Annotated in this window: 54 protein-coding genes and 2 pseudogenes (1 of these 56 cut by a window edge); 31 read left to right on the forward strand and 25 right to left on the reverse strand. The window is 63.3% G+C overall.

The window, feature by feature from the left end:
* Window positions 1–263 precede the first annotated feature (263 nt).
* The 3 genes from LB571_RS24340 to LB571_RS24350 all read right to left on the reverse strand — a co-directional run bounded on the left by LB571_RS24340 (window position 264) and on the right by LB571_RS24350 (window position 1,631).
* On the reverse strand, window positions 264–611 hold the full coding sequence (locus tag LB571_RS24340; protein ID WP_224531261.1) for a hypothetical protein: 348 nt from the start codon (window positions 609–611) through the stop codon (window positions 264–266).
* A gap of 158 nt (window positions 612–769) precedes the next feature.
* A complete protein-coding gene (locus tag LB571_RS24345; protein WP_224531264.1) occupies window positions 770–1,186 on the reverse strand; it encodes an HD domain-containing protein in 417 nt (138 codons plus the stop codon).
* Between the two features lie 49 nt (window positions 1,187–1,235).
* Complete coding sequence (locus LB571_RS24350) at window positions 1,236–1,631, reverse strand: GFA family protein (RefSeq protein ID WP_224598647.1); 396 nt, start codon at window positions 1,629–1,631, stop codon at window positions 1,236–1,238.
* Window positions 1,632–2,063: 432 nt separating this feature from the next.
* On the opposite strand from LB571_RS24350, the gene LB571_RS24355 reads away from it, so the two are divergent.
* The 3 genes from LB571_RS24355 (at window position 2,064) to LB571_RS24365 (ending at window position 4,827) form a co-directional block, all read left to right on the forward strand.
* The gene (locus tag LB571_RS24355; protein ID WP_224598652.1) at window positions 2,064–3,047 is read left to right on the forward strand and encodes an ABC transporter substrate-binding protein; all 984 of its coding nucleotides are present in this window, start codon (window positions 2,064–2,066) and stop codon (window positions 3,045–3,047) included.
* Between the two features lie 95 nt (window positions 3,048–3,142).
* A complete protein-coding gene (locus LB571_RS24360) occupies window positions 3,143–3,946 on the forward strand; it encodes an ABC transporter permease (RefSeq protein ID WP_140614610.1) in 804 nt (267 codons plus the stop codon).
* A gap of 122 nt (window positions 3,947–4,068) precedes the next feature.
* On the forward strand, window positions 4,069–4,827 hold the full coding sequence (locus LB571_RS24365; protein ID WP_167331150.1) for an ABC transporter ATP-binding protein: 759 nt from the start codon (window positions 4,069–4,071) through the stop codon (window positions 4,825–4,827).
* A 110-nt stretch (window positions 4,828–4,937) separates the two neighbouring features.
* Here the strand turns inward: LB571_RS24365 and LB571_RS24370 are convergent, their stop codons facing one another.
* The gene (locus tag LB571_RS24370) at window positions 4,938–6,536 is read right to left on the reverse strand and encodes a GMC family oxidoreductase (protein WP_224598655.1); all 1,599 of its coding nucleotides are present in this window, start codon (window positions 6,534–6,536) and stop codon (window positions 4,938–4,940) included.
* Between the two features lie 382 nt (window positions 6,537–6,918).
* On the opposite strand from LB571_RS24370, the gene LB571_RS24375 reads away from it, so the two are divergent.
* Genes LB571_RS24375 through LB571_RS24395 form a run of 5 tightly spaced genes read left to right on the forward strand, consistent with a single transcriptional unit; the run spans window position 6,919 to window position 11,830 of the window.
* Window positions 6,919–8,193 carry a flavin-containing monooxygenase gene (locus tag LB571_RS24375; RefSeq protein WP_224586277.1) on the forward strand — a complete coding sequence of 425 codons (1,275 nt, stop codon included), beginning with the start codon at window positions 6,919–6,921 and terminating at the stop codon, window positions 8,191–8,193.
* Window positions 8,194–8,237: 44 nt separating this feature from the next.
* Window positions 8,238–8,654 (forward strand): RidA family protein, encoded by a 417-nt coding sequence (locus tag LB571_RS24380; protein WP_224586210.1) that lies wholly within the window; start codon window positions 8,238–8,240, stop codon window positions 8,652–8,654.
* 5 nt (window positions 8,655–8,659) lie between these two features.
* A complete protein-coding gene (locus LB571_RS24385; protein ID WP_140614607.1) occupies window positions 8,660–9,334 on the forward strand; it encodes a DUF1028 domain-containing protein in 675 nt (224 codons plus the stop codon).
* A 20-nt stretch (window positions 9,335–9,354) separates the two neighbouring features.
* Complete coding sequence (locus LB571_RS24390; RefSeq protein ID WP_224598675.1) at window positions 9,355–10,845, forward strand: aldehyde dehydrogenase; 1,491 nt, start codon at window positions 9,355–9,357, stop codon at window positions 10,843–10,845.
* Between the two features lie 49 nt (window positions 10,846–10,894).
* Window positions 10,895–11,830, forward strand: a complete 936-nt coding sequence (locus tag LB571_RS24395) for a LysR family transcriptional regulator (protein WP_015316459.1) — start codon at window positions 10,895–10,897, stop codon at window positions 11,828–11,830.
* A 15-nt stretch (window positions 11,831–11,845) separates the two neighbouring features.
* Here LB571_RS24395 and argE read toward each other — a convergent pair whose 3' ends face one another.
* A complete protein-coding gene (argE, locus tag LB571_RS24400) occupies window positions 11,846–13,003 on the reverse strand; it encodes an acetylornithine deacetylase (protein WP_224586275.1) in 1,158 nt (385 codons plus the stop codon).
* A gap of 222 nt (window positions 13,004–13,225) precedes the next feature.
* Here argE and LB571_RS24405 point away from each other — a divergent pair, with 222 nt between their 5' ends.
* On the forward strand, window positions 13,226–15,295 hold the full coding sequence (locus LB571_RS24405) for an FAD-dependent oxidoreductase (RefSeq protein ID WP_224598677.1): 2,070 nt from the start codon (window positions 13,226–13,228) through the stop codon (window positions 15,293–15,295).
* Between the two features lie 174 nt (window positions 15,296–15,469).
* Here LB571_RS24405 and LB571_RS28980 read toward each other — a convergent pair.
* A pseudogene (locus LB571_RS28980) lies at window positions 15,470–15,520 on the reverse strand (hypothetical protein); the annotation flags it as partial.
* Between LB571_RS28980 and LB571_RS28885 the strand changes: the two are divergent.
* Window positions 15,517–15,603 (forward strand): annotated as a pseudogene (locus LB571_RS28885) (SDR family NAD(P)-dependent oxidoreductase); the annotation flags it as partial. The pseudogenes LB571_RS28980 and LB571_RS28885 overlap by 4 nt on opposite strands.
* A 56-nt stretch (window positions 15,604–15,659) precedes the next feature.
* Here LB571_RS28885 and LB571_RS24415 read toward each other — a convergent pair.
* Complete coding sequence (locus LB571_RS24415; RefSeq protein ID WP_224598681.1) at window positions 15,660–16,982, reverse strand: MFS transporter; 1,323 nt, start codon at window positions 16,980–16,982, stop codon at window positions 15,660–15,662.
* 206 nt (window positions 16,983–17,188) lie between these two features.
* Between LB571_RS24415 and cyoA the strand changes: the two genes are divergently transcribed.
* The 9 genes from cyoA (at window position 17,189) to LB571_RS24460 (ending at window position 26,238) form a co-directional block, all read left to right on the forward strand.
* Window positions 17,189–18,370, forward strand: a complete 1,182-nt coding sequence (gene cyoA / locus LB571_RS24420) for a ubiquinol oxidase subunit II (protein ID WP_224598683.1) — start codon at window positions 17,189–17,191, stop codon at window positions 18,368–18,370.
* A 10-nt stretch (window positions 18,371–18,380) separates the two neighbouring features.
* Window positions 18,381–20,378 (forward strand): cytochrome o ubiquinol oxidase subunit I, encoded by a 1,998-nt coding sequence (gene cyoB, locus LB571_RS24425; protein WP_224598687.1) that lies wholly within the window; start codon window positions 18,381–18,383, stop codon window positions 20,376–20,378.
* 2 nt (window positions 20,379–20,380) lie between these two features.
* A complete protein-coding gene (gene cyoC / locus LB571_RS24430) occupies window positions 20,381–21,007 on the forward strand; it encodes a cytochrome o ubiquinol oxidase subunit III (protein ID WP_140660844.1) in 627 nt (208 codons plus the stop codon).
* Complete coding sequence (gene cyoD, locus LB571_RS24435) at window positions 21,004–21,381, forward strand: cytochrome o ubiquinol oxidase subunit IV (protein WP_224598689.1); 378 nt, start codon at window positions 21,004–21,006, stop codon at window positions 21,379–21,381. The genes cyoC and cyoD overlap by 4 nt, the downstream gene beginning before the upstream one ends.
* Window positions 21,378–22,184, forward strand: coding sequence for an SURF1 family protein (locus LB571_RS24440; RefSeq protein ID WP_224598692.1), 807 nt, complete (start codon window positions 21,378–21,380; stop codon window positions 22,182–22,184). Before cyoD ends, LB571_RS24440 begins: the two co-directional genes overlap by 4 nt.
* Window positions 22,181–23,533, forward strand: coding sequence for an ATP-binding protein (locus LB571_RS24445; protein WP_140821138.1), 1,353 nt, complete (start codon window positions 22,181–22,183; stop codon window positions 23,531–23,533). Before LB571_RS24440 ends, LB571_RS24445 begins: the two co-directional genes overlap by 4 nt.
* Window positions 23,523–24,059, forward strand: coding sequence for a response regulator transcription factor (locus LB571_RS24450; RefSeq protein ID WP_181166251.1), 537 nt, complete (start codon window positions 23,523–23,525; stop codon window positions 24,057–24,059). Before LB571_RS24445 ends, LB571_RS24450 begins: the two co-directional genes overlap by 11 nt.
* A 229-nt stretch (window positions 24,060–24,288) precedes the next feature.
* The gene (locus tag LB571_RS24455) at window positions 24,289–24,897 is read left to right on the forward strand and encodes a cysteine hydrolase family protein (protein WP_015316470.1); all 609 of its coding nucleotides are present in this window, start codon (window positions 24,289–24,291) and stop codon (window positions 24,895–24,897) included.
* A 78-nt stretch (window positions 24,898–24,975) separates the two neighbouring features.
* The gene (locus tag LB571_RS24460) at window positions 24,976–26,238 is read left to right on the forward strand and encodes a DUF763 domain-containing protein (RefSeq protein ID WP_015316471.1); all 1,263 of its coding nucleotides are present in this window, start codon (window positions 24,976–24,978) and stop codon (window positions 26,236–26,238) included.
* 7 nt (window positions 26,239–26,245) lie between these two features.
* Here LB571_RS24460 and LB571_RS24465 read toward each other — a convergent pair whose 3' ends face one another.
* Complete coding sequence (locus LB571_RS24465) at window positions 26,246–26,446, reverse strand: KTSC domain-containing protein (RefSeq protein ID WP_015316472.1); 201 nt, start codon at window positions 26,444–26,446, stop codon at window positions 26,246–26,248.
* Window positions 26,447–26,516: 70 nt separating this feature from the next.
* On the reverse strand, window positions 26,517–27,071 hold the full coding sequence (locus LB571_RS24470) for a GFA family protein (protein ID WP_224598694.1): 555 nt from the start codon (window positions 27,069–27,071) through the stop codon (window positions 26,517–26,519).
* A gap of 48 nt (window positions 27,072–27,119) precedes the next feature.
* Between LB571_RS24470 and LB571_RS24475 the strand changes: the two genes are divergently transcribed.
* On the forward strand, window positions 27,120–27,731 hold the full coding sequence (locus tag LB571_RS24475; protein ID WP_015316474.1) for an alpha-ketoglutarate-dependent dioxygenase AlkB: 612 nt from the start codon (window positions 27,120–27,122) through the stop codon (window positions 27,729–27,731).
* A gap of 160 nt (window positions 27,732–27,891) precedes the next feature.
* Here the strand turns inward: LB571_RS24475 and LB571_RS24480 are convergent, their stop codons facing one another.
* Complete coding sequence (locus LB571_RS24480; protein ID WP_224598697.1) at window positions 27,892–28,749, reverse strand: DUF1236 domain-containing protein; 858 nt, start codon at window positions 28,747–28,749, stop codon at window positions 27,892–27,894.
* A 123-nt stretch (window positions 28,750–28,872) separates the two neighbouring features.
* Window positions 28,873–29,658, reverse strand: a complete 786-nt coding sequence (locus LB571_RS24485; protein ID WP_140614593.1) for an SDR family NAD(P)-dependent oxidoreductase — start codon at window positions 29,656–29,658, stop codon at window positions 28,873–28,875.
* Window positions 29,659–29,756: 98 nt separating this feature from the next.
* Between LB571_RS24485 and uxuA the strand changes: the two genes are divergently transcribed.
* The gene (gene uxuA / locus LB571_RS24490; protein WP_015316477.1) at window positions 29,757–30,941 is read left to right on the forward strand and encodes a mannonate dehydratase; all 1,185 of its coding nucleotides are present in this window, start codon (window positions 29,757–29,759) and stop codon (window positions 30,939–30,941) included.
* Window positions 30,942–31,260: 319 nt separating this feature from the next.
* The gene (locus LB571_RS24495) at window positions 31,261–32,607 is read left to right on the forward strand and encodes an NAD(P)/FAD-dependent oxidoreductase (protein ID WP_224598700.1); all 1,347 of its coding nucleotides are present in this window, start codon (window positions 31,261–31,263) and stop codon (window positions 32,605–32,607) included.
* Between the two features lie 162 nt (window positions 32,608–32,769).
* Here the strand turns inward: LB571_RS24495 and LB571_RS24500 are convergent, their stop codons facing one another.
* The 4 genes from LB571_RS24500 to LB571_RS24515 are packed head-to-tail and all read right to left on the reverse strand — an operon-like array spanning window position 32,770 to window position 36,468.
* Complete coding sequence (locus tag LB571_RS24500) at window positions 32,770–33,567, reverse strand: N-formylglutamate amidohydrolase (protein ID WP_224598703.1); 798 nt, start codon at window positions 33,565–33,567, stop codon at window positions 32,770–32,772.
* Complete coding sequence (locus LB571_RS24505; protein WP_224598706.1) at window positions 33,567–34,889, reverse strand: glutamine synthetase family protein; 1,323 nt, start codon at window positions 34,887–34,889, stop codon at window positions 33,567–33,569. Before LB571_RS24505 ends, LB571_RS24500 begins: the two co-directional genes overlap by 1 nt.
* Window positions 34,886–35,533, reverse strand: coding sequence for a cysteine hydrolase family protein (locus LB571_RS24510; RefSeq protein WP_015316481.1), 648 nt, complete (start codon window positions 35,531–35,533; stop codon window positions 34,886–34,888). The genes LB571_RS24505 and LB571_RS24510 overlap by 4 nt, the downstream gene beginning before the upstream one ends.
* On the reverse strand, window positions 35,530–36,468 hold the full coding sequence (locus tag LB571_RS24515) for a MurR/RpiR family transcriptional regulator (RefSeq protein WP_224598708.1): 939 nt from the start codon (window positions 36,466–36,468) through the stop codon (window positions 35,530–35,532). Before LB571_RS24515 ends, LB571_RS24510 begins: the two co-directional genes overlap by 4 nt.
* A gap of 158 nt (window positions 36,469–36,626) precedes the next feature.
* Here LB571_RS24515 and LB571_RS24520 point away from each other — a divergent pair, with 158 nt between their 5' ends.
* From LB571_RS24520 to LB571_RS24535, 4 genes are all read left to right on the forward strand, one after another.
* Window positions 36,627–37,667, forward strand: coding sequence for an ornithine cyclodeaminase (locus LB571_RS24520; RefSeq protein ID WP_224598710.1), 1,041 nt, complete (start codon window positions 36,627–36,629; stop codon window positions 37,665–37,667).
* A gap of 253 nt (window positions 37,668–37,920) precedes the next feature.
* Complete coding sequence (locus LB571_RS24525) at window positions 37,921–38,940, forward strand: isopenicillin N synthase family dioxygenase (RefSeq protein WP_140725641.1); 1,020 nt, start codon at window positions 37,921–37,923, stop codon at window positions 38,938–38,940.
* A 284-nt stretch (window positions 38,941–39,224) separates the two neighbouring features.
* Window positions 39,225–39,914 (forward strand): SDR family NAD(P)-dependent oxidoreductase, encoded by a 690-nt coding sequence (locus LB571_RS24530; protein WP_140614586.1) that lies wholly within the window; start codon window positions 39,225–39,227, stop codon window positions 39,912–39,914.
* Between the two features lie 400 nt (window positions 39,915–40,314).
* Complete coding sequence (locus LB571_RS24535; RefSeq protein ID WP_015316487.1) at window positions 40,315–40,566, forward strand: DUF768 domain-containing protein; 252 nt, start codon at window positions 40,315–40,317, stop codon at window positions 40,564–40,566.
* A 64-nt stretch (window positions 40,567–40,630) separates the two neighbouring features.
* On the opposite strand, the gene LB571_RS24540 is transcribed toward LB571_RS24535, so the two are convergent.
* From LB571_RS24540 to LB571_RS24550, 3 genes are all read right to left on the reverse strand, one after another.
* Complete coding sequence (locus tag LB571_RS24540; protein ID WP_140715560.1) at window positions 40,631–41,749, reverse strand: P1 family peptidase; 1,119 nt, start codon at window positions 41,747–41,749, stop codon at window positions 40,631–40,633.
* Between the two features lie 4 nt (window positions 41,750–41,753).
* Window positions 41,754–43,385: an exodeoxyribonuclease VII large subunit gene (xseA, locus tag LB571_RS24545; RefSeq protein WP_140715558.1), complete on the reverse strand. Its 1,632-nt coding sequence runs from the start codon at window positions 43,383–43,385 to the stop codon at window positions 41,754–41,756.
* Window positions 43,386–43,457: 72 nt separating this feature from the next.
* A complete protein-coding gene (locus LB571_RS24550; protein WP_140614583.1) occupies window positions 43,458–44,414 on the reverse strand; it encodes a LysR substrate-binding domain-containing protein in 957 nt (318 codons plus the stop codon).
* 234 nt (window positions 44,415–44,648) lie between these two features.
* On the opposite strand from LB571_RS24550, the gene LB571_RS24555 reads away from it, so the two are divergent.
* Entirely contained in the window at window positions 44,649–44,939 is a 291-nt protein-coding gene (locus LB571_RS24555; protein WP_140725632.1) for a DUF1127 domain-containing protein, read from the forward strand.
* Between the two features lie 159 nt (window positions 44,940–45,098).
* Here the strand turns inward: LB571_RS24555 and LB571_RS24560 are convergent, their stop codons facing one another.
* The 4 genes from LB571_RS24560 to LB571_RS24575 form a co-directional block, all read right to left on the reverse strand.
* Entirely contained in the window at window positions 45,099–46,130 is a 1,032-nt protein-coding gene (locus LB571_RS24560; RefSeq protein WP_224598713.1) for a DUF937 domain-containing protein, read from the reverse strand.
* 90 nt (window positions 46,131–46,220) lie between these two features.
* Window positions 46,221–47,594 (reverse strand): glutamate--cysteine ligase, encoded by a 1,374-nt coding sequence (locus tag LB571_RS24565; RefSeq protein ID WP_140614580.1) that lies wholly within the window; start codon window positions 47,592–47,594, stop codon window positions 46,221–46,223.
* A gap of 169 nt (window positions 47,595–47,763) precedes the next feature.
* Window positions 47,764–48,498 carry a 16S rRNA (uracil(1498)-N(3))-methyltransferase gene (locus LB571_RS24570; protein ID WP_140821707.1) on the reverse strand — a complete coding sequence of 245 codons (735 nt, stop codon included), beginning with the start codon at window positions 48,496–48,498 and terminating at the stop codon, window positions 47,764–47,766.
* 31 nt (window positions 48,499–48,529) lie between these two features.
* The gene (locus LB571_RS24575) at window positions 48,530–49,177 is read right to left on the reverse strand and encodes a hypothetical protein (protein WP_224598716.1); all 648 of its coding nucleotides are present in this window, start codon (window positions 49,175–49,177) and stop codon (window positions 48,530–48,532) included.
* A gap of 87 nt (window positions 49,178–49,264) precedes the next feature.
* Between LB571_RS24575 and LB571_RS24580 the strand changes: the two genes are divergently transcribed.
* Both LB571_RS24580 and LB571_RS28835 read left to right on the forward strand, forming a co-directional pair.
* The gene (locus LB571_RS24580; RefSeq protein ID WP_224598795.1) at window positions 49,265–49,963 is read left to right on the forward strand and encodes a type 1 glutamine amidotransferase; all 699 of its coding nucleotides are present in this window, start codon (window positions 49,265–49,267) and stop codon (window positions 49,961–49,963) included.
* A gap of 289 nt (window positions 49,964–50,252) precedes the next feature.
* Window positions 50,253–50,384: a hypothetical protein gene (locus LB571_RS28835; protein ID WP_013893872.1), complete on the forward strand. Its 132-nt coding sequence runs from the start codon at window positions 50,253–50,255 to the stop codon at window positions 50,382–50,384.
* Between the two features lie 66 nt (window positions 50,385–50,450).
* Here the strand turns inward: LB571_RS28835 and LB571_RS24585 are convergent, their stop codons facing one another.
* The 3 genes from LB571_RS24585 to LB571_RS24595 are packed head-to-tail and all read right to left on the reverse strand — an operon-like array spanning window position 50,451 to window position 53,223.
* Window positions 50,451–51,224 carry a metallophosphoesterase gene (locus tag LB571_RS24585; protein ID WP_140821705.1) on the reverse strand — a complete coding sequence of 258 codons (774 nt, stop codon included), beginning with the start codon at window positions 51,222–51,224 and terminating at the stop codon, window positions 50,451–50,453.
* Window positions 51,225–51,257: 33 nt separating this feature from the next.
* Window positions 51,258–52,394, reverse strand: coding sequence for an alpha-hydroxy acid oxidase (locus LB571_RS24590; protein ID WP_015316498.1), 1,137 nt, complete (start codon window positions 52,392–52,394; stop codon window positions 51,258–51,260).
* Between the two features lie 25 nt (window positions 52,395–52,419).
* The gene (locus LB571_RS24595) at window positions 52,420–53,223 is read right to left on the reverse strand and encodes an FCD domain-containing protein (protein WP_015316499.1); all 804 of its coding nucleotides are present in this window, start codon (window positions 53,221–53,223) and stop codon (window positions 52,420–52,422) included.
* A 207-nt stretch (window positions 53,224–53,430) separates the two neighbouring features.
* Between LB571_RS24595 and LB571_RS24600 the strand changes: the two genes are divergently transcribed.
* Both LB571_RS24600 and LB571_RS24605 read left to right on the forward strand, forming a co-directional pair.
* Window positions 53,431–54,753 carry a DUF3422 family protein gene (locus tag LB571_RS24600; protein WP_015316500.1) on the forward strand — a complete coding sequence of 441 codons (1,323 nt, stop codon included), beginning with the start codon at window positions 53,431–53,433 and terminating at the stop codon, window positions 54,751–54,753.
* 155 nt (window positions 54,754–54,908) lie between these two features.
* Window positions 54,909–55,866, forward strand: partial view of an FAD-linked oxidase C-terminal domain-containing protein gene (locus LB571_RS24605; RefSeq protein ID WP_224598720.1) — the 5' portion only. 539 nt of this gene lie beyond the right edge of the window; only the first 958 of its 1,497 coding nucleotides appear in the window; the start codon lies at window positions 54,909–54,911; its stop codon lies off the right edge, out of view.

The raw sequence follows: 55,866 nt of genomic DNA on the forward strand, positions 1-55,866 counted from the left end.
CCAAGGCTGCCCCGAAAATGAAACGGTGTCATTTCGATCTCTATAACGGTCATGGCCCCGTACCCAACGACGACGGCAGCCATTTGAATCGCGAGAACAGGCGAGGGCAGAAGCCATTCGCATTTCGCAGGAAGTCGCTCGCGATGAAATGCCGGATCGCGACCTGGTCAACATACCGGCAAAGTGCGCAATGAGGCGGGCGCCCAGGTGTTCGAGGCATCGCTTGTCCTGACCGCCGGGTGGAGCGCGTGACCTTGATGCGGTCAGCGTAGGAGTCGCTGTGGAATTTGCACCACATTTTCCGATCCGGGCAGTTCAAAGGCCATGGCCAACCGACGCAAGGAAGCCATTTCCACGATCAACTCTTCGATCGAACGATCCGGCAATCCCGTCTTCACTTTCTGCCTTACCCTTGCTGTGAGTTCATGAACGCGGACAGGCACGAAAAGCGCGCTGTCGTCCAGCAATCTGCTGATTTCGATCACCACATCGGCGTCAATGTCTTTCGGCAATTCCCGCATGGGCGTCACCTTGGTCTCGAAGCGATCCGAAGGCAGCCAGGCATTGCGCATCAGAGGGCATGCCGGACGCGGATCGATCATCGGATTCATAAAACCACCCACCCGGCGTGTCACTAAAAACGTTGGTACGAAAATTACCAAACGGGTTGGTTCCCGTAATCCATGTATTTTGGCATCGCGCGACTACAGGCATCGTCCAGTGGCGCTTGTCGCATACCAGGACGCGATTGCCGCCAGCATCCCGGCACTCACTTGGTGAACTCGTCGTCAAGAATGCGCAACGCTTCTTCATACTTGGCCGTGGATGCTCCGATCTGCTTTGATTGCCAGATATTATCGGCCAGATCCGCCCGTTTTACCGGCAGCGCCAAGGGGTTCGAGGCGGCCCGGCGTACGAATGCGAAATAGTCCTCGCCTTCTCTGCGTGTCATGGCGTCGACCGCGGCGGCGATCGTCGGTCCAAAGCCCGCCTCTTCGAGCTTGGCCCGGCTCCAGCCTTCGCTTTTTTCCAGGACATCGTGCAGATAGGCGACGACTTTCTGATCTATCGTTTCGACGGCGTCGGCCACTCGACGGCAATGATCGATATAGGGGCCTCCTGTCTTGTCATGCTGCGATGCATGCGCCTGCTCCGCAATCTTGGCCGCCCGATAGAAAATACTCATCACATCGATCTCCGTCCTTTCGGCCAGCGAGCCGCATCGCCTTCATGCGCTACCAGCGTTCCTCGGTTTCGCGGTGCGGCAAGTCCACGCCGCAGCAGACCCAGCCGAGCCGCTGCCCTAATCCGTAGTTGTAGCGAGGCTCCAGCCGCGCTGGATCGTCGAATGTGCCGACATGCAGCGCGATTTCCCCGGGCGAGACGTCATAGGCAAGGCTGAGCGGCGATCCGCAGGCGGGACAGAACCCCCTTTGGGCGATTGGCGAAGATCGGCGATAGGCGGGAGTGGCGTCGATCCAGGTCAGGTCTGGCGAAGGCACCCACGCCAGGACCGCAAATGCACTGCCGGTCGCGCGCCGGCACATATCGCAATGGCAATAGTGCACTCTCGGTTCGCTTGTGACGTTGAAGCGAATCCGGCCGCAAAGACATCCGCCGTTCAGTTCCACCTTGGCTCCAGTCCGATGAGCCTGCGTTTCGGCGGGCTCTCCAATCTCGTGCGGGCAGCTTCGTTCATCTGGCGAAAACGTCGGCCGCCCTCGTCGGTTCCTATGCCCCGCAGGAGGGGTTCGCGCACGGGGCTCTCGTCTTTTCGAGCGCCGTGGCATTGAGGCCGCTTCTGTCGGCGGCCCTGCGGAAAATGGCCAGCCAGGTCCAGAGCCAGGCCGCCGATCGGCTATCGAGCCGCTTCGGTTTCGACGAAGCAATGGGCAGAAAAAGACTTCTTTTTGCGATCCGGCCCGGATGCTCTGTTGCAAACCTTAGAACACGCAAGGCTCGCTGGGAGGCGACGCCCAAACAAGAGCGGCTGCCGAAACGCAACCGGCATAGGCCGCGAGAATGAGGCCGATGCCGGCAACAGCCATAGGGGAACCACGACAATGAAGACATTTCGAAACTGCCTGATGGGCGCGGTCGGCGCAGGCCTGCTGGGCCTGGGGCTTGCAGCTCCCGCCAATGCGGGCGCCATCCGTCTCGGCATGACGACCTGGGTAGGTTACGGGCCGCTGTTTCTTGCCCGCGACCTCGGTTACTTCAAGGAGGCCGGCGTCGACGTCGACCTGAAGGTCATAGAAGAATCAGCGCTTTACATGGCTGCGGTCGCCGGCGGCGATCTCGATGGCGCCGCCTCCACCGTAGACGAGCTGATGAAGTACCGCTCGGACGATCTCTGCTTCAAATACGTCCTTGCGCTCGACGACAGCCACGGCGGTGATGGCGTCGTCACGCAGCCCGATATCAAGTCGCTCAAGGATCTGAAGGGCCAGCAGGTGGCCTTGAACGAGGGCTCCGTTTCCGAATTCTGGTTCAACGTGCTCCTGAAAAAGGAAGGCATGACCGAGGATGACGTCACCATCACCAACATGACCGCCGATGACGCGGCGACTGCCTTCATCGCCGGCCAGGTTCCCGCCGCCGTGACATGGGAGCCGCACCTCACCGAAGTCCGCAAGGGCGGCAAGGGAAAGGTGCTGATCGATTCCACGACCACCCCTGGCTTGATCGTCGACGTGATCGCCCTCAAATGCGATCTGGTCGAAAAGCATCCCGAGGACGTAAAGGCCCTCGTTAAGGGCTATTACAAAGCGGTGGAATACATCAAGACCAATCCGGAAAAGGCCTATGAGATCATGGCCAAGGGCATTGGCGGTTATCTCGAAAAGCCCGAGGATTTCGCCGCCGGCGCCAAGGGCGTGCGCTATTACGATCGCGATCGCAACCTGGAATTCTTCGGTATGCCGGAAAAGAGCGAGGCGTCCGAGCTGGTGAATTTCGCGCAGGACATCTGGGGCAAGGCTGGCAAGCTCAAGATGACGATCGACGCAAAAACCATCCTCGATACCGACTTCATCAGGGAACAATGAGCCTTCGAGAAACCGGGGTCGGTCCGCTTGGGCCGACCCCGATTTCCCGACGGGCCGGAGCCTTCTCGCTTCAGAAAATCAACGGAGGCCATGCCATGGCACAGAGGCGGACGGCGTGGACACGCCTGACGACCCCATTCGCCAACATTCCCGCCAGCACGGCAACGACACTCGCGCTGGCGATGTGGGTGGCCGTGATCGGCGGCTGGGCGCTGCTGTCCTATGGCCGCGTCGTGCCGAACATGTTCCTGCCGACGCCCGGAACCGTGCTGCAGACGACCTATCGCATGTCCCAGGACGGCAGCCTTTTTTACCACACTTTCACCAGCGCCAAGGTGGTGATCCTGGGCTTCATCGTCTCCTCGCTGATCTCGGTGCCGCTGGGGCTGTGGATGGGGACCTATCGGGTGGTGCAGGCGCCGCTGGAGCCCTTGGTCAACTTCATCCGCTACCTGCCTGTGACCTCCTTCGTGCCCCTGTTCATCCTTTGGATCGGCATCGGTATCGAACAGCGCATAGCGGTCATCTTCTTCGGCACCTTCTTCCAGCAGCTCGTGATGATTTCGGACTGTGCGCGCAGCGTCTCCAGGGACCTGGTCAACGCCTCCTACACTTTGGGCACCAAGCGCAGCGAAGCGGTGTGGCACGTCATTTTCCCGGCCGCGCTTCCAGCCATCCTCGACACGCTTCGCGTCACCATGGGCTGGGCCTGGACCTATCTGGTCGTGGCCGAACTCGTCGCCGCGTCGAGCGGCCTCGGCTATATCAGCCTGAAGGCGATGCGAGGCTTCCAGGTCGATGTGATCTTCATGGCAATCGCCGCGATCGGGCTTCTGGGCCTTATCACCGACACGGCGTTCCGCATCATCCGGGCCAGGGTCGCGCCATGGGCATCCTGATCTTGAACGCAAGCTCGCAAACCGCAGTCGGATCAAGGGTAGCAATGAGCGAGACCATAAAGGCGAACGATCTGGCCGGCACGGCCGCGACGACCGGCGATCCGCGCTCGACCGGCACGACGATGGCCGTTGAGGACGTGACATTGCGTTACGGCGACGCCAACGGCGTGCTGGCGCTGGACGATGTGTCGCTGAAGGTGGCCAAGAACGAATTCTGCGTCATCGTCGGCCCTTCGGGATGCGGCAAATCGAGCCTGCTCTACCTTGCGGCCGGCCTCAACGACGCGACTTCAGGCAGCATCAAGGTCGATGGCAGGGAAGTGATCGAACCGGGTCCAGACAGAGGCATGGTGTTCCAGAGCTACACCTTGTTTCCCTGGCTCACCGTGCGCGCCAACATCGAGTATGGACCCAAGCGCAAGGGCCTGCCGGCGGGGCGGCGCAAGCAGATCGTCGACCAGTATCTCGACGAAGTCGGCCTCGCGCCGTTTGCCGACCACTACCCCGCCCAGCTTTCCGGCGGCATGAAGCAGCGCGTGGCGATCGCGCGCGCCCTTGCCAACGATCCGGCCGTTCTGTTGATGGATGAGCCGTTCGGCGCCCTCGACAGCCAGACGCGCGGCACCATGCAGAAACTGCTTTTGCGCGTCTGGGAGCGGCAGCAAAAGACGGTGCTGTTCGTTACTCACGATATAGACGAGGCGCTGGTCCTGGGCGATCGCGTCTTGGTGATGACGGCCCGGCCCGGCAAGATCAAGGCCGAGATCAAGGTCGACATCCCAAGGCCGCGTTCGATGGATGTGATCCTCGAACCCGAGTTCATCGCCCTCAAGCGCCGCATCCTCGGCCTCTTACACGACGAGATCGATGAGGATCATTGAGAGCAATCTCGAGGAAACACAAAGGGTCGTCGGCAGGTCGGCGTTGCCAACGCTGAACTGCCTACGATGTTGAAAGGCGGAGCGGGTCCTTACCTTTCGCCGCGATACGCCTAGCCCAGGATCATCTCCGAGCACTTCTGTCCGATCATCATGCTTGGCGCGTTTGTGTTGCCGCCGATCAGCTTCGGCATGACTGACGCATCGGCGACCCGGAGCCCGTCCATACCTCGCACTTTCAGCGTCGCCGGATCAGCGACCGCCATAGCGTCCGTCCCCATCTTGCAGGTCCCGACGGGGTGGTAGACGGTCAGAGCTTCGGCGCGCAGATAGGCCAGGATCTCGTCGTCGCTGCTGACATCCTTGCCCGGAAGCATTTCCTTGCCACGCACCGCATCGAACTCGGATGCGGCCAGGATCCTGCGCGCGATCTTGATGCCTTCGACAAGCACCATGGCGTCGTCCTCGTTGGCGAAGAAGCGGTGGTCGATGAGAACGTCACGGCGAGAACTGTCCCGTGACAATCTGATCTCGCCAACGCTTTTCGGCCTGAGAACGCAGGTGTGAATGGCGTAGCCGTGGCGATATTCGATGAGCCTGCCGCGATGGCTGCGATAGCCCGGCACGAAGTGGAACTGAACATCGGGCAGGCCGTTCGCGTGCCTGGTTTTGGCAAAGCCACCGGCTTCGACATAGTTGGTGGTGAGGATTCCCTTGCGGCGCGCGAAATACTGGAAAGGCGCTGCCGCAATGCGGGGCAGGTTGGCAAACGACAGGCCGAGCGTCCTGGTGCTCCTGGAGCGCACGGTGATCATGCCGTCGACATGGTCCTGCAGGTTCTTGCCGACACCAGGCAGATCGAGAATCGGCGTGATGCCGATCTGCCGCAGCTCGTCCGCGGGGCCGATGCCGGATGCCATCAGGATCTTGGGCGAGTTGATGGCCCCGGCACAGAGCACGATCTCGCGGCTGGCCGCGAGTATTTTTTGCTCGCCGTCGTGGCGCACCCGCAGGCCAGTGGCGCGCCCTTCGGCGATGACAAGGTCGACCACCTCGCATGCACTGAGCAGCGTCAGGTTTCCGCGATGGAGCACCGGACGCATGAAGGCGGTAAAGCTGCTGAAGCGCTGGCCCCGGTTCTGGGTGACGTTGTAGATGCCGAGGCCGAACTGGCTCTCGGCGTTGAAGTCGTCGTTGGCGGGCAAGCCGGCATTTTTCCCGGCCTTGACGAACATGCTGGAAAGCACGTTCGGATCGCGCGGATTGTCGACCATGAGCTCGCCGTCCGTGCCGTGATAGCGCGGGTCCTGGGCGATTAGGTTGCGCTCCAGCTTCTTGAACACCGGCAGCACGTCGTTGTAAGCCCAGCCGATGCAGCCGAGCCCGGCCCACTCGTCATAGTCCTGCGCGGCGCCGCGAATATAGACCATCGAGTTGATCGAACTCGATCCGCCCAGCGCCTTGCCCCGGTTGACCGGAATGCTGCGGTTGTTGAGATGGGGCTGCGGCACGCCGACGAAACAATAGTCGTAGTTCGGGTTGCCATAGAGCGACAGAATGCCCGCCGGAATCCTTACCCGCAGGCTGTTGTCGCTGCCGCCTGCCTCTACCAGGCACACCCTGACCGACGGATCGGCGCTCAGCCGATTGGCCACCACGCATCCGGCCGAACCGGCGCCGACGACAATGTAATCATAGCTCTCAGTCTTCATGCCAGCCCCTCGAGAATGCCGGCTCGTGGCATTGCCGAACGGACCGCTGCGAGGCTGCGTTCTGTTCCGCAACAATTCCGTGCCGACACGTGCCCGGCTTCGCGGCCAGCTCATGCGGCGCTGCGGATCCGGCCGCTGAAACTGTAGATGCGTCCATCGGCACGAGAAATTCGGAAATGGTTACGCGTGACTTCGGAGATTCGTTATGGGCGCCCACCGGCGCGTGCTGTTACTTGTGAGCGCCAATGGGGAGGCGACCGGATGGCGCACGGCCTGTCCGGAACACGGAGAAATGGATCTCCCGGGGCTGCGTTGCCGGCCGCCGGAAATCGGTTTCATCGCGTGCGGCGGGAGCTGTCGGATGGTCAGAAAAGGACTGGGCATGTCGGTTGAGACGATAGACACGCTTGTCGTTGGCGGCGGCCAGGCTGGGGTGGCCATGAGCGAGCACCTGAGCAAATGCGGGGTGCCGCATCTCGTTCTCGAACGCGGCCGCATCGCCGAGCGCTGGCGCTCGCAGCGGTGGGACTCCCTGGTTGCCAATGGCCCGGCCTGGCACGACCGCTTCCCGGGCATGGAATTTCCTGTGACAGGCCCCGATGGCTTTCCCTCCAAGGAAGAGGTCGCCGACTATTTTGTCGCTTACGCAAAGCAGATCAATGCGCCGGTCCGCTGCGGCGTCGAGGTCAGGCTTGTGCAAAGAAACATCGGGCGGCCCGGATTCCGTGTCGAGACGTCCGATGGCGTGATCGAGGCCAACAGCGTTGTCGCGGCGACCGGCCCTTTCCAGGTCCCGGTCATCCCGCCCGTCGTTCCTGCCGATGCCGGCATCCTGCAAATCCACTCCAGCGCCTACCGCAATCCCGCGCAGTTGCCGAAAGGCGCGGTGCTGGTGGTCGGCGCGGGATCCTCGGGCGTCCAGATTGCGGACGAACTCCAGCGTGCTGGCAAACGCGTCTATCTCTCGGTAGGCGCGCACGACCGCCCGCCGCGCGCCTATCGCGGCCGCGACTTCTGCTGGTGGCTGGGCGTTCTCGGCAAATGGGACCTCGAAACTCCAGGACCCGGCACGGAGCATGTCACGATCGCGGTGAGCGGCGCGCGGGGCGGAGAAACGATCGATTTTCGCCGTCTGGCGGCGCAGGGGCTTACGCTCGTCGGCATGACGAGGGCGTACCAGGACGGCGCCATGACCTTCGCGCCCGATCTTGCCAAAAACATTGCCCGCGGTGATGCCAATCTGATGGCATTGCTGGACGAGGCCGACGCCTATGTCGCGCGCAACGGTCTCGACCTTCCCGAAGAACCCGCTGCCCGCCGGATCGGCCCTGACCCGGACTGCGTGACCAATCCGATCCTCGAGCTCGATCTGACCGAAGCCGGGATAAGTTCGATCATCTGGGCGACGGGCTTTGCCGTCGATTACAGCTGGCTGAAGGTCGATGCCTTTGACGAGCAGGGCCGGCCGAGGCACCAGCGCGGCGTCTCGACCGAGCCAGGGATCTATTTCCTGGGCCTCCCCTGGCAGTCGCGAAGGGGGTCCAGCTTCATCTGGGGCGTATGGCACGATGCCAAGCACGTGGCCGACCGTATTTCGACGCAGCGCAAATATCTCGCTTATCACGCCGCCGCGAAGCGTGAGGCCGTGGACGCCTGACCAAAGCTGGCGACGGCCGCGAGCCCGACCTGATGGAGATCAAGATGAAGCATACCCGAATTCGCACCTTCAATACGAAGGACACTTATCCCGAGCAGAAGCTCGACAATGATCTGTGCCAGGCGGTCGTCACACGGGGTGGCCTGACGATCTATCTGCGCGGGCAGTGCCCGCAGGATCTCGACACCGCCAAGAATATCGCCAGCCACGATCCGGTCGAGCAGACCCACAAGGTGATGCAGAATATCAAGCAGCTCATCGAGGAATGCGGCGGCACCATGGAGCATCTGGTGAAAGTGGTGGTCTACATCACCGATGTCCGCCATCGCGAAGCCGTCTACCGAACGATGGGCGAATACATCAAGGGCGTCTATCCAGTTTCGACCGGCCTTGTCGTGTCGGCCCTGGCAAGGCCGGAATGGCTGGTCGAGATCGACGGCACGGCCGTAATTCCGGACTGAGCGCCATGACCTTCTCCATCGTCGCACGGTGCCGGCGCACCGGCATGTTCGGAGTGGCGGTATCCTCGTCATCCCCCGCGGTCGCGGCCCGCTGCGCCTATGCACAGGCCGGCGTCGGCGCCGTTGCCAGCCAGAATGTCACGGACCCGACGCTCGGGCCACGGGCGCTGGAGCTGATGGCGCGAGGCGCCTCCGCCGCCGAAGCCGTCGCGATCCTGAAGCGCACGGCTGCTTTCAGCGAATACCGGCAGGTCCTGGCGGTCGACAAGGCCGGCGGCAGCGCGATCCATTCGGGACCGAAAGCGCTTGGCATCTGGAGCGAGGCACGCGGCGAGGACGTCGCCTGCGGCGGCAACCTGCTTGCCAGCGATAGGGTTCCGAAAGCCATGGTGGACGCCTTTCTCGCCTCCGAGGGCGATCTCGGAGACCGGCTGATTGCCACCATGCGAGCCGCGCTCGAGGCCGGCGGCGAGGCGGGGCCTGTCCGCTCCGCCGGTATGAAACTGGTACGCGATGTGTCATGGCCGGTCGCCGACCTGCGTTGCGACTGGACCGAAGGGTGTCCGGTCGAGCAGCTGGCAATGCTGTGGGACATCTATAAGCCCCAGCTCGATGCTTATGTCACGCGCGCCCTCAACCCGTCCGGTGCGCCAAGCTACGGCGTTCCCGGTGATGAGTAGTTCGACAATCTGGAGCCAGCATGAGCGAACTCAGTCATAAGGATTGGATCAGCAAAGCCTCGGCTATCCGTTTTCGCGACAGGGCGTTCATCGACGGCAAGGCAATGCCCGCGCGTTCCGGCAGAACATTTACCAGCATCAATCCGGCCACCGGAGCAACGCTCGCCGAGGTGGCTTCCTGCGGCGAAGAGGACATCGACCTTGCCGTCGCCGCGGCACGTCGCAGTTTTGAGGCCGGCATCTGGTCGAGAGCGACCCCTCAGCATCGCAAACGGGTGCTGCTGCGGCTGGCGGAATTGCTGCGCGAGAACCTGCAGGAGCTCGCGCTGCTGGAATCTCTTGATATGGGCAAGCTGGTCAAGGACGCAGCGACCGTCGACGTGCCGGGGTCGGCGGCGATCTTCCAGTGGTATGGCGAAGCGATAGACAAGGTCTATGACGAGGTGGCGCCGACGGCCCGAGGCGACCTTGCTTTGGTACGGCGCGAGCCGCTCGGGGTCGTGGGCGCCGTCGTGCCGTGGAACTTTCCGCTCGATATGGCGACCTGGAAATGCGCGCCCGCGCTGGCTGCGGGCAATTCGGTGGTGCTCAAACCCGCCGAGCAGTCGCCTTTCTCGGCGCTCAGGCTGGCCGAGCTTGCCATGGAGGCAGGGCTGCCCGCCGGCGTGCTCAATGTGGTGCCCGGCCTCGGCGAGACGGCCGGCCAGGCGCTTGGCCGTCATATGGACGTGGATTGCCTTGCCTTCACCGGATCGACCGCTGTCGGCAAGATGTTCCTGCAATATTCCGGCCAGTCGAACATGAAGCAGGTCTGGCTGGAGACCGGTGGCAAGAGCCCCAATCTGGTGTTCGCCGATTGCGGTGATCTGGACGCGGCAGCCGACATGGCCGCCTTCAGCATCTTCTTCAACCAGGGACAGGTATGCTCGGCCAACTCCCGGCTTCTGGTGGAGCGCGGCATCAAGGATACGCTCGTCGAGAAACTGGCGCAGCGCGCGACGGCGACCCAGCCCGGCGATCCGCTCGACCCTGCATCCAGGATGGGTGCGATGGTGGACGCGCGCCACGCGGCGACCGTCATGCGTTTCGTCGATGGCGGCAAGAAGTCGGCACGGCTGGTGACCGGCGGCGACCGGGTTACCGTCGACGGGCGCGGCAGTTTTGTGCAGCCCACGATCTTCGACGACGTCTCGCCCGACGACCCGCTTGCGCGCGACGAGATATTCGGTCCGGTCCTGTCGGTGATCGCCTTCGACACCGAAGACGAGGCGCTTCGCATCGCCAACGACAGCGTCTACGGCCTGGCCGCGTCGCTGTGGACCGACAGCCTGTCGCGGGCGCATCGTCTCGCGGAAGGGCTGCGCGTGGGCACGGTTTCCGTGAACACCGTCGATGCGCTGAGCCCGATGACTCCCTTCGGCGGTTTCAAGCAGTCCGGCTTCGGGCGCGACCTGTCGCTGCACGCGCTCGACAAGTACACCGCGCTGAAGACTACCTGGATAAAATATTGAGAAGCGGCCGCGACTTGATCGCCGGCTGCAAACCGGCAACATAGCCACCATGCCGCTTCGCTTCACGCTGAGACAACTCGAATATTTCGTCGCCGTTGGCGAAGCGGGTTCGATCGCCAAGGCGGCCGAGCAGGTGAATGTCTCGCCGCCATCGATCTCGGCGTCGATCGCTCAGCTCGAAGCCGAGTTCGGCGTGCAGCTTTTCGTGCGCAAGCATTCGCACGCGCTGGCGCTGACGGCGGGCGGGCGCCTGTTCCTCAAGGAAGCAGCGCGTCTGCTTAACGATGCGGATGCGCTGCACGACATTGCCGGGGATATCGCCGAAAAGGTGCGCGGACCGCTGGCGATCGGCTGCCTGCTCACTTTCGCCCAGATCGTGCTGCCGGCACTGCGCAAAAAATTCGAGGACGCCTATCCCGATGTGCGCGTCAGGCAATTCGAGCGCAACCAGGGGCAATTGTTCGAGATGCTCCAACGTGGCGAAATAGACGCCGCGCTGACCTACGATCTGGAGCTGTCGCAAGACATGACTTTCGAGCCGCTGATGCAGTTGCCGGCCTATGTCATGCTGCCGGCCGCGCATCGCCTGGCGGCGAAGGCAGGTATCACGCCCGAGGAATTGGTCGATGAGCCGATGGTGCTGCTTGACCTGCCCTACAGCAGGGAATATTTCCTGTCGGCTTTCCAGCCCAGGGGCCTGCGGCCCAAGATCGTCGAGCGCACCGGCGACATCGCCGTGATGCGCTCGATGGTCGCCAACGGCTTCGGCTACGGCATCGCCAATATGCGGCCGCTCAATACCATGTCGCCGGACGGCAAATTGCTGGTCTTTGTGCCTTTGTTGGGCGACCTCCGGCCGCTGACCATAGGGATTGCCCTGCCGAACGCCGAGCATCGCACGCTGACGGTGCAGGCCTTCATCGACCACTGTCGCCGCTTCGTCGTCGAGCAGGGCGTCTTCGGTACCGAGCGCATCGTGAAGTGAGGCCTGCCATGCGGCTCACGGCCAGCCGTCCGTGAGCCGTTCCAGCAATCTGTCCAGCATCGCGTCGCAACGACGCAGCTGTTCGACGCTGACAAATTCGTCGGGCTTGTGGCCCTGCGCCATGGAGCCCGGCCCGCAGACGACGGCAGGCGTGCCGAGATCGCGGCTGAACAATCCGCCCTCCGTGCCGAAGGCGACTTTCATCGTGTCGTTGGCACCGGTCAGCGACTTGACGAAGGCCACCGCCTCCGATGCGGCCGGCGTGTCGAGACCCGGATAGGTGTTGGTGATCTCGATGTCGATCGCTGCCTCTGCCGCGATCGAAGCGGCGTCCCCGGCAATGCGCACCGCGGCGGCGCGCAGCCTGTCGAGAATGCTGGCGGCATCGTCGGCGGCAATGTTGCGGATCTCGAAATCGACGTGGCAGAGGTTGGGCACGATGTTGAGCGCGACGCCGGCATTGATCTTGCCGACATGAACCGTCGTGTAGGGAATGTCGTAGTCGCCGTCGCGGGCGCCGTCGCGGGCCAGCCGTTCTTGTTCGTCACGCAAGGCGCGCACGAAATCGCACCCGAGGTGGATCGCGTTGAGCGCCAGCGGGGCGAGCGCCGAATGGCCTTCGCGTCCCCTGCAGACGGCGCGAGCGGCAAGCTTGCCCTTGTGCCCGGTCGCCACCTGCATGTTGGTCGGCTCCCCGACGATGCACAGCAGCGGGCGCTGCGGCGCCGCACTCAGCATTTCGATCAGGTCGCGCACGCCAAGGCAGCCGACTTCCTCGTCACAGGAGAGCGCCAGATGCAACGGCGTCCGAAGCGCGATCCTGGAGGCCTTGATGCAGGTGGCGAGCGCAGAGGCCACAAAACCCTTCATGTCCGCCGCGCCGCGCCCATAAAGCTTGCCGTCACGCTCGGTCATTTCGAAGGGAGGCAGCGTCCAGTTCTGGCCGTCCACGGGAACGACGTCGGTGTGGCCGGACAGCATGACACCGGGTCTGCCTGCCGGGCCAATGGTGGCAAAGAGGTTGGCCTTGTGCCTGTCCGCGCCGTGGACGATCTGGCAGGCAACGCCGCTCGCTTCGAGCAAGTCGGCCGCATAGCCGATCAAGTCGAGGTTCGAGTCGCGGCTCACCGTGGGGAATGCGATCAGCCGTTCGAGAATCCTGATGCTGTCCATTTTCTGTCTCTCGGTCGGGTTCTGGCTGTCTAGCATCATGCCGCCGATGCTCTGAAGTCGCATTTCGCTCAGCCCCGGTTCAACGCAGACTAATTCGCGCCGGCGCGCGATTAGGCGCGTCCTAATCGGCACAGAAGAAATCCGTAGTTTTCCCGCACCGGCTCGAACTTATGAGTAGTCTCGGCAGCACCGGCGGTGCCGAGCCGGCAGGGAGGAAGCTACATGCGCGACCCACGCTACGACATCCTGTTCGAGCCGATGAAGATAGGTCCGGTGACGGCCAAGAACCGCTTCTATCAGGTTCCGCACTGCAATGGCGGTGGCTATCGCGATCCATCGGCGGCGGCAGAGATGCGCCGCATCAAGTCGGAAGGCGGCTGGGGCGTGATCTTCACCGAGCAGACGGAGATGCACCATACCTCCGAGATCACGCCCTTCATCGAACTGCGGCTATGGGATGACGCCGACATTCCGGCTTTGGCCAAGATGGCCGAGGCCATGCACGAGCACGGGGCGCTGGCCGGCATCCAGCTCGCCTATTCCGGCATCAACGGCCCCAATCTCTACACCAAGGAGGTGCCGCGCGGGCCGTCGGCCCTGCCGATCCGCACCTTCACCAATGATCCGGTGCAGGCGCGCGCCATGGACAGAGAGGATATACGCGACCTGCGCCGCTGGCACCGCAATGCCTTCAAACGCGCCAAGCAGGCGGGTTTCGACCTTGTCTGCCTCTATGGCGCGCATGGCTTCGGCATCATCCAGCATTTCCTATCGACGGCCACCAACCAGCGCGGCGACGAATATGGCGGCTCGCTGGAAAACCGTTCGCGGCTGATGCGCGAGCTGATCGAGGAAGGGCGCGACGCGATTGGCGACACGTGCGGCCTGACGCTCAGGCTGTCGCTGGACGAGATGATCGGTGAACTCGGCTTCGCCAATTCGGAAGTCCGCGACATGATCGAGATGCATGCCGAACTGCCCGATCTTTGGGATCTCGCGCACGGCGCTTGGGAGGATTGCTCGGGTCCGTCACGCTTCAAGGACGAGGCGGCGCAGGAAAGCCTGGTGTCGGGCATCAAGAAGCTGACCTCGAAGCCGGTCGTCGGCGTCGGCCGCTTCACCTCGCCCGACGTGATGGTCAGGATGATCCGGTCGGGCACGCTCGACTTCATCGGCTGCGCGCGCCCGTCGATCGCCGATCCCTTCCTGCCGAGGAAGGTCGAGGAGGGCCGCATCGAGGACATCCGCGAATGCATTGGCTGCAACATCTGCATCACCGGCGACATGACCATGTCGATCTCACGCTGCACGCAGAACCCGACCTTCATGGAGGAATGGCGCAAAGGCTGGCATCCTGAGCGCATGCAGGCGAAAGGCGACAGCGACAGCGTCCTGATCGTCGGCGCCGGGCCTGCCGGACTGGAGGCCGCGCGTGCGCTCGGCCTGCGCGGCTATAAAGTGGCCATCGCGGAAGCGGGCACTGAGCTTGGCGGACGCGTGGCGCGCGAAAGCAAACTTCCAGGCCTGTCGGCCTGGGGCAGGGTGCGCGACTATCGGCAGTATCAGCTCAGCCAGATGCCCAATGTCGACATCTATTTCGAAAGCCGGCTGTCGGCCGGTGACATCCTCTCGTTCGGCTTCCAGAACGTCGCCATTGCCACCGGATCGACCTGGCGCCGCGACGGCGTCGCGCGTGCCCATGTCGTGCCGATGCCGATCGACGCCGCGATGCCGGTCTACTCACCCGACGATCTGATGGCCGGCAAGGTTCCGGCCGGCAAGGTCGTGCTGTTCGACGACGACCACTATTACATGGGCGGCGTTCTCGCCGAGCTGATGGCGCTTCGGGGAACGAAGGTGACCCTGGTGACGCCATCGGCTTATGTCTCGGACTGGACCCGCAACACGCTGGAGCAAGGGGCCATTCACCGCCGCCTGGCTGAACTCGGCGTCGATATCGTCCTCAACAGGACCGTCACGAGTGTCGCTTCAGGTGGCGTCGTGACGGCCTGCGTCTACACCGGCGCTAAACAGGATCTGGCGGCCGATGCCGTCGTCCTGGTCACGTCACGCAATCAGGACGACGCCGTTTGGCGCGAGCTCAAGGCGCGGGAAAACGAGTGGGCCGACAACGGCATCCGTTCGGTCAAGGTCATTGGCGACGCCGAAGCACCGGGGCCGATCGCCTGGGCAACCTATGCCGGCCATCGCTTCGCCCGGGAGCTGGACGAACCTGACATCGGCGACGCATTGCCGTTTCGGCGGGAAGTCGCCGCACTGGCTGCGGAATAGAACGCCGGAGCGCGGCAGACCAGATCGCCCGCCCTTCCTGGTCGAAGAAGTGCAGATGCCCGGATTCGGCCCGCAGGCCGACCTCGGCGCCGGTTTCGGGCGCCGGTCCTTGATTGTGGCCGGTCCTTGATTGTGGATGACGAGGCAGGTCTGACCACTGTCCAGCTCGACATGGAGGAGCGTGACGGCGCCGGTGTATTCGGCGAGCCTTACCTTGCCGCGCAGCGATCCTGTTCCTCTGCTCCGACGCCGCGAGCTTCGTCTACGGCGCCGCGCTCGACGTGGATGGCGGCTCGATGTTCCGCTGACCGGGAGGGCAGCGGCTCCGGCGACGCTCGCTGACCCTTCCCGCCATTTATAGAGTTCAGTCGGTCGGACGGTCCGCGACCGAACGCCGCCCGTCGATCCACAAGGCAAGCAAGGTGCAGGCCGCGCCCGAGAGCAGGTAGGCGCCCGCCGCGATGAGGCCGAAATTGCCGGCCAAAAGCAGGGCTGCGAGCGGCGCGAAGCCGGCGCCGAACATCCATGCAAGATCTGAGGTTATTGCCGAGCCGGTATAGCGATAGTGCCGCGAAAAGCTCGATGCGACGACGCCCGACGATTGCCCGAAACTCAGCCCCAGCAGGATGAAGCCCAGCACCATGAACAGGGCCTCCCCAACGGTGCCGCCATCCAGGAGCTGCGGGGCAAAGCCGCTGAACGTCGCGATGGCGATCGCCGAACCGCCGAGCAGCGCACGGCGTCCGACACGATCGGCCAGTGGCCCCGATGCGACGATAGCCGCGATGCCGAACAGAGCGCTCACCGCCTCGATCGTCAGGAAGCGCGCCGGCCCCTCATTGGTGAACAGGAACACCCAGGAGAGCGGAAACACCGTCACCATGTGGAACAGGGCGAAACTCGCCAGCGGCGCGAAGGCGCCGATGACGACGTTGCGGCCTTCGGCCCTGATCGTATCCCTGATGCGCGTCGGCTGCAGGTCGCCGCTCTCGTACAATCTTGAAAATTCGGGCGTCACCACAATGCGCAGCCTGGCAAACAGGGCCACGACATTGATGGCGAAGGCGACGAAGAAAGGATAGCGCCAGCCCCAGGCAAGGAAGTCGTCGGCCGACAGGTTGGCGACGAAGAAAGCGAAGAGGGAACTCGCCACGATGAGGCCGATCGGCGCGCCGAGTTGCGGGATCATGGCGTAGAAGCCGCGCCGGTTCTGAGGCGCGTTCAGCGCCAGCAGCGAGGGAAGTCCGTCCCAGGTTCCGCCGAGCGCCACGCCTTGCCCGATGCGGGCCAGCGCCAGAAGCCAGATCGCAAGCGCGCCGATATCGCCATAGGCGGGAAGGAACGCGATGGCGACGGTCGAGGTGCCGAGCAGGAACAGCGCGATCGTCAATTTCGCCCCGCGGCCATAGGCGCGATCGACGGCCATGAACAGAACGGAGCCGAACGGACGGGCGATGAAGGCCAGTGCGAAAATGGCGAAGGAGTAGAGCGTTCCGACGAGCGGGTCGTGCGTCGGAAACACCAGCTTTGGGAACACGATGACGGACGCGATCGCATAGACGAAGAAGTCGAAGAATTCCGACGTCCTGCCCACGATCACGCCGACCGCGATATCGCCCGCGCTGACCTGGCCGTGGTCCGAGCCGATCAGCCCGCTGTTTGTTTCGGCAGTCGAAGTCTGAGTCATCTTGTCCGTCGCCACCGCGTGGAATGAAATATCTGGGACCCAATCATAGGGATTCCATTGTGCGCTGCACACTGTGCCAGACCCACCCCGGCTGGGCATTGGACAAATTGTCCAATGTCAGCGCGCCGCCGCCGGCAGTAGCCCTTTGTTGATACCGCACCGCAACATCCCTCCACGTTGCGGCGGTCCATCGAGGGCAGCATCTGATGAAACGATTTGGGGCCTTGCTTCTGTTTCCCCTGACCGGGCTGTTGAGCGGCTGCGATATGGTCGTGCTCGCGCCGGCAGGCGATGTCGCGGCCCAGCAGCGCGACCTGCTGGTGGTCTCGACCTTGCTGATGCTGATCATCATCGTGCCGGTCATGGCGCTGACTGTCTTTTTCGCCTGGCGCTACCGGCACTCCAATGCCTCGGCGACCTATGCACCGGATTGGGATCATTCGACGAAACTGGAACTGGTGATCTGGGCAGCACCGCTTCTCATCATCATATGCCTTGGCGCGCTGACCTGGCTCGGCACGCATTTGCTCGACCCGTACCGCCGGATCGACAGGATCGAACCCGGCCAGCCCGTCACCCAGTTGCACAAGCCGCTCAGGGTCGAGGTCGTGGCGCTCGACTGGAAATGGCTGTTCATCTATCCCGATTACGGCATCGCTGCCGTCAACGAGCTGGCGGCGCCGGTCAACCAGCCGATCGACTTCCGCATCACCTCCTCGGCGGTGATGAATTCCTTCTACATTCCAGCCCTCGCCGGGCAGATCTATGCCATGCCGGGCATGGAGACGAAGCTGCACGCCGTCATCAACCGGCCGGGCACCTATAGCGGTTTCTCCGCCAATTATAGCGGCGCCGGCTTTTCGGGCATGCGCTTTGCCTTCCAGGGCCTATCCGATGATGCCTTCAGCCAGTGGGTGGCACAGGCCAGGACCGCGTCGGCGGCGCTTAACCGCGACAGTTATCTCGAACTCGAAAAGCCGAGCGAGAACGAAACCGTCCGCCACTACGCCTCCGTCGATCCCGACCTCTATGGTGCCATCCTCAATCTGTGCGTCGAGCGCGGCAAGATGTGCATGGACGAGATGATGTCGATCGACGCCAAGGGCGGTCTCGGCCTTGCCGGCGTGCGCAACACCTTGCCGCTGCAATATGACAAGCTCGCGCGGCGCGGCGCGGTGTTCGGAAACGATCCCTCCTATGTCGCCAGCATCTGCACGGCGGAGGAGGCCGCTGCCGTCTCGCGCGCGTCGCGCGATGCCCGGCCGACCTATTGGCCGGCGAAGAACCTGTCCCCGCTGCGCGGGGCGGGACTGCTCCGGCCCCGGACAGACAGCCGCAGCGCGGCGGCCGATACGCCGGCCCTCGGCCTGCTGCGGCGCGAATTGTGAGAGACTTGCGATGCCCCATACGCTGACCAAATTCATTTTCGGCCGCCTCACCTGGGACTCGCTGCCGCTGCATGAGCCGATCGTTGTCGCCACCTTCGCCGCGGTGGCACTCGGCGGCATCGCGCTTCTCGGCGTCATCACCTATTTCAGGCTGTGGGGCTACCTGTGGCGTGAATGGTTCACCAGCGTCGACCACAAGAAGATCGGCATCATGTACATGGTGCTGGGGCTGGTCATGCTGCTGCGCGGCTTCTCGGACGCCATCATGATGCGCCTCCAGCAGGCCATCGCCTTCAATGGCTCCGAGGGCTACCTGAACTCACATCACTACGACCAGATCTTCACCGCCCATGGCGTCATCATGATCTTCTTCGTGGCGATGCCCTTCGTAACCGGGTTGATGAATTTCGTCGTGCCGCTGCAGATCGGCGCCCGCGACGTCTCCTTTCCGTTCCTCAACAATTTCTCCTTCTGGATGACGGTCGGCGGCGCCATCCTCGTCATGGCCTCGCTGTTCGTCGGCGAATTCGCCCGCACCGGCTGGCTCGCCTATCCGCCGCTCTCCGGCATAGGCTACAGTCCCGACGTCGGCGTCGACTATTATATCTGGGCGCTGCAGGTGGCGGGTGTCGGCACGACGCTGTCGGGCATCAACCTGATCTGCACGATCATCAAGATGCGCGCGCCCGGCATGACGATGATGCGCATGCCCGTCTTCACCTGGACGTCGCTCTGCACCAACGTGCTGATCGTCGCCTCCTTCCCGGTGCTGACGGCGGTGCTCTCGCTGCTGGCGCTCGACCGCTATGTCGGCACCAACTTCTTCACCAATGACTTCGGCGGCAATCCGATGATGTATGTCAACCTCATCTGGATATGGGGTCACCCGGAAGTCTACATCCTCATCCTGCCGCTGTTCGGCGTCTTCTCCGAGGTCACCTCGACCTTCTCCGGCAAGCGCCTGTTCGGCTACACCTCGATGGTCTACGCCACAGTGGTCATCACCATCCTGTCCTATCTCGTCTGGCTGCACCACTTCTTCACCATGGGCTCCGGCGCCAGCGTCAATTCCTTCTTCGGCATTACGACGATGATCATCTCGATCCCGACGGGAGCGAAGATCTTCAACTGGCTGTTCACAATGTACCGGGGCCGCATCCGCTTCGAATTGCCGATGATGTGGACGGTGGCTTTCATGCTCACCTTCACCGTCGGCGGCATGACCGGCGTGCTGCTTGCCGTGCCGCCGGCGGATTTCGTGCTGCACAACAGCCTGTTCCTGATCGCGCACTTCCATAACGTCATCATCGGCGGCGTGCTGTTCGGGCTGTTCGCCGGCATTGCCTACTGGTGGCCCAAGGCCTTCGGGTTCAAGCTCGACCCGTTCTGGGGCAAGGTCTCGTTCTGGTGCTGGGTGGTCGGCTTCTGGTTCGCCTTCATGCCGCTCTACGTGCTCGGCCTGATGGGCGTGACACGCCGCATGCGCGTGTTCGATGATCCCTCCCTGCAAATATGGTTCGTCATCGCCGCCTTCGGCGCGGTGCTGATCGCCTGCGGCATCGCCGCCTTCCTGATCCAGATCTTCGTCTCCATCCGCAGGCGCGAGGCGCTTGCCGATCCGACCGGCGATCCATGGGACGGCCGCACGCTCGAATGGTCGACCTCCTCGCCGCCACCTGCCTACAATTTCGCCTTCACACCTGTCATTCGCGACAACGATGCCTGGTTTGACATGAAGCAGGCCGGCTACGTCAGGCCGCTCGCCGGCTTCAAGCCGATCCACATGCCCAGCAATACCGGCACCGGTGTCATCCTGGCCGCCTTCAGCGTCGCGCTCGGCTTCGCCCTGATCTGGTACATCTGGTGGCTGGCGGCGCTGAGCTTCGTTTGCCTCATCGCCACCGCGATCGGCCACACCTTCAACTATCACCGCGACTTCCACATTCCGGCAGCCGAAGTCACTCGGACGGAAGAGGCGAGGACGACGCTCCTCGGGGCTGGGGTTTGAGCATGGCATCGACAGCAATCACAGCCGGCACCGAACCGGTGTTTCACCTGGAAGAGGAGCATGCGCACGCCGAAGGCGGCTCCACCATGCTCGGCTTCTGGCTCTATCTCATGAGCGACTGCCTGATCTTCGCGATGCTGTTCGCCGCCTATGGCGTGCTTGGCGGCAACTACGCGGCCGGGCCGGCACCCAAGGACCTGTTCGACCTCGATCTGGTGGCGGTCAACACCGCCATGCTGCTCTTCTCGTCGATCACCTATGGCTTCGCCATGCTGACCATGGACAGGGGTCGCGTGGGGGCGACGCAAGCCTGGCTCGCCGTCACCGGCCTGTTCGGCCTGGCGTTCCTGTCGATCGAGCTCTATGAATTCTCGCACATGATCCATGAAGGCGCGACACCGCAGCGCAGCGCCTTCCTGTCGTCTTTCTTCACCCTGGTCGGTACGCACGGCCTGCATGTCACCTTCGGCATCGTCTGGCTGGTGACGCTGATGACCCAGGTCGCACGATTTGGCCTCGTCGAGGCGAACCGCCGCCGGCTGATGTGCCTCTCGATGTTCTGGCATTTCCTTGACGTCGTCTGGATCGGCGTCTTCACCTTCGTCTATCTGATGGGAATGTTGCGATGAGCGCTCATGATCATGCCGAGGGTCACGGCCACGCCCATGCTGGAGCAGCACACGGATCGTTCCGGAGCTATCTGACCGGCTTCATCCTGTCGGTGATCCTGACCGCCATCCCGTTCTGGCTGGTCATGAGCGGCGCCATCGACGACAAGCAGGCGACTGCCATCGTCATCATGGCCTTCGCGGTCGCGCAGATTGTCGTCCACATGGTCTTCTTCCTACATATGAACACCACCTCGGAAGGCGGATGGTCGATGCTGGCGCTGATCTTCACGCTGATCCTGGTCGTGATCGTACTGACCGGCTCGCTCTGGGTGATGTATCATCTCAACGCCAACATGATGCCGGGGCTGCACGACATGCGCGAGATGCCATGAGCCCGGTTGCGGGCTCTGGGAGAACCAACACCGAGGCGATGGGCATCGGTCCGCGGCCCGCGTCGCAAGAGGGCGCCGGCCGGTCGTCCGCATCGCGCCTTGTCCTTGTGCTGCTCGGGCTCCTCGGCGTGCTGGTGTTTGTCGGGCTCGGCATATGGCAGCTGGAGAGGCGGGCCTGGAAGCTCGACCTGATCGCCCGTGTCGACCAACGCATTCATGCCCCGGTTTTCGAAGCGCCTGGCCCGGAGAGCTGGAACGGCATCACCGCGACCCGCTACGAATACAGCCATGTGCGATTGGCCGGACGCTTCCTGGGCGGCGCCAACACGCTGGTCCAGGCGGTGACGGAGCTTGGCGGCGGCTATTGGGTGCTGACGCCGATGCGGACCGACAGTGGCTTCGTCGTGCTGGTCAATCGCGGCTTCATTCCCCCGGAGCGCAAGGCCGAGTTCGGACAAGAGAGCGGCGGCTCAACCGCGCCGGTCATCATCGATGGACAGTTGCGCATGAGCGAGCCAGGCGGTGGCTTCCTGCGCAAGAATGACACTACGGGCAATCGCTGGTATTCGCGGGATGTCGCTGCCATCGCAACCGCGCGCGGCCTGACGGATGTCGCACCCTATTTTGTCGATGCTGAGGCATCCGGCATCGACGGCTGGCCACACGGCGGGCTGACCGTCGTGACTTTCCGCAACAGCCACCTCATCTATGCTTTGACCTGGTTCACGCTCGCTGCGATGCTTGCCCTCGCCCTGGCCAGGCCGATGACCGGCCGCCCCCAGCGGCAAGGACCAGCAAGATGAGCGTTCCCACGCAAGCGCTCCGCCGCGACAAATCGCTGGTGACGGCGTCCCTTGCCGCCAACAATGGCGCGGTACCAAATCCCGAAGCAACGAACAGGAAGAACTTGTTCCTGCTCATCCAACTGCGTTGGCTGGCGGTGGCGGGTCAGGTGCTCACCATTCTGGCGACGCAATACTGGTTCGAGATCCCGCTGCCGCTGGCGAAGATGGCCGGCGTTGTGCTTTTCCTGGTTGGCCTCAACATCTTCAGCTTGCTGGTCCTGCGCGGTATCAGGCCGATCACCAACACCCAGCTCTTCGTCGCGCTCATCTTCGACATGGCGGCACTGACGACGCAGCTCTACCTGAGCGGCGGCGCGTCCAATCCGTTCGTATCGCTCTACCTTCTGCAGATCACGCTCGGCGCGGCACTGCTGACCCCAAGGTTTACCTGGATCCTGGTGGCGGCCGCGTCGGCCTGCTTCGTCTTCCTCATCTTCCTTTTCCAGCCGATCGCCATCCCGCATCATGGCGGCAGCGATCTCCTGTCCCTGCATATCAGGGGCATGTTCATCTGCTTCGTGCTGGCCGCCGGCCTGATCGTGATCTTCATGACGCGCATCGACCGCAACCTGCGCGAACGTGATGCCTATCTCGCCGACCTGCGCCAGCGCTCGGCCGAGGAGGACCACATCGTGCGCATGGGCCTGCTGGCCTCCGGCGCCGCGCACGAACTGGGTACGCCGCTTGCCACGATATCCGTCATCCTGTCCGACTGGCGCCAGATGCGCACCCTTGCACGCAACCGCGAACTGGCGGCCGACATGGCCGAAATGCGGGCGCAGATCGAGCGCTGCAAGCGCATCGTGTCCGGCATTCTGATGTCTTCCGGCCAGGCCAGGGGCGAGGGAACGATACGCACCACCATTCGCGGTTTCCTCGACGATCTAGTCGAGGAATGGCGCATCAGTCGCCAGCCATTCAAGCTGGAATACACGAACGATTTCGACCCGGACGAGCAGATCGTGTCCGACACGGCGTTGAAGCAGGTCATCTTCAACGTGTTCGACAACGCCCAGGAAGCGTCGCAGGCTTGGGTCGGCGTCACCGCCGAGCGGCAGGGCGACAAACTGGTGATTGCCGTAAGCGATCGTGGGCCGGGTTTCGACGAGACTATTCTGGCGGCGCTTGGCCAGCCCTATATGTCGAGCAAGGGACGGCCAGGGGGCGGTCTTGGTCTTTTCCTTGTCGTGAACGTGGTCCGGAAACTGGGAGGTGATTTTTCCGCGCGCAACATGGAGCAGGGCGCCTGTGTTACGCTTTCGCTGCCGCTCGCGGCGCTGACCGATGGAGATGATCATGAGGCCTGATCGATCCCTCTTTATCGTCGAGGACGACGCGACCTTTGCCAAGACGCTGAAGCGCTCCTTCGAAAAGCGCGAGTACGACGTCATGGTCTGCCACGACAGGGAAGCCTTGCTCGACGCCCTCGAAAAAGCCGTTCCGGCTTATGCCGTGGTCGATCTCAAGCTTGGAGCCGGAGGTTCCGGGCTGGAGTGCGTCAAGCTGCTCAGCGCCCGCGATGCGTCGATCAGGATCGTCGTGCTGACAGGGTTTGCCAGCATCGCCACGGCGGTCGAGGCGATCAAGCTCGGCGCCAGCCACTACCTGGCCAAACCCGCCAATACCGATGACATCGAAGCCGCCTTCGGCCGTGCCGAGGGCGACGTTTCCGTACCGCTTTCCAGCCGGCCCACCTCGATCAAGAACCTGGAGTGGGAGCGCATCCACGAAACCCTGGTCGAAACCGGCTTCAACATCTCCGAGACGGCGCGCCGGCTTGGCCTGCACCGGCGCACTCTGGCCCGCAAGCTCGAGAAGCGTGTGGTGAGATAGCGGGAAGGTCCGGCGAGCCGCGGTGCCGCTCTCGGCACAGCCTTAAAAGAGGACCGCCCCACAGCTCCGACAGTTTTATGCGAGCGCCTCCGTTCACCGCGGCGGAGACGCTGGCCACCCGCGTCGGTTCCTGCCGGCGGCTCAGGAACGAGTTCCCGCATGCGGCGTTGCGTATCCGGATGGCAGTGCCGGAAGTCATGAGAACGCACCGCCGGTCGGAGATGCGTTGATGTCGATGCCAGGCTTGGCTTATGGCCCATTGGGCGACCGGTGCATGCATGTCTGTGTGGATATGCAGAAGCTGTTTGCCGAACCGTCACCTTGGGCGACGCCTTGGATAACCCGTGTCCTGCCTCAAATTGAGAGGCTGGTCGAAAGGCGTGCGGAACAGACGGTCTTCACGCGCTTCCTGCCTGCGCAAAGGCCGGGGCAAGGCGCTGGTACATGGAAACGCTATTATGAGCGCTGGGCCTCCATGGCGATCGACAATATCGGGCCGGAGATGATCGAATTGTTGCCGGCGCTCGCCGCTTACTGTCCGCCGGCGGCAGTCATCGACAAGCACATCTATTCCCCCTGGTTCGAAGGGCGCCTCAGGGCCTTTCTGATGGAACGCGAGATCGACACGCTGGTCGTCACGGGAGGCGAAACCGATGTATGCGTCCTAGCCACCGTGCTCGGCGCCATCGATTTCGGCTATCGCGTGGTGCTCGTCACCGACGCATTGTGCAGCTCTTCCGACGCAACGCATGACGCACTGCTTACCGTCTATCACCAGCGCTTCGCGCAGCAGGTCGAGACAGTCGAGATGGAAACGGTTCTCTCGAACTGGACTTGACGCCAGTGTAGCGTCAGCCTTCCCTGCGGGGTCTGTAGTGCTTATCTGTCCCAATCGCGGACATTGGAGCAGGCAAACGTGGCGCAACGATCGGGCAGTGCTGATCTTCCCCTTCACGGTGGACGCGTGCCGAAATGGCTGGGCGACCGCATGACGCGTCTCGGTGCCGTCATGTGCGAGGCGATCATCCATCACTATGGCCGCAACGAATTGCTGCGGCGTCTGGCGCATCCGTTCTGGTTCCAGTCCTTCGGCGCCGTCATGGGCATGGATTGGCATTCGTCCGGCATCACCACCAGCGTCGTCGGCGCCTTGAAACGCGGCCTCACGCCGCTGTCGGGCGAACTCGGCATCCACGTCTGCGGCGGCCGTGGCGCGCATTCGCGCAAAACCCCCCACGAGCTTGCCGCCATTGGTGAGCGCATCGGCTTCGACGGAGCCCGCCTTGCGACCGCCAGCCGGCTTGTCGCCAAGGTGGACAGCGCCGCCGTTCAGGACGGGTTCGACCTCTATCTGCATGGCTTCATCGTCACCGACGACGGCGACTGGGTGGTGGTGCAGCAAGGCATGAACGGCGACAGCAAGGTGGCGCGCCGCTACCATTGGCTGTCCGAAGGTTTGAAGAGCTTTGTCGACCAGCCGCATGCTGCCATCGAAGGCGCCAACCAGGGCGAGATCGTCAACCTGACCGACCGCCGCGCCGAAGCCTCGCGCCAGGGACAGCTTGATCTCCTCCAGGATCTTGGGCCGGACCGCATCCTTCGGGAGTTCGCCGCGCTGGAGCCCGGTACGGCACCGGCTCCGGTGCAGCCCCTGCTGCCGCATTTGATCATGCCGGCTCATCACGACGTCCGCGAAAGCGACGTCGTGATGCATCGCCTTCATGGCAACATGGCCGCCGCCGCCGAGCGAGGTCCAGCCGATTTTGCCGAGCTTCTCCTGGTTCCGGGCGTAGGCGCCCGCACGGTGAGGGCACTCGCTCTCGTTGCCGAAGTGGTGCATGGCGCGCCTTGCCGATTTTCGGACCCGGGTCGTTTTTCGCTGGCGCATGGCGGCAAGGACAGGCATCCGTTCCCTGTACCGCTCAAGGTCTATGACGAGACGATCGGCGTGCTGAAGTCCGCCGTGCAAAAGGCCAGGCTCGGTCGCGAAGAGGAAATCGGCGCTCTGAGGCGGCTCGACCATCAGTCGCGGCAGGTCGAGCGATACGTCACGGGTCCCAGCCTCAAGGAAATTGTCGCCGGCGAATTCGACCAGTCGCATCTGCTTGGCGGCCGCAGTGTCTTTGGTTGGGAACCGGCGCCGGATGAGTTGAGCGCCGACGAGAACAGGAAGGCGTGACGGGGCATCACGCCACGCGACGGTACCTGTGGTGGTCCTTGATGAATTTATTGAAGAAGCGGCCTTTCGAAGGAGCGCGCATGAACGCCGCATAGGTAGCCGGGGCGACGTCCTCATAGTCATAGCGGTTGCCGTGCGGCACGAACCAGACCGAGAGGATCCTGGTCGCGGGATCGTATTGCGTGTTTCGAATGACGGTCGATGGCATGCTGGCACCTGACGGCTCAGCCAAATAACCCGCCAGGGGTGGTGCGGTTCCGTGCCGCCATCCGACATTGCTACCTGTCGCTTGGGTTGCCGAACTTCGCATCGCGTTTCCTCGAATATCGATCGATGCGCGGCAGCTTGTCGGCAAAGTCGACCCAAGGCAGCCTGAGGTCCCAATAGGCATGGGCCTGTGGCCGCAGCCCTTCGGGTTTGTCGAAGAATCCGATCGTCAGATAAAGCTCGTCCGGCAGCCCTTCGTCGCTATAGCCTATCGAACTCCCGCAGTCGGGACAGAAAGTGCGGATAACACCCGGCGTCTTGGAAAAGGCCTTTGGCGCCCCCCTCAAAAGATTGAATTGGCGCGGCCGATACCCGACCCAGACGGTGAGTGGGCTGCCGATGGCCCGTCGGCAATCGTCATCGTGATCGTAGCATATCCAGAAAGGCTCACCGTCCATGGTGGCGGCGATCGCCCCGCAAAAGCAGGCCCCGGTTTCAACGCGCGGCATCCGGCACTCCAAGGCTAGAACGTGTCCGGCGGCCTCCGACGGAACCGCCGTTGCTAAACTTTCACGCTCCTCCCGCGGTTCCGTTGCGCCGGTTTTGGACGTATCCAGGGCGGGCAAGCGCGGTTCCCATATTGCCTTGTGGTCCGGCCTTCACCATCTAGGCAAATGTCGCCGCTCAAACCGAAAACAGCCGGCCGTGTGGCCCAGCACGATCTCTTCGGTGCCGCTCAGGATGATCTGCCGGAGGGTTTCGCCTACCAGACCGGACTGATCACTCCACAGGACGAAATCGAACTCGTCCATCATCTAGAGGCACTGCCCTTCAAGGCCTTCGACTTCCATGGCCATCTGGCAAACCGGCGTGTCGTCGGTTTTGGCCTTCGCTACGATTATGACCGGCGCGAGGTGGTCGAGGCACCGCCGATACCTGATTTTCTGCTGCCCTTGCGCGAAAAGGTCGCGGCTTTTGCGCGCCGGCCGGCCGAAACCTTCGCGCAGGTCTTGATCAACGAGTACCGGCCCGGCGCCGGTATCGGCTGGCACCGCGACAAGCCGCATTTCGAGGATGTCGCGGGCGTTTCGCTGCTGGCGCCCTGCGATTTTCGCCTTCGGCGCAAGAATGGGTCTAAATGGGAGCGTCGGACCATCACTGTCGAGCCGAGATCGGCCTATCTCATGACGGGGCCGTCGCGGTCGCAATGGGAGCACAGCATCCCGCCGCTTGCCGAGCACCGCTACTCGATTACCTTGAGGACATTGCGGCCTCGCAATCCCTGAGCATGCGCAGAGGTTTGCACGGGAAGTTCCGCGTCATCTCGCCATAGTGCTCAACCCGACCCGCGTGCAGCGGGGCGGGTTGAACGATCCTGTGCTCTAATTCTTTGTTTTTACGCAATTCCGAACGGAAAACCGCTACGCACTTTTCCCTGGAATTGCCCTAGGTCAGCACCAGCACGATTTTGTATGTATCCGGATCGACGATGACGATCCGGCCGTCGGCGAGAACGAAATACTCGTACGCCTCGTAGGCCGGAACGATCTTGACGATGCGAGCCGGCAAGCGATGCAGCCTGACCTTGTGCCGCGGAACTTCGATGCCGACGGAGACGTCGAAGTCGACGTTCGTGACCGGCTCGACCTTGGTTTCCCTGATCACATGAGTGATCTGGGTCTTCTGTTCAACCGTCACATTGTTGATGGAAGCGGTCGAGGTCTTGTCCTGCGTGGAGGCCTTACCTTGGGCCTGCTGATCGGTCTGGACCTTTGTCTTGTCCTGAGCCTGCTGATCGGTGGTAGTGCCGGCCTTGCCCTGTGCCTGCTGATCGGTCTGGACCTTTGTCTTGTCCTGAGCCTGCTGATCCGTTGCGGTGCCGGCCTTACCCTGTGCCTGCTGGTCGGTCTGGACCTTGGTTTTGTCCTGGGCCTGCTGGTCGGTCTTGGTGCCAGCCTTGCCCTGCGCCTGCTGGTCCGTCTGGATCTTCGTCTTGCCCTGGGCCTGCTGGTCCGTGGTGGTGCCGGCCTTGCCCTGGGCCTGCTCGTCCGTCTTGGCCTTGGCCTTGCCCTGTGCCTGCTCCTCTGTCTTGGCCTTGGTCTTGTCCTGAACCTGCTGATCAGTCTGGGACTTGGTGCCCTGTGCCTGCTCCTTCATCTTCGAGCCCTTCTGGCAGTTGGTCGTGCCGGAAGCGCAATTTGTGTCCGCTCCTGATTGGCTATCGGCGGGCTGCTGCGTCTGAGCCATCGCTGTCCCGCAGCCTAGCCCGATCGCCAGCATGCTGGTAATGAGAACATGTTTCATAGGAAATCTCCTTCGGAGAGTTCGTCCCTTCAAGGAGTAAAACTTCGGCCAAAAAAGATTGTTCCGAACTGGCTGCGTTAATGCACCACTCCCGATTGGGTCCCGAGATCGATCTTAACGGTCTTACTTCACGCCGATGCCGGCGGTGAGGCCGCCATCTATCTTGTAGTCGGCGCCTGTGCAGAAGCCGGCCTTCGACGAGCACAGGAAAGCGATGAGTTCCGCCACTTCCTCCGGTTCCCCGATGCGGCCGAGCGGATGGGCCGCGCCGAAGCGCCTGTAGGCCTCTTCCACGTCGGCATCGCTGCCGCCGTCGCCACGCGCGGCCTTTTCGAGGATCGGTGTGCGGATCGAGCCCGGGCTGACCGAATTGACCCTTATGCCGGACGCGGCATAGTCGAGTGCCAGCGAACGCGTCAGCGTATGAATGGCGCCCTTGGTCGTGGCATAGGCGGCAACGTTCTGCTGACAGGCGAAGCCCTGCACCGAAGCGACGTTGACGATGGCGCCGCCGCCACGCTTGATCATTTCCGGGATGCCGAAATGGGCGGTCAGATAGATCGAGCCGACATTGACCGTCATAGCGCGGTTCCACGTTTCCCAGTCGGTTGTCGTCGCCGTTCCGTAGGGATGCACCGCCGCCGAATTGACGATGACGTCTATGCCGCCGAATTTCGCCACGCCGGCCACGACCGCGTCGCGAACCTGCTCGGAAACGGAGACGTCAACCGTTTGCACCAGCGCATCGGCTCCGGACTTGGCGAGGCTTTCCTGCATGGCGGCGTTGGCCGCGCTGTCGATCCCGCAGGCGACGATCGCGGCGCCCCCAGCCGCCAGGCGTTTGGCGGCTGCCAGGCCGATACCGGTCGTTCCTGTCACCAATGCCACCTTGCCGTCAAAATCCTTCATTGCGGAAGCTCCTTCATTGCTATCGAAACCGGCTCTTAGTTTGACACTCATCGTGGTCAAACAATAGGTTGCCGGTCTCTCGCAGAAAGGAAGTGGCAATGGAACAGTGTTGGCGTTGGTACGGTCCCGATGATCCGGTGACGCTTGAACATGTCAAACAGGCTGGCGCCACCGGCGTGGTTTCAGCGCTTCACCATATCTATGATGGCAGGGCCTGGCCTGAGGCCGATGTGCTCGAACGCAAGCGCATCATCGAGGCGGCTGGGTTGACCTGGTCGGTCGTCGAGAGCATTCCGGTTCACAATTCCTTCAAGATCGGCGCGCCGGAGCGCGAGCGCTATGCCGGCTATTATCGCGACAGCATCCGCGCGCTCGCGAAGGCCGGAATCCAGACGATCTGCTATAATTTCATGCCTGTGGTCGACTGGACTCGCACCGACCTGGCCTACCGGCTGCCGACGACCGGTTATGCCTTGCGCTTCGACGCCATCGACTTCGCTGCCTATGATCTCTTTGTCTTGCAGCGCAAGAACGGCGCGGCAAGCTATACGCCGTCACGTATTGCCCAGGCCGAGGAGCGCCTGAAGGCGCTGACACCGGAGCAGATCGGCCAGATCGAGCGCAATCTGATCGCCGGCCTGCCGGCTACGGAGCGTAGCTATAACAGGGACAGTTTCCGCGAGGCGCTGGCGGAATACGACGCGATTGGGCCTAAGGAACTGCGCGACAATCTTGCCTGGTTCCTGCGCGAGATCATCCCGGCGGCCGAAGAAGCGGGTGTGCGTATGTGCATCCACCCGGACGATCCGCCCTTCTCGCTTTATGGCCTGCCGCGCGTCGTTTCGACGGCCGAGGATGCGCGTTTCATCCTCGAGACGGTCGACAGCCCGGCCAATGGTTTGACGTTCTGCACCGGCTCCTACGGTACGCGCGCCGACAACGACATTGTCGCCATGGTCAAGGAATTCGCCGACCGCATCCATTTCGTCCATCTGCGCAACATCACCATCGAGGAGGACGGTTCGTTCTACGAGGCCGAGCATCTCGAGGGCGGCACGGACATGGCGCATGTCATCCTCGCTTTGATGCAGGAAGAGAAGCGCCGTCGCGGAGAAGGCCGAGCCGACTGGCAAATTCCGATGCGGCCCGATCATGGCCATCTGCTTGCCGACGACATCGGCAAGAAGAAGATCAACCCCGGCTATTCGCTCATCGGCCGGCTGAAAGGCCTCGCGGAACTGCGCGGCATCATGCGTGCGGTGGAGCGGTTCGGGCTGGCCTGAAGTCATCGGGCGGCAAGCTATCGTTTGCGATCTTTCGCCGGAATGTCGCGACAGGTCTGAGCGAGCGCTTCGCTTCGTCCGGCATTCGCGTGCCCTAGCCACCCGATTGTCGATGAAGCCAGGGCTGCCCTGCGACGAGAAGCGGCCTCGACGGGTGGTCAACAATTTCATCGAGCTGGCACGCAAATTTTCGAGGCCGGTCGTGTAGTGCTCGTCGGCGCACTTCACGCTTGGCCAGTGTCCGACGAAAGCGGGCGACTTTCGCGCCACTGGGACCAGCCATCGGCGCGGGGCACGCTTATGAGAAAAGGACAGTCCTTTGACGATCTTCCCTTTCACCGAAGCCAGTCCGATCCAGTTCCAGGCGCCGCTGCCGAAGACGTCGGATGTGGTCATTGTCGGCGGTGGCATCATCGGCGTGACCGCGGCCTTGTTCCTGGCCCGTCGCAACATACCGGTGACCTTGCTGGAGAAGGGACGCATCGCCGCGGAGCAGTCCTCGCGCAACTGGGGCTGGATTCGCCAGCAGGGCCGCGACGCGGACGAATTGCCCATCGTCATCGAAGCGCAGCGTCTCTGGCGCCAACTGGCCGAGGAGTGCGGCGAGGACATAGGCTTGACGCAGACGGGCGTGACCTATCTTGCGCGGACCGACAAGGAGATGGCCGGTTTCGCCAAGTTCCTGAAGATCGCCGAGGCCCATGGCGTCGACACGCGCCTCCTCGACCGGGGCGAGACCGCCAAGCTGATCCCGGCCATGTCACGCCCCTTCAAGGGCGCCATGACCACGCCGTCGGACATGCGTGCCGAGCCCTGGGTCGCCGTGCCGGCGCTTGCCCGCCTGGCCGCTCGCCAGGGTGTCACAATCATCGAGAACTGTGCGGCACGCATGCTCGACATCTCAGCAGGGCGCATCAGCGGTGTCTGGACCGAACGAGGCCGCATCGCCACCTCGAACGTGCTTGTCGCCAGCGGCGCCTGGACGTCGCTGTTCCTGCGCGCGCATGGCGTCTCGATCCCGCAGCTCAGTGTCCGCACGACCGTCGCGGCGACCGCGCCTATGCCAGAAATCCATGCCGGCGCTGCCGCGGACGAACGCATCGCCTTCCGGCGTAGAAAGGACGGCGGGTACACGCTCGCGGCGGGAGGCAGCCACCTGCTCTATGTCGGGCCGGATGCATTGCGTCACGCACCGAAATACCTGCCTGCCCTGAAGGCAAATCCTTTCGGCACGCGCTACCTGCCGGCGGCGCCGCGTGCATATCCGGACAGCTGGTCCACCCCGCGCAAATGGGATGCCGACAAGGAAAGCCCGTTCGAACGCATGCGCGTTCTCAATCCTGCCCCGGAACCCAGGGCCCTTCGCGCCATCGATCATGGGTTCAAGGCGCTTTTTCCGCAATTCGAGGCGGTGCCGCTCAGGGCAAGCTGGGCCGGCATGATAGATGCGATGCCGGATGTCGTGCCTGTGGTCGATCGCGCCGTGACGGTCGATGGCCTCGTCATCGCCACCGGGATGAGCGGCCATGGCTTCGGCATAGGGCCTGGCATGGGCCGCGTCCTGTCCGACTTGATCCAGGGCAACGAGACTGGGCACAACCTTCACAGGTTCCGTCAATCCCGGTTCAGCGACGGCAGCCCTATCCGGATGGGACCATCGCTTTAGGCGAAATTGCCCTGACGCCGGTTGGGGCGGCAGGTTAGGTCGGGCGACCTGATTGTAAGCTTTCGAGAGGTTGTCCATTTGGACCGGACCGTTCCCCGCTCACGCGAGCGCCGCGCTGATGGCGAGAAGCGCGGCTTGCCGACCTGCGTGATGGTCGCGGCGTCACGTCCGCACCGGCTGAGAGGCCTCCGTCTGGTGCGCGGGCAGCGCCGCCGCCAGCCGGTCCGCCCATTCCTCGATACCGGACCGTGTCGACAACAAGTCCTGCCTGATCTCGACAAGGACGGCGGGGATGCCGCGATCATCGCCATGGATGGGTACGGCGTAGTCGGCATCGCGGCTGATCACATAGGGTACGTTGGCCGCGACATCGAGTGCCGCGTCGGTGCGCAGGCCCGAAAGGATCGCCGCGGCGAGATCGGCTGCATGACCATGCAGCACACCCGCATGCCAAGGCCTGGCGACACCCAGGAACACCGGTGTGAAGGAATGGATCGTCACGATCCGCGTCGGCCGGCCCTCGGCCACACGGCGATCGAGGTGCGCGGCCACACGCTCATGGAACGGCGAAAACATGATTTCCGCGCGCCGGTCTCGTTCCGTTCTGTCGACGCCGGCATTGCCGGGAATGTCAGTGTCTTCCGACAGCACCGGAATGCTGCCCTTGCTGCCCAGTGGCCGGTTGAGATCGATCAGCAGTCGGGAATAGCCGCTGAGAAAGGCCGCAGCATCGAGCCGGGCCGATAACAGGCGCGTGACCTCCGCAGCGCCGATGTCCCAAGCGATGTGGCGCTGCAGATGGCTGGCATCGAGCCCGAGCCGGCGGTACTCCGCCGGCATATGGTTGGACGCATGCTCGCACAGCAGCACGATCTCGCAACGGCCATGCTCGTTGAGCACCTCGACGGCTTCGGGCCAATCTTCTTGGGGGCGCGAGCTTTTTTCGGCCTGCGCAGTCATCAATAGAGCGTCCGGTAGAGATCGCAGATGGCAGCCGGATCAAGGCCTGCCAGGCGCTCGGCTTCATGCTGCTTCAACCCGACGAAGGTCTCGATGAAGATCGGCGCGAACCATCCCGTAACGGTCTTGTTGGACAGGAGCGCATCCAGTGCCGCCGGCAAGGTTTCGGGAAGCCGCACCAGACCGAGTTCCGCCCGTTCCGTCTCGCTCATCAGCGTCGGGTCGCCAGTGACCAGCGGCGGTGATGGCAAGTCCGCCTTCAGCCCCTCCAGCCCGGCGCGGATGATCGCCGCCAGCGACAGATAGGGATTGCCGGTGGCGTCGGCCGCCCGGTACTCGACATTATACTGCCGTGCCGGGTCGCGTCCGCCGATCGTCACCGTCGGACAGATGCGGAGCGACGCCTCGCGGTCGCGATCGGCGAGCCAGGTGTAGGACGAACTCCAGCTGTGCGGCTTAAGGCGATAGAAGGACGACACGCTCGACGCCGTCATGGCGGTCATCGCAGGCAGATGGCGCAGCACGCCGGCGCAGAAGGCGCCAGCCTTGGCGGACAGGCCTCCGGGACGCGCCGGATCGTAAGTTGCCGGCTTTCCGGCTTCGTCGACGAAGCTGAAATGGATGTGCACGCCGTTGCCGACGGCATCCGGGGCGACCTTGGGCGCGAAGCTCGCGCGCCAGCCGGCATTGCGTGCCACTTCGCGCGTGATTTCGCGGATGGCGACGGCGCGATCTGCTGCCGTGAGCGCATCGGCCGGCTCGTGCGTCACTTCGAATTGCTCACTGCCGAATTCGGCGATGACCACTTCGGGGCCGACACCTGCCTCTTCGAGTGCCGCCATCAGATTGGGGGCGAACGGGTCGGTGCGGCGCAGGGCGGCAAAGGACATCGAATGTGCCGGCGCGAAGCTGCCGCCGGCAACGTGGAATTCGTGCTCGAAGGCGGCGATGACGGAAAGGCCGGTGGCCGCCTTCAATTCCGCCAGCGCATCCCGGAGCATGGTCCGCGTGCAGCCAAGCCACGGGCTGCCATCGAGCTCGACGATGTCGCCGGCCACCATGTCGAAGGGCGTCGCCGATCCCGTCCGCTCGGTGCGGAAGCGCGCCTTGAGATCCGGGATCAGCCGAAGGTCACCGGACGAACCCCAGGGATTGGGATCGACTATCGAATTGAACGGCGTCATTGACAGATTGGCCTGCAGCCAGCCGATCCCTGTCGCGGCGGTCTTTTGCAATCTGCTTTCGACCACGAAGCGGCCCCGCGTAATGGCGGAGAGATCCGTGGTGACGACGGCGACGAGAGGCTCGACGGCAGATGTCATGCCTTTTTTCCCAGAGCGTTGAAGCGGTCGACGACGGTGTCGGTGTCCGTGACCCAGCAATAGCCGCCAAAGGCCTTCAGCGCGATGTCGTGGCGCTCCTGGGTAATGGTGGCGCAGGCATCCGATACGCAGGTGACGAGATAGCCGCGGTCGGCGCCGTCGCGCACTGTCATGTCGACGCACTGGTCGGTCAGCACGCCGACCACGACGAGATAGCGGATGCCAAGGTTTTTCAGCAGGTAGTCGACATTGGTCGAGTTGAAGATGCCCGACGAGGTTTTCGGCAGCATGATCTCGTCGCCGACCGGCCCCAGCGATGGCACTGGCAGGCCTTCGGGGAGGCTGGGCGCAACATGGATCGGTGTCAGCTTGTGGTCGAGCGAGCGGTCGCGGCCGTCTTCGGTCAGGCTCTGGATGATGGTGTGCAGCACTTCGACGCCATTGGCCCTCGCCGCCGCCAGCAGGCGCTCCTGGTTGGGGATCGTCTGCGAGCATGTCTGCCGGTAGAAATAATGATCGGGTCCGCGTTCTGGATGCGAAGGATCGGCACCCGGCTCCAACCAGATGCGTTGCATGTCGACCAGCAGCAGCGCTGTCTCGCCGGTACGAAAAGCTTCGTCTCGCTTGGGTAGGGCTTGGGTCATGCCTTCTCGTCCTGCTTTGCTGCTTTGGGTCCAGGTATCTTGCGCGGTCCTGATGTCTTGCGCATGCCGCTCCCTTCCGCATCGCTGTCGAGCGTCACCGCATTGGCGTGCCGCACTTTCTCGATCCTCTCGATGCGAGCCCGAGCGTCGTCGCCCAGCGTCGAAACGATCTGGGCCGTCAGCGCCTCCATCTGTGCGATCGCCGGCGCCAGCGTGTCATAGGGCGAGGCGACTTCGAGCGGGCTGACGATCGTGACTTCGGCAAGGTCCGATATCGGCGACAGCCATTGGTCGGTGAACAGAAGAATGCGTACATCGAGCGCGGCGGCTTGGCGCGCATAGGCCATCACGTCCAACTGGTAGCGGCGATAGTCGAAGACGACGAGCACGTCGCGACGGCCGAGGTCGGCCAGCGTGTCGAACGACTGCGGAGAGAGCACGCCGAGATCGCGGACCCCGGTGCGGAACTGCACGAGATATCCAGCCAGCATCCCGGCGATGTGGCGGCTGAACCGGCCGCCGACCAGCAAGATTTCGCCCTTGGCCTCCATCAAAAGGCGGGCGGCACGCTCGTAGGTCTGGACCGGTGTCGCCGCGGTGGCTTTCTGCAGGGCCGTGGTAACGGAATCGAGATAGGCAAGCACCGCGCTGTCGCTGGAACCGCTTTGCCGCTTGGTCTCCATCATCAACAGCGGCGAATGCAGCCTGGCCTCGACCTCGGCGAGCAGCTTTGCCTGAAAGTCCGGGAACCCTTCATAGCCGAGCTTGACGACCAGCCGGACAACAGTGGGATCGCTGACGCCGGCGCGTCGCGCAAGCGACGATGCGGTACCGAGGCCCGAGGTCGGATAGTCCGTCAGCAGCAGCCTGACGATCTTCTCTTCCGACGGCGTCAGCGCCAGATCCCCGCGCATCAGAACATCGCGTATCGCCATAGGCCTCCCCTGAAATATATGCTGTGTCGAGTCTATTTCAGATATTTTAATTATGGTCAATAATGAAGAGGTATTGACATACTTTCCGAGACTGCCGACGATGATGAAGGCGTACAACCCGCATCGCCAGGGCTGACTGGTGTACCGGCAAGGAACAAATGATACCCAATCTCAACATCGTGCCGTTCGTCAGCGTCGACAATATGATGAAGCTCGTGCTCAGGATCGGCGTCGAGCGGTTCCTGGTTGAGCTCGCCGGCTATATCGAGGACGACTTCCGCCGCTGGGAGCTGTTCGACAAGACCCCGCGCGTCGCTTCGCACAGCGCCGAGGGCGTTATCGAGCTGATGCCGACCAGCGACGGCGAGGTCTATGGTTTCAAATATGTCAATGGTCATCCCAAGAACATGCGCGAGGGCCGCCAGACCGTGACTGCCTTCGGCATGCTGGCCGACGTCCACAACGGCTATCCCGTGTTGCTGTCCGAGATGACCATTCTGACCGCACTGCGCACGGCGGCCATGTCGGCCCTTGCCGCGAGGCACTTGGCGCCGGCCGAGTCCTGCTGCATGGCGCTGATAGGCAACGGCGCCCAGGCTGAGTTCCAGGCGCTGGCCTTCAAGGCACTGCTCGGCGTCGACAGGCTGCGGCTTTACGACATCGACCGTTCGGCAACACAGAAATGCATTCACAATCTCGCCGGCCTCGGCTTCGACATGACGGCCTGCACGAGCGCGCAGGAAGCGGTTGAGGGTGCGGACATCATCACCACCGTCACCGCCGACAAGCAGTACGCCACCATCCTGACCGACAACATGATCGGCTCGGGCGTACATATCAACGCCGTTGGCGGCGACTGCCCCGGCAAGACCGAACTGCACCGCGACATCCTGCTGCGCTCCGACATTTTCGTCGAATACCCGCCGCAGACCCGCATCGAAGGCGAGATCCAGCAGCTCGCGCCGGATCATCGGGTGACTGAGCTGTGGCAGGTGGTCACCGGCGCCGTTGAGGGCCGGCGCGACGCCGGCCAGATCACGCTGTTCGATTCGGTGGGTTTCGCTATCGAGGACTTTTCGGCGTTGCGCTATGTCAGGGATCAACTGAGGTCGACCGGCCTGTACCAGGAGCTCGATATGCTCGCCGACCCCGACGAGCCACGCGACCTGTTCGGCATGCTGCTCAGGGCAGCGCAATAGCGTGGAGGTCGCGCGCCTGCTGGCGGTCCGTATCCGCCGGAATGATCGCGGTCATTGTCAGCTTGCCGGCGCGCGCGCAAAAATTGTTCATCGCGGCGGGCTTGAAGGGCCGATCGTTTCTTTCTTGGCAATCTGGAGTCGATGACACTTGCATGCATTCTTGGCGGGTGTGACCGCCGAAAAGTGCACGCCTGTCCAACAGTCCCGGTTTGCGGACGGTAACATCCGCACAAAGCCGGGAAAGGAGCCTGATATGCCCAGAATAGTACCCGTGCTCGACTTGAGCCGCTTTGAACAAGGCGCGTCGGAACGCCGGACATTTCTGGCGGATCTGCGTTCCGCGTCGCGCGACATCGGCTTTTTCTACCTGGCCGGACATGGCATTTCGTGGGCGGAAATCAGTGAAGTGCTCACCGCGTCGCGCCGCTTCTTTGCCTTGGCCGAGGCCGACAAGCTCGCGATCGAAATGGTCAAATCCTCGCAGTTCCGTGGCTATACCCGCGCCGGCGGCGAGCTGACCAAGGGCAAGGCCGATTGGCGCGAACAGCTCGACATCGGCGTCGAGCGTCAGCCCATAGCGCAAGGGCCAGGAATTCCCGCCTGGACGCGGCTGCAGGGGCCGAACCAGTGGCCCGCTGCGTTGCCGGAACTCAAACCCGCCCTGCTGGCATGGCAGGCCAAGGCAACAGCAGTGGCCATCAGGCTGTTGAAAGCCTTCGCGCTGTCGCTCGATCAACCCGAGGACGCTTTCGACCCGATCTACCGCGAGCAGCCAAACCACCGCATGAAAATCGTGCGCTATCCCGGCCGAGAGGCGACCGGCGATGACCAGGGTGTCGGCGCGCACAAGGATGGCGGTTTCCTGACGTTGTTGCTTCAGGATGACAATAAGGGGCTGCAGGTCGACTATGACGGAAGCTGGGTGGATGTGGACCCCATTCCCGGTACGCTCGTCGTCAACATCGGCGAATTGCTCGAACTGGCCTCAAACGGCTATTTGCGGGCGACCGTGCATCGTGTCGTGACGCCGGCGGCCGGCATTGAACGCATTTCGGTGCCGTTCTTCTTCAGCGCCAGGCTCGATGCGACGATACCGCTGCTTAGCCTTTCCGAGGATCTGGCGGCGCAGGCGCGCGGGCCGGCCAGCGATCCGGACAATCCGCTGTTTCGCGATGTCGGAACCAATGTGCTGAAAAGCCGGCTGCGCTCGCATCCCGACGTCGCTCGGCGCCATTATGTGGATCTGCTCGAGCCGGAAAGCCGGGCCGGCTGAGTCTTGGACGAGAAAGAACGGGATTTTTGCCATCCCGACCGATTCTTAGAAAATCATTCGTCGTATTCGTCGGGGAATCGGCTCAAAAAGGAAAAACCGTTCGGTGTTTTCCTCCCATTTCACCGAGCGGTGTTCCCCTCTGAAGGTTATGACCTTCTTTTTTGGCCGGGCCGTTTCGCGCCCGGCCGTTTTTCTTTCCGCCCTGCGTGTTGCCGGTGCGGAGCCGATCCGGCAGAGTTCAACATCCGCCGGCGGTTGCAATCACTGGAAGAGGAGAGGATCTCATGACATCCAACGTCGCCGTGATTGCCGGGGCGGGCTCCGGATTGAGCGCCTCGCTCGCGCGTCTTCTCGCCAGGGAAGGGTTCCATGTCGTCCTGGCCGCCCGAAACATCGAGAAGCTCGATGCCTTGCAAGCGCAAACGGGCGCGCAAGCCGTGGCGACGGATGTCTCGGATCCAGCATCGGTCGAGCATCTGTTCGATATCGCGGACAAGGCTGGACCACTTTCCCTCGTGATTTTCAACGCCGGCGGCCGCGCTCGCGGTCCAATAGCCGAACTCGATCCCGAGGCTGTCCGACAGGCTTTGCTGGTCGGGGCCTATGGCGGGTTCCTGGTAGCTCAACAGGCGGCCCGCCGGCTGATCGCTCAAGGGGCGGGGTCGATCCTCTTCACCGGAGCGACAGCAAGTGTGAAGGGGTTCGCCGGCTCCGCCGGCTTTGCGATGCCCAAATTCGGATTGCGCGGGCTGGCGCAATCCATGGCCCGCGAACTGGCGCCCAAGAACATCCACGTTGCGCATTTCATCATCGACGGCGCCATTGCTTCGGCCGCTTCCGGACAGGAGCCCGGGCCGCAGGATCGCCGGCTGTCTCCGGATGCGATCGCAGAGGCCTATCTCGCCATCCACCGCCAGCACCGCAGCGCCTGGACCTGGGAAATGGAACTCAGGCCGTGGGTTGAAAATTTCTGACTGGATCAGCGATCTATGCGACTTTTGCATGGCTCGTCTGCACGGGCCTTGAGGAGAGTCGACATCGGATGTGGATGTCACTATATAGCGGCGGCTTCGCGGGCTCACGCCTTGAAGCGCAACGTCATAGGCGGCTGTAGTGACAGCCAGTGAGATTAAGAAACGGACTGGAAGCCGTAAAAGGTAGAAGCAATTGCTCGGAGCGGGAAGACCCCGCCAACGGTACAGTCCTTCAGAATCAGAAAATGTTCTTCACCCCTCGATTTCCTTCGGCTCTGTGGACCCTGGACGGCTTCGGCTTGCCGGCTGGCCGCGACTCGGCTCGAATGGGAACATGCATCCTTCGCGGGATGCCGACGCTTATGATTACCAACCGGCTTTGCCGCCAGGGAACAGCAGTATGAGTGAACACGCGATCGAGTTCTTGCGGGGATGGATCGGCGAAAAGGTCCATTGCCAGTCCCACGCCAGGATCGAGAAGCAGGCCGAGACGTTGGCCCGCGAATGCGCCGCCAAGGCGGCCGAGGTCGGCATACCGCTGGAGGACATCCAGGAGGAAGTCGGCGACATCCAGGAATTGATCGCTTCCCGGCTCGAGGAAGCGGCCGAGGCCGACGAAAACCAGCAGGCCTCAAGCAAAGCCGCGGAATAACTACGGGTCAAACCTGTTCGAAACGCGCGGGCTTCGGCCCGCGTTTTCGTCTCAGCCATCCCTCTCAGCCAAACTTTTCTTCCAGCCACGCCTTTGGCAGCGCCGGCACGAAATTGCCGTCGCGCCCAGTCATGTCGTCATTGGCGATAAGAGCGTTGAGGATGGATTCCTCCACCGTCTGGATCACCGCATCGAAGAACGGGTCGATGTCTGTATCGGGAATGAAATCGGCGCTGGCGATGCGGCCGGACAACCCCAGCGCCGCGGCGGGATTAGCCGTCGAGAAGGCGAGGAAGATATCGCCCGAACTGTGATAGCCGAAGCCGCCCGTCAAGGCGACGCCGAGCGGCACACGGCGCGCCAATCGCTTCATCTGATGCGGCAGGAAAGGCGCGTCGGTCGCGATGACGGCGATGATTGAGCCCTTTTCCGCGCGCGACGTGGCTTCGCGGATCGCCGGTTCGGTGAGTTCGGGCCCGGCGCGCAGGCCGCGAATGGTGAAATTATGCCGCTTGCCGAAATTCGACTGCACGAAGGCGCCGACCGTGTAGGTGCGCCCCTGCCATGCGACGATGCGCGAGGCCGTGCCGGACCCTGCCTTGAAGCCGAAGGTGATCATGCCGGTGCCGCCGCCGACGCTGCCTTCCTCGACCGGTCCGCCGGCGGCGCCGTCAAGGGCTTCGGCGACGTGCTCCGACGTTAGATGGTGGCCGTTGATGTCGTTGAGAAATCCGTCATAAGTCTCCGCCGCCACCGGCAGCCCCCAGGCGCTGTCGATCGCGGCCGGCAGCACCCGGTTCATCCAGCGCAGCGTGCCGTCACGCGAAACACCGCAGGAATGCGTGTTGGTGATGGTGATCGGGAAGTTGAAGGCGCCGGTTTCCTCGATGATGTGCGAGCCGGTCATCTCGCCATTGCCGTTCTGGCTGAAAATGCCGGCGAAGACCGGGGTGGCCAATTCGGCGCGCGGCCTCGGCAGGATTGCGGTCACGCCGGTGCGCACCGGCCCCTTGCCGACGATAAGCGGACCATCGCCCGATATCAGCGTCGCATAGCCTACAGCGACGCCGGGCACGTCGGTGATCGCGTTGAACGGCCCGGGCGTTCCGTCGAAGCCGATAGCGAAGCTTCGCGCGCGCGGCTTGCCGGACGGCGTTGCCAGATGGTGCGGATTGTCGATCATGCTCTTAGAACAAGGATCCCTGATTGCCGGGTTCCTTTGCCTTTGCCGCCGGTCTGGCCACGGGCTTTGGCCGCGCCGCGCCACTGGTTGCCACCGCATCCGCCGTGCCATCGGCGAACTCCAGCGACAGCGCCATCCCCGACGCCACCTCGGCGGCCTGCTTGATGACCGCGCCGTCGGCATCCTTCACCAGCGCGAAGCCGCGCGCCAGGACGGCCTTGTGCGAAAGCGTCGCCATCAGCCGGTCGGCCTGGACGATGCGGCCGCGCAACCGCTCCAGCCTGAGCAGCATCGCCTGGCCGCCGCGTCTCGTCAAAGCCGTCAGAAGATCCCTCTGCACACGTTGGCGCCGGGCTGTCGGCTCGATCGTGATGCGGCCCTGCAGCAAAGCCAATTGCTGTCTGTGCCGCTGCAGCGATGCCTTGGCGCATTTTGGCAACTGATCCGCGGCACGATTGAGCTCCGCGCGCCGGCTTCTGGCCAGAGTGCGCAGCGCCCCTTGCGCCCGCAAAAGGCTACGGTCGTTGGTGCGCCGCGCTTCGGCAATCCGCTGCGACAGCATTGCCGGCGTCAATTTTACAGCGAAGAATCGCGCCCGCTTGCGCTCGGTGGAAACCATCAGGCCACGACCGAGCCTCGATGTCGCCTCGTCCAGGCGCCGGCGCGGCAGCGCCAGCAATTGATCGGGCGAGGGCATCGCACGCGCCGCCGCACGGGCTGCCTGCCGCTTGCGCTCGAAATTGCGCAAGACGGCGGCCTTGAGCCGCGCGCCGAGGCTGGCCAGCGTCGCTTCGAGGTCAGCCTTCACCGGCACGGCGATTTCGGCCGCGCCCGTCGGTGTCGGCGCCCGCACATCCGCGACAAGGTCGATCAGCGTCCAGTCGGTTTCGTGGCCGACAGCCGAAATCACCGGAATGCCCGAGGCGGCGACCGCGCGGGCGAGTGCCTCGTCGTTGAAGCCCCACAGATCTTCCAGGCTGCCGCCGCCGCGCGCCACGATCAGCAGATCGGGGCGCTGAATGGGGCTGTCCCATGCCAGCGCGTTGAAACCGGTGACGGCATTGGTCACTTCCGCACTCGCCGTGTCGCCTTGAACCCGCACGGGCCAGACCAGCACATGCAGTGGAAAGCGGTCCTTGATGCGATGGATGATGTCGCGGATGACCGAGCCGGTCGGCGAGGTGACCACGCCGATGACGCGTGGCATGAACGGCAGCCGGCGTTTGCGCACCGCATCGAAAAGGCCCTCCGCCTGCAGCCGGCGTTTGCGTTCCTCCAGCAGCGCCATCAGCGCCCCGGCGCCGGCCGGCTCGAGATTGTCGATGACGATCTGGTAATTGGACTTGCCGGGATAGGTGGTGAGCTTGCCGGTGGCGATCACCTCCATCCCTTCCTCGGGACGAAATTTCAGCCGGCTCATCGTGCCTTTCCAGACCACGGCGTCGAGCCGCGCACGGTCGTCCTTGAGCGCGAAATAAGCATGGCCGGAGGAATGCGGCCCACGATAACCTGAGATTTCGCCGCGCACCCGCACATTGCCGAAGACGTCCTCGACCGTGCGCTTCAGCGCGCCTGATATTTCGCTCACCGTGTATTCGGTGGCGTTGGTGCGTGATTCGGATGCTGCTTCGCTCATCGGTCGATTGGGGGCCGGTTGGACGCCGACGTCAAGGCGGCCGTGTCAGGCCCGATAGTCATGACCCGCTTTTTACCAGCCCGGCAGGATCTGGTTCGGCTTGCTTCGCTTCATCTTGGCAAAGGCGAGGGCCGCGAAATCGAACGTCCCCGTCTCCTCGCCGAGCGGCACGGAGATGTTGTCCAGGCTTTCCGAGATGTGGCGGGCAAGCGCATCGACGATCTCCGGCCGCGAGGTCTGGCCGCGCATGATGCCGATGCGGCAGTCGGGCAGGGCGCCGAAGCCGTCGGCCTCGCCCAGCACCCGCATGCCGGGCCTGAGCGCGCATTCCGGCAGCACCGAGATCGCCAGCCCCGACAGCACGGCGGCGGTGATCACGGTCGCTGAGAAACTGGTGAACAGGATGCGGTAGTCGCGGTTCTGCTGGTCCAACACGTCGACCGCGGCGCGCCTCCAGATGCAGTTCGGCCGGCCGAAGGCCATCGGCAGCGTCTCCTGTTCATGTGTCGCATGGTTGGCCGAGGAGACCCAGAGCAGCGGTTCACGCCGCACCACCTCCGACTGGCCGCGCACATCATTGTGCGTCACCAGCGCTAGGTCGAGATTGCCGCGCTTGATGTGCTCGACCAGCCCCGGCGTCGGTTCGCAGATGACGGTCAGTTCGACGCGCGGATTGGAGCGCGTGAACCGTGCCATGATCTCGGGCAGGAAACGGTCCGCATAATCGTCAGGCGTGCCGATGCGGATCGTGCCTTCGAGCCTCTGGTCATCGAAGGCTGCGAGCGTTTCGCGGTTGAGATAGAGCAATCGCCTTGCGTAGGAGAGCAGTTTGTCGCCTTCCTCCGTCAGCCTGTTCGAGCGCCCCTCCTTCTCGAACAGCGGCTTGCCGATCCGCTCCTCCAGCCGGCGCATCTGCATCGACACCGCCGACTGGGTGCGGTGCACTTCTTCCGCAGCGCGGGTGAAGCTGCCGGTATCGGCAATCGAGATGAAGGTCTGCAATTGATCGAGATCGAGCGGCGCTTTCATCGGTCCAATCCATCACTACTGTTGATATTAAAGATTAGAAACATTCGTTGGATTAATCAATCGGTCGATGGCAAATTGGCATTGTCCAAGTGAAAGCCATGCATGTCGCCCAAAAGTGGACACCGGTTTTGAGACGACGACATGCATTTCTAAAATTGTATTTGAGACCGGAACGGCCGCTGTCGCCAGCGCCGATCGTCGGGTTTCGTCCGTTCGAGTCTGAAGGAGACCGATATGACCACGATCGATTTCGCCACCGAGACCTCGCGCATCACCTCGCGTCCGGCTGTTGCGACGCGCGTGGCCAACATTGTCTCCAACACCTACCGCGCCTGGAAAAACCGCCGCGCCTTCTACCGCCTTGGCGAGATGTCGGATGCAGAACTCGCCGATATCGGCCTCACGCGCGCCGACCTGCATGTTGCAATCGACGTGTCGTTTGGCCGTGACCCGACGGCAATCCTGCGTGAGATCGCCAGCGATCGCGTGGAAACGATCGAGGAAATCGCCCGCAAGGTGGCCTGATTGGTTCAGCTTCGGTTGCGTTGAACCCTTTCACGGTTCAGCGCGACCAAGGTTCTGCAGGCTCCCCACTCCCTGCCGGTTCCCCGCCGGCCTGCCTGCACGCTGCCCGGTCCTCCCAAGGACCGGGCTTTTCTTTAAGGTTTACCGAAGGCCGGGCGGCTACCGCCGGTCCATGTCCCGCTTGAACTGGTCGAAGATCGTTTCCACGCCCTTCTGGTATTCGTCGCGCTGCTGGGCGCCGGTCTGGAACATCTTGCCGAAAATGTCGTCGAACGGGTTCCTTGGCCGTCCGCTCGGATTGGCTTGGGGCTGTGGTGCCTGGCGCCGCTGCGGTTGCGGCGCTTCAGGTTGCGGCGCCGGCTGCCCGCCGGGCATCCCGAGGCCGCCGCCTCCACCTTGCCGCAGCATCTCCTCGAAGATTTTCCCCAGCGGGTTGTCGCCGTAGGGGCTCTGTGTCTGCTGGGACTGGGGCCGGCTTTGTGGTTGCTGCGGCGCGCCGCCACCGAACATGTCCTGCAGCACCTTGCCGAGCGGATTGTCGCCATAGGGGTTGGGCGCCGGCTGCGGCTGGCTTTGCGGCTGCGGTGAGCCGCCGCCGAACATGTCCTGCAAGACCTTGCCGAGCGGGTTGTCCATGGGGTTCTGAGGCGGTGGCGCCTGGCGCTGTTGCGGCGCCGGCGCCTGCATGCCGCCTTGCCGCATCATCTGCTCGATGATCTCGACCAGTGGATTGTTGCCGCCGCCGCCAAGACCAGCCGCTGCCTGCATCTGGTTTGTCGTCTGCTTGAACAGTCCGCCCATTACCATCGAGGCGATAGCAGGCAGCATCTGCTGCAAGATCTGCTGGCTGACGCCGCTCGCCTGCGCGGCCTGGCTGGCCACGGCGCGCGACAGGTCTTTCGAACCGAACAGATGTCCCAGAATGCCGTTGCCCTCGTCGACGCCTTGCGGCGAGAAGGCGCGCGTGGCGTCCTCGAAATATTTGGCGTGCTGGCCGCTTGCCATCGCCGTCATGAAGGCGCCGAGCCCATAGGGATCGGCGGTGTTGCGTTGCAACCCTTGTGAAAAGGCTGGCAGCAGTGCGGCGACCGCCGCCTGCGTCTGCTGCAGCGAAAGCCCGTATTGCTGGGCAAGCGCCTGCATGCCGTTGCCGTTCTGGGCCTGCGCCAGCATGTCGAACAAGGTAGGCATCGGCTTCTCCTCCGGGAAATCCTCGAAAGAGAGCCTAATTCGTTTCAGCGCCCGATTGAAGTTACTTTTGCCACCCGCCATGGCTCGCGGTTAATAGGCATACTCCATGAACACCGGCTCGATCGAGCCGCCCCAGCGCGTGTGGTAGGCCGACAGCATCTCCTCCGCACTGGTGGTGCCGCGCGCCACGACCTCGTCGAGCGTGTTGAGGAACGAGGTTTCGTCATAGCCGTCACGGTTCTTTTTGCCGCGGTTCTTCAACCCGGTGCGCGAAATGGCCATGACGTCGCGGGCGACCTCGCGCAACGTCGTGTTGCGGAAGGGCGCGGCGATGCCGAGCTCCGGCACGGCGTTGCGCATGGCCAGCACTTCCTTGTAGGTCCAACTCGACGTCAATGCCTCGGCCGCGTCGAGTGCCGCCTCGTCGTAGAGCAGCCCGACCCAGAAGGCCGGCAGCGCGCAGATGCGCCGCCAGGGACCGCCATCGGCGCCGCGCATTTCAAGGAAACGCTTGAGCCGCACGTCCGGGAACAGCGTCGACAGATGGTTGGCCCAGTCGCCCATCGTCGGCAGCCCGTCCGGCACTTCATTGCGCGCGGCCCCGGCCATGAACTGGCGGAAGGTGATATGCGTCATGTCGTGATAACGGCCATCGCGAATGACGAAATACATCGGCACGTCGAGTGCCCATTCGACATAGTCGGCGAAACCGAAATCGGGCGAGAAGCAGAATTCGAGCAGGCCCGAGCGCTGGTTGTCGGTGTCGCGCCAGATGTCGCCGCGCCAGCTCTGCAGCCCGTTCGGCCGGCTGTCGGTGAAGGGCGAGTTGGCGAACAGTGCGGTCGACAGCGGCTGCAGCTTCAGCGACACCTGCATCTTGCGGCGCATGTCGGCCTCGCTCTCGAAGTCGAGGTTCACCTGGATCGTGCAGGTGCGGTACATCATGTCGAGGCCCTTGGTGCCGACCTTGGGCATGTAGCGCGTCATGATCTCATAGCGCGACTTCGGCATTTTCGGTGTCTCGGCCAACGACCATTTCGGGCTGCCGCCGAGGCCGAGGAAGCGGATGCCCATCGGCTCGGCGATCTCGCGCACCTGCGCCAGATGGGCGTTGCCCTCGCGGCAGGTCTGGTGGATCGTCTCCAGCGGCGCGCCGGAAAGCTCGAACTGGCCGCCGGGCTCGAGCGAAATTGCCCCCTGGCCCGTCGGTTCGACCAAGCCGATGATGCGGCCGTCATCCATGATCGGATCCCAGCCAAGCTTGTTCTGCATGCCTTCAAGGATGGCGCGGATGCCGCGCTCACCACCATAGGGCACCGGTGCGTTGCCATCGACATAGAACGGGAATTTCTCGTGCTCGGTGCCGATGCGCCATTTTTCGCGCGGCTTGTTGCCTTCGGCCAGGTGCTCGACAAGCTCGTCTATGCCTTCGATGGGCCGGAAATCGGTTGTGTCGCGCGCCATTCTCAAGCCCTCAAAGGCGGTTGGACCACCGCCGGCGCTAAATGGACGAAATGTCAGTAGCCGATCAAGCGAAAAATCCTGAGCCACAGGTCAAGAGGAATTGAAGGCCACGCCCAGCAAACACCTCTTGCAAGAGACAGAGCACTACCAGTTTGCAAGAGACAGAGCACTACCAGTCGCCGATTGTTGCCTGCATCACCGCAAGCGCTGCCACGGCCGCCGTGTCGGCACGCAGGATACGCGGTCCGAGCGGAATGGCGGTCACGAAGGGGAGCGCCCGCAGCATCTTGCGCTCCTCGTCGGAAAAGCCCCCCTCGGGCCCGACCAGCAGGGCGAGCTTCTTCTCCTTCATCGTCTGCAAGGCGGGCAGCGGATTGTTGGTCGAGGCGTCCTCGTCGCAGAAGATCAACCGGCGTTCCTTGTCCCAGCCGGTCAGCAGGCGCTCGAATTTTTCCGCCTCGCGAACCTCCGGCACCGCCAGGATGCCGCATTGTTCGGCGGCCTCGACGACATTGGCGCGCAGGCGATCGATCGACGGCTTGGCCATCTGCGTGTGCTGGGTGATGACCGGCTGCAGGACGCCGGCGCCCATCTCGACCGCCTTCTGCACGAGATAATCCAGCCGGCCCTGCTTCAGCGGTGCGAAGCAATAGATCAGGTCAGGCAAAGGCGGCTGCGGCCTTTGCAGCGCCAGTACTTTCAGCCGCACCGAGCGCTTCGATTTCGCTGATATCGCGGCCGACCACTCGCCGTCGCGGCCATTGAAGACAAGGATCTCGGCGCCTTCGGCGAGCCGCAGCACATGCAGGAGATAATGGCTCTGCTGCTGGCCGGGTTCGACCTCGATGTCCGGTCCGAGGTCGTCGGGCACGAACAGACGTTGCATCTTGTAGTTGGCGCGCATGGCCGAGGAATGGGCGAGGCGGCCGCCGGCGTCAAGCCTTGGCGGAGGGATGCCACACAGGCTGAAAGCCGTGACGCAGGATGGCAACCGTCGTTTCCGGGGTCAGCAGCACCAGCGTCTCGTCCTCGAACCGACCCAGGCTGGTAGGCGGGCCGTATCCGGCAAAAGACCACGGCAACGCCTTGCCGTGGCACAAGGCGTAGGTGCTGCCGCCGGTTGCGATCATCGCGCCGTCGGGCAGGCGGGCAAGCGCGTCCATCGCGACGGCAGGCCGTTTGCCACCCGACGCCAACCGTTCCTTGTGCAGCCGCTTGTCCACCTGCGGCGCGCGCGGCTCGGCAATGACGAAGGCTTGGCCGAAGCGCCTGACAAAATCCCTGGCTCGTTCGCGCTGGCAAAAGAAGCAGGGACGATGCCCGGCGGCGAGCGCCGTCACCTCGTCGAGGAAGAACAATTCGGTCCAGCCGGCCTTGCCACCGGCCCGGTTGCGGCCCATCGGCTCGCGCCGCACATTGCGGAATTGGCACACGCAGATGATCCAGGCCTGAAGCGCCCAGCGCTTTTTCAGGAGCGTCTTTGTCGCGGGGTCGTGGATGATGCCGCGATTGCCGGTGAACAGGCCGCGCTCCGGCACGGCATGAATGGCGCCGAACGGATCGACCCGGTTCTGCAGTGGCATGGTTTTCTCCTGGGATACGCATCTTGGCTGCGATACTGGCGGCATGATATCGCTGGTTTCCTCGTTTTCATGTCAGCAGGGTTTGCCATGCGGGTGCTGGTCGTCCAGAACTTCGACAATACCGGCCTTGGCCAGGTTGGCGCGGCGCTCGCGGAAGCGGGTGCCGATCTCGATGTGCGCCTTGCCTACAAGGGTGATGCGCTGCCACGGGACGCAACCGGCCATGATGCCATGGTGGTGCTCGGCGGTGGCCAGAATGCACTGGACGACGAAGACTATCCCTATTTCCCGGCGCTGCTGGAACTGACCCGCGATTTTGCCGGCAAGGACCGCGCGGTGCTCGGCATCTGTCTCGGGGGTCAACTCGTCGCCCGCGCCTTTGGCGGCGAGAACCGCATTGGCGGCGCCAATGAATTCGGCTGGCGCGGCGTGTCATTGACCCCGGATGCCAAGGCCGACCCGGTGCTGTCTGCACTGCCGGAAACATTCCCGATCTTCCAGTGGCACGACGATACATTCGAGCTGCCGGACGACGCCGTGCGGCTCGCCGGCAACGATGTCGCCGAAAACCAGGCGTTTCGCGTCGGCCGTGCCGTCTACGGCTTCCAGTTCCATTTCGAGGCCGACCGTCCGCTGGTGAAGAACTGGAGTTCCTCCTTCGCGCCGACCATTGCCGCGCGCCATCCCGACTGGGCCGGCGAGCTCGAGGACGAAATGGCCCGCAACGGCCCTGATGCCGATGCTGCCGGCCTCGCCATCGCCCGCGCCTGGGTGGCGACGATCTGAGCATTCGCTTCCGCGTCCTACCGCGTGACATAATTGGCACGTGGGCCGGAATCCGTCTGGGGAAAACCCTTTCATCCTTGGCTTGTGTCCGCCCGCTATCCTAGAAGGCGCGCGCTATATCGGCTGTGCAACCGGGATGAACCTTTTGTGTGACCCGTGCGACACACCATCGATACAGAACACGCCTAGAAGCGCGAAATCGTCGAAACTTTGAAGCGATTTTTCCGTTTCAACGCATTGGTAACCGCCTCGTGCACAGATGCAGAAAGCTCAACAAGAGATGACGTCCGTGAAAGCAGCTCTTCTGTCCTTTGCCATGCTGTCCGCCATCGTGCTTTGCGGCCTTGGCATCTATGCCGCCGATGCCGCCAACAACCACAATGCGGTCGACGGCTACGGCGTCACCGCCTCCCTGCGCTAAAGCCCAGGCATCGCTCGCGCGAGTATCCCTCGCGCCAGTATCCTCGCGCCCTTGGGCGCCGGGGCCTCAAGGTTCCTTTATCGACATTTCCAGGATGCGTTTGTCCGCGCCGTCCACGACGAGCGCGGTAAGCTTGCCTGACTGCCAGGCAAGCGTGTCGACATTGACGCGGTTGGCCATCACTTCCGCCTCGGGGACCGGCGTGTGGCCATGCACCACGATCTTCGGGAGGAGACCGGTGTGATCGTGGAAGACGTCACGGATCCAGATCAGGTCCTGGATATTCTGTTTCTCCAGCGCAATGCCTGGCCTTATGCCGGCATGGCAGAAGAAGAAGTCGCCTGACGTCACCGAGAACGGCAGCGACCGCAGGAAGTCGATATGGCTTTGCGGCACGGCTGCGAGCAAGGCTTGGTGGCCCTTGCGCATGGCTGACTCGGCCTTGCCGAACCAAATGCCGCTGCCGTTGTTGATCGTCACCCCATAGGATTGCGCGGTCTGGATGCCGCCAAAACGGAGGAAGAGCCCTTCGGGGTCGGGTGTCTCGAGAAAGTCGAGAAAGCCGAGGTCGTGGTTGCCGGCCAGCATCATGTTTCGCTGATCGCGTTCGCGCGCTTCGATCAGGAAGTCGATGACGCCCTTGGAGTCGGGCCCTCGATCGACATAGTCGCCAAGATGGATGATGCGCCAGTCCGCGACCAGGTCCCTGGCGATCTCGGCCTCGATCTGTCCGTGCATGGCGGCCAGCAGGTCGAGCCGGCCATGCACGTCGCCGATCGCGTAGAGACGCACGCCGTCCGGCCCGCGTGCGTCGAGGAAATGGATGCCGGGTTCCGCCAAGGTTCTGGTATCTCCGTGGTCAGATGTCATGGCCTAGCGCCGGAGTTGGTCCTTGCCCATGTCGGTGACCAGACGCTTTCCGCACAGCGCCAGCGTGATGTCCATCTCCTTACGGATGATTTCCAACGCCTTGGTAACCCCTTCCTTGCCGAGCGCGCCCAGGCCGTAAAGAAACGGCCGGCCGATATAAGTGCCCTTGGCGCCCAGGCAGAGTGCTTTCAACACATCCTGGCCGGAGCGGATGCCGCCGTCCATATGCACTTCTATTCTGTCGCCGACCGCATCCGCGATCTCTTCCAGCGCCATGATGGAGGACGATGCGCCGTCGAGTTGGCGGCCGCCATGATTGGAAACGATGATGGCATCGGCGCCGGTGTTGGCTGCCATCAGCGCGTCCTCCTTGTCGAGGATGCCCTTGAGGATCAGTTTGCCGCCCCAGCGCTCCTTGATCCAGGCGACGTCCTTCCACGACAGGTGCGGATCGAACTGTTCGGTCGTCCATGACGACAACGAAGCCACATCGCCGACGCCCTTGGCATGGCCGACGATGTTACGGAAGGTACGGCGCTTCGTGCCAGCCATGCCCATCCACCAGCCAGGCCGCACAGCGATGTTGGCGATGTTGGCGAGCGTCATCTTGGGCGGCGCCGAAAGCCCATTGCGGACGTCCTTGTGGCGCTGGCCGAGGACCTGCAGGTCGAGCGTCAGCACCAGCGCCGAGCACTTCGCCGCCTTCGCCCGGTCGATCAAGTTGAGGACGAAATCCTTGTCGCGCAGCACATAGAGCTGGAACCAGAACGGTTTCTTCGTCACCGACGCGACATCCTCGATCGAGCAGATGCTCATCGTCGAAAGCGTGAACGGCACGCCGAATTCCTCAGCCGCCTGCGCTGCCAGCATCTCGCCGTCGGCGTGCTGCATGCCGGTCAGGCCTGTCGGCGCAAGCGCCACCGGCATCGACACTTTCTGGCCGATCATGGTCGATTCCAGCGAGCGGTTGCTCATGTCGACCAGCACGCGCTGGCGGAACTTGATCTTCTGGAAGTCTTCCTCGTTTGCCCGGTAGGTGCTCTCGGTCCAGGCGCCGGAGTCGGCATAGTCGAAGAACATCTTGGGCACGCGCCGGCGCGCGAGATCCTTGAGGTCTGCGATGGTGAGAATGTCGCTCATGATGGTCCCCGCTTGATCAAATTGACTAGGAGCGGCTGCGCGCTGGTTCGCTGCCGCCGGTTTCCGAGCGCTGCCTTAGCCTCAGCCGCGACACGCGTTGCCAGTCGCCGCTGCGCTCGGCTTCCGCCATCGAGCGCTCGACATAGGTCATGTGGTCCATCGCCGCCTGGCGGGCGGCGGCCGGATCGCCAGCCCTGACCGCGGTGTGGATCGCCCGGTGCTGCGCCAGCAGCGCCTCTCGCGCGCCCGGCACGGTGAACACCAGCAGCCGGTTCTGGAACACGCCTTCCGATAAGAGGCGGTAGCAGGAGCGCAGCGTGTGCAAGAGCAGGATGTTGTGCGCGCATTCGCAGATCGCGTGGTGGAATTCAACGTCGATTTCCGCCTCGTCGTCGAAGTCGCCGGTGCGATGCGCCTCATCCATGCGCGCCATGATGCGGTCGAGCAGGGCGAGGTCTTCGGGTGTGGCACGCCGTGCCGCGTATTCGGCGGCTATGCCCTCGACCTCGCGGCGATACTCCAGATAGTCCGTCACCGCCTTGCGATGCGTCGAGATCAGGTCCGCCACCGGCTTGGTAAACAACTGGCCGATAATGTCGGCGACATGCGTGCCGCCGCCGGCCTTGGTCGTCAGCAACCCACGTCCTTCGAGCGCCTTCAGCGCATCGCGCAGGATGGGCCGCGACACATCGAACTGGCGCGCCAGTTCGCGCTCGCCGGGCAGCCGGTCGCCGGTGCGCAGGACGCCTTCGAGGATGAGGCTTTCGATCTGCTGCACGACTTCGTCGGCGGTGCGCGAATGCTCGATCCTGGAGAAAATATCGCTCAAAGGAAGCGCCTGGGGACGGAATGAATGTCGCGCAGATTAAAGCGTCTGTCGCCAACTGGTCAAATTATTTATCCAATTCGCCTGGTTCGGTCGATTTTCGCATCGCGCCGGCACGTCGCCTCGCGCTAAACTTTGCTGTTTACGTCCCTTGTCGATTGCCGCAAGACGGCACCATTGCACGAAGGGTCGAAACCAGGGGGACCAGACGTGTCGGACGAGACGTCCAATCTTGAATTCCAGTCGCGCAGCCAAGGCAGCGTCATGGGCTTTCCGGCGCATGAAGGCCGGCCCGGCGCGCTCGGCGAGGTTCATGCCCGTCCGCATCCGCTCGTCGAGAAGCCGCGCGTCCTCGTCCAGCTCTCCTTCATGACCGAAGGAGGCTCCGCGGTCGACCATGCCGTGCTTTCGGAACTGTCGCGCCGCCTCGGCATCGCCGCCCCCGAGCGTCATGCCCGCCACCACGCCATGAAATGGGGCAAGGGCACGCTGCGCTGGGAGCGGCATACGGAGTTCTCGACCTATCTCTGGGAAGGACCGCTGGCGGAGAATGGCTGGGGGCAAGAGGATTCGCCGTTCGGCAATGGCTTTTCGCCGCCGGGAACCGTCATCTCGGGCATCCGGCTCGAGATCCGCAAGTGGACGCAGGCGAACGAGAGGCTGATCGCCGGCTTCGACCCGACCAGCCTCTGTCACTCGCTCGTCGAGCGCGGCAGCGCGGCTATTGTCACCGACTTCCGCCAGGATGGCGATGGCATGACCCGCATGCTGGTGCTTGATCGTGGTCTGACCCCGGCCAGCACCGGCGCGCTGTCGCAGCGGCTGATCGACATCGAGACCTACCGCACGCTTGCCATGCTCGGCTTGCCGCTGGCGCTCACCTTGTCCAGCCGCGCCCGCCGCATCGAGGATCGCTTGGCACAGACGACCCTGGAAATGAAAGTTGCCGAGACCCGCGACAGCCAGACGCTGCTCGCCGACCTGACGGAGCTTGCCGCCGAACTGGAGGCTGATGCCGCTTCCAGCCTTTACCGCTTCGGCGCCAGTCGCGCTTATGACGGCATCGTCACTGAAAGGCTCGAGGCACTGGATGAGGAGCCAGTGCTGGGCTACGACACCTGGTCGGGCTTTCTGCTGCGGCGCATGGCGCCAGCCATGCGCACCTGCCGCTCGGTCGAGGAGCGCCAGGCCAACCTGTCGCGAAAGCTGACCCGTGCCACCACGCTGTTGCGCACCTGGGTCGATGTCGAGGTCGAGAAGCAGAACCGCGACCTGCTCGCCTCGATGAACAACCGCGCCCGGCTGCAACTGCGCCTGCAGCAGACCGTCGAAGGGCTCTCGGTCGCCGCCGTCTCCTACTATGTGGTGGGCCTCATAGGCTATGTCGCCAAGGGCGCGTCGGTCTTTGGCCACGCCTTCGCGCCGGAGGTCGTTACCGCCGCATCGGTGCCGATCGCCATCCTGCTGGTCTGGTGGGGCGTGCGCAGGGTGCGACAGATGCATTCCGAGCCGGCGAAGCATCCGGCCGAATAGACCGCGCCAAGCTTCGAAGCGCGATGGATGTGCAGCGGCAGATTGCCGCTGCGGAAGCCTTGCCTGCATCCGCCCCGGATGCCATCAAAGCAAGATTTGCAACAAATGTCGCTAGCTGGTAAATCATTTTTACCAGTTGAGTGGAGGAAGCGCCGATGTCTGGCCTTGCCATGCCCAAGCCAGACGCCGAGACGCTGCGCCGGCGCAGCGAAATCGTCGCCGACATGCGCATCATCGTGCCGGGCGAGGGCGTGGTCGACGCGGCCAATGAAATGCGGGTCTTCGAGAGTGATGGCCTGACTGCCTACCGGCAAGTGCCGCTGGTCGTGGTCCTGCCGAAGACGGTGGCGCAGGTTTCCCGTCTGCTGAAATACTGCAACGACCGCAACATTCGCGTCGTGCCGCGGGGATCCGGCACCTCGCTGTCGGGCGGTGCGCTGCCGCTGGAAGACGCGGTGCTGCTGGTCATGAGCCGGTTCAACCGGATACTCGAGATCGATTTTCCCAACCGCATCGTCGTCGCCCAGCCCGGCGTCACCAATCTCGGCATCACGACAGCCGTCGAGCAGGAGGGCTTTTACTACGCCCCCGATCCATCCTCCCAGATCGCCTGCTCGATCGGCGGCAACGTGGCGGAGAATTCCGGCGGCGTGCACTGCCTGAAATATGGCCTCACCGCCAACAATGTGCTTGGCATCGAGATGGTGCTGATGAATGGCGAGGTGGTGCGGCTCGGCGGCGGCCACCTCGACGCGGAAGGCTATGACCTGCTCGGCGTCATGACCGGTTCGGAAGGTCTGCTCGGCGTCGTCACCGAGGTCACCGTGCGCATCCTGAAGAAACCGGAGACGGCGCGGGCGCTGCTGATCGGCTTCCCGACCAGCGAGCAGGGCGGCCAATGCGTCGCCGACATTATCGGCGCCGGCATCATTCCCGGTGGCATGGAGATGATGGACCGTCCGGCGATCCACGCGGCGGAAGATTTCGTCCATGCCGGTTACCCCCTCGACGTCGAGGCGCTGCTGATCGTCGAACTCGACGGGCCGGGCGTCGAGGTCGATCATCTCATTACGGCGGTCGAGGCGATCGCCATTCGCAACGGCTCGACCACCT

Origin of the sequence: Mesorhizobium sp. BR1-1-4 (genome assembly GCF_020165375.1) — a bacterium.
GTDB classification, from domain to species: domain Bacteria; phylum Pseudomonadota; class Alphaproteobacteria; order Rhizobiales; family Rhizobiaceae; genus Mesorhizobium; species Mesorhizobium australicum.

What these genes read in the sequence shown, in the direction of transcription:
- LB571_RS24340 (WP_224531261.1), bottom strand. Translation starts at nt 611, where the DNA reads ATGAATCCGATGATCGATCCGCGTCCGGCATGCCCTCTGATGCGCAAT.
- LB571_RS24345 (WP_224531264.1), bottom strand. Translation starts at nt 1,186, where the DNA reads ATGAGTATTTTCTATCGGGCGGCCAAGATTGCGGAGCAGGCGCATGCA.
- LB571_RS24355 (WP_224598652.1), top strand. Translation starts at nt 2,064, where the DNA reads ATGAAGACATTTCGAAACTGCCTGATGGGCGCGGTCGGCGCAGGCCTG.
- LB571_RS24360 (WP_140614610.1), top strand. Translation starts at nt 3,143, where the DNA reads ATGGCACAGAGGCGGACGGCGTGGACACGCCTGACGACCCCATTCGCC.
- LB571_RS24365 (WP_167331150.1), top strand. Translation starts at nt 4,069, where the DNA reads ATGGCCGTTGAGGACGTGACATTGCGTTACGGCGACGCCAACGGCGTG.
- LB571_RS24370 (WP_224598655.1), bottom strand. Translation starts at nt 6,536, where the DNA reads ATGAAGACTGAGAGCTATGATTACATTGTCGTCGGCGCCGGTTCGGCC.
- LB571_RS24375 (WP_224586277.1), top strand. Translation starts at nt 6,919, where the DNA reads ATGTCGGTTGAGACGATAGACACGCTTGTCGTTGGCGGCGGCCAGGCT.
- LB571_RS24380 (WP_224586210.1), top strand. Translation starts at nt 8,238, where the DNA reads ATGAAGCATACCCGAATTCGCACCTTCAATACGAAGGACACTTATCCC.
- LB571_RS24385 (WP_140614607.1), top strand. Translation starts at nt 8,660, where the DNA reads ATGACCTTCTCCATCGTCGCACGGTGCCGGCGCACCGGCATGTTCGGA.
- LB571_RS24390 (WP_224598675.1), top strand. Translation starts at nt 9,355, where the DNA reads ATGAGCGAACTCAGTCATAAGGATTGGATCAGCAAAGCCTCGGCTATC.
- LB571_RS24395 (WP_015316459.1), top strand. Translation starts at nt 10,895, where the DNA reads ATGCCGCTTCGCTTCACGCTGAGACAACTCGAATATTTCGTCGCCGTT.
- argE (WP_224586275.1), bottom strand. Translation starts at nt 13,003, where the DNA reads ATGGACAGCATCAGGATTCTCGAACGGCTGATCGCATTCCCCACGGTG.
- LB571_RS24405 (WP_224598677.1), top strand. Translation starts at nt 13,226, where the DNA reads ATGCGCGACCCACGCTACGACATCCTGTTCGAGCCGATGAAGATAGGT.
- LB571_RS24415 (WP_224598681.1), bottom strand. Translation starts at nt 16,982, where the DNA reads ATGACTCAGACTTCGACTGCCGAAACAAACAGCGGGCTGATCGGCTCG.
- cyoA (WP_224598683.1), top strand. Translation starts at nt 17,189, where the DNA reads ATGAAACGATTTGGGGCCTTGCTTCTGTTTCCCCTGACCGGGCTGTTG.
- cyoB (WP_224598687.1), top strand. Translation starts at nt 18,381, where the DNA reads ATGCCCCATACGCTGACCAAATTCATTTTCGGCCGCCTCACCTGGGAC.
- cyoC (WP_140660844.1), top strand. Translation starts at nt 20,381, where the DNA reads ATGGCATCGACAGCAATCACAGCCGGCACCGAACCGGTGTTTCACCTG.
- cyoD (WP_224598689.1), top strand. Translation starts at nt 21,004, where the DNA reads ATGAGCGCTCATGATCATGCCGAGGGTCACGGCCACGCCCATGCTGGA.
- LB571_RS24440 (WP_224598692.1), top strand. Translation starts at nt 21,378, where the DNA reads ATGAGCCCGGTTGCGGGCTCTGGGAGAACCAACACCGAGGCGATGGGC.
- LB571_RS24445 (WP_140821138.1), top strand. Translation starts at nt 22,181, where the DNA reads ATGAGCGTTCCCACGCAAGCGCTCCGCCGCGACAAATCGCTGGTGACG.
- LB571_RS24450 (WP_181166251.1), top strand. Translation starts at nt 23,523, where the DNA reads ATGAGGCCTGATCGATCCCTCTTTATCGTCGAGGACGACGCGACCTTT.
- LB571_RS24455 (WP_015316470.1), top strand. Translation starts at nt 24,289, where the DNA reads ATGTCGATGCCAGGCTTGGCTTATGGCCCATTGGGCGACCGGTGCATG.
- LB571_RS24465 (WP_015316472.1), bottom strand. Translation starts at nt 26,446, where the DNA reads ATGCCATCGACCGTCATTCGAAACACGCAATACGATCCCGCGACCAGG.
- LB571_RS24475 (WP_015316474.1), top strand. Translation starts at nt 27,120, where the DNA reads ATGTCGCCGCTCAAACCGAAAACAGCCGGCCGTGTGGCCCAGCACGAT.
- LB571_RS24480 (WP_224598697.1), bottom strand. Translation starts at nt 28,749, where the DNA reads ATGAAACATGTTCTCATTACCAGCATGCTGGCGATCGGGCTAGGCTGC.
- LB571_RS24485 (WP_140614593.1), bottom strand. Translation starts at nt 29,658, where the DNA reads ATGAAGGATTTTGACGGCAAGGTGGCATTGGTGACAGGAACGACCGGT.
- uxuA (WP_015316477.1), top strand. Translation starts at nt 29,757, where the DNA reads ATGGAACAGTGTTGGCGTTGGTACGGTCCCGATGATCCGGTGACGCTT.
- LB571_RS24500 (WP_224598703.1), bottom strand. Translation starts at nt 33,567, where the DNA reads ATGACTGCGCAGGCCGAAAAAAGCTCGCGCCCCCAAGAAGATTGGCCC.
- LB571_RS24505 (WP_224598706.1), bottom strand. Translation starts at nt 34,889, where the DNA reads ATGACATCTGCCGTCGAGCCTCTCGTCGCCGTCGTCACCACGGATCTC.
- LB571_RS24510 (WP_015316481.1), bottom strand. Translation starts at nt 35,533, where the DNA reads ATGACCCAAGCCCTACCCAAGCGAGACGAAGCTTTTCGTACCGGCGAG.
- LB571_RS24515 (WP_224598708.1), bottom strand. Translation starts at nt 36,468, where the DNA reads ATGGCGATACGCGATGTTCTGATGCGCGGGGATCTGGCGCTGACGCCG.
- LB571_RS24520 (WP_224598710.1), top strand. Translation starts at nt 36,627, where the DNA reads ATGATACCCAATCTCAACATCGTGCCGTTCGTCAGCGTCGACAATATG.
- LB571_RS24525 (WP_140725641.1), top strand. Translation starts at nt 37,921, where the DNA reads ATGCCCAGAATAGTACCCGTGCTCGACTTGAGCCGCTTTGAACAAGGC.
- LB571_RS24530 (WP_140614586.1), top strand. Translation starts at nt 39,225, where the DNA reads ATGACATCCAACGTCGCCGTGATTGCCGGGGCGGGCTCCGGATTGAGC.
- LB571_RS24535 (WP_015316487.1), top strand. Translation starts at nt 40,315, where the DNA reads ATGAGTGAACACGCGATCGAGTTCTTGCGGGGATGGATCGGCGAAAAG.
- LB571_RS24540 (WP_140715560.1), bottom strand. Translation starts at nt 41,749, where the DNA reads ATGATCGACAATCCGCACCATCTGGCAACGCCGTCCGGCAAGCCGCGC.
- xseA (WP_140715558.1), bottom strand. Translation starts at nt 43,385, where the DNA reads ATGAGCGAAGCAGCATCCGAATCACGCACCAACGCCACCGAATACACG.
- LB571_RS24550 (WP_140614583.1), bottom strand. Translation starts at nt 44,414, where the DNA reads ATGAAAGCGCCGCTCGATCTCGATCAATTGCAGACCTTCATCTCGATT.
- LB571_RS24555 (WP_140725632.1), top strand. Translation starts at nt 44,649, where the DNA reads ATGACCACGATCGATTTCGCCACCGAGACCTCGCGCATCACCTCGCGT.
- LB571_RS24560 (WP_224598713.1), bottom strand. Translation starts at nt 46,130, where the DNA reads ATGCCTACCTTGTTCGACATGCTGGCGCAGGCCCAGAACGGCAACGGC.
- LB571_RS24565 (WP_140614580.1), bottom strand. Translation starts at nt 47,594, where the DNA reads ATGGCGCGCGACACAACCGATTTCCGGCCCATCGAAGGCATAGACGAG.
- LB571_RS24570 (WP_140821707.1), bottom strand. Translation starts at nt 48,498, where the DNA reads ATGCGCGCCAACTACAAGATGCAACGTCTGTTCGTGCCCGACGACCTC.
- LB571_RS24575 (WP_224598716.1), bottom strand. Translation starts at nt 49,177, where the DNA reads ATGCCACTGCAGAACCGGGTCGATCCGTTCGGCGCCATTCATGCCGTG.
- LB571_RS24580 (WP_224598795.1), top strand. Translation starts at nt 49,265, where the DNA reads ATGCGGGTGCTGGTCGTCCAGAACTTCGACAATACCGGCCTTGGCCAG.
- LB571_RS24590 (WP_015316498.1), bottom strand. Translation starts at nt 52,394, where the DNA reads ATGAGCGACATTCTCACCATCGCAGACCTCAAGGATCTCGCGCGCCGG.